This window comes from Mariniradius saccharolyticus AK6 (assembly GCF_000330725.2).
GTDB classification, from domain to species: domain Bacteria; phylum Bacteroidota; class Bacteroidia; order Cytophagales; family Cyclobacteriaceae; genus Mariniradius; species Mariniradius saccharolyticus.
In genome coordinates this window covers 1-57,671 of sequence record NZ_AMZY02000015.1, presented here as the reverse complement: position 1 = coordinate 57,671, position 57,671 = coordinate 1, and the positions used below count along the sequence as shown (strand labels likewise).

At 47.2% G+C, this 57,671-nt stretch carries 43 protein-coding genes (1 of these 43 running past the window's edge); 19 read left to right on the top strand and 24 right to left on the bottom strand.

Going from position 1 to position 57,671, the window contains the following annotated elements; translation table 11 throughout:
* Window positions 1-2,390 carry the 3' portion of a TonB-dependent receptor gene (locus tag C943_RS15660; protein ID WP_008629697.1) on the top strand. It extends 16 nt beyond the left edge of the window, so the window shows 2,390 of its 2,406 coding nt (coding positions 17-2,406); its start codon lies beyond the left edge, outside the window; its stop codon occupies window positions 2,388-2,390.
* Between the two features lie 114 nt (window positions 2,391-2,504).
* Here the strand turns inward: C943_RS15660 and C943_RS15655 are convergent, their stop codons facing one another.
* The 7 genes from C943_RS15655 to panC form a co-directional block, all read right to left on the bottom strand.
* Window positions 2,505-3,263, bottom strand: coding sequence for an XAC2610-related protein (locus C943_RS15655; protein WP_008629696.1), 759 nt, complete (start codon window positions 3,261-3,263; stop codon window positions 2,505-2,507).
* A 398-nt stretch (window positions 3,264-3,661) separates the two neighbouring features.
* Window positions 3,662-4,591, bottom strand: a complete 930-nt coding sequence (locus C943_RS15650) for a helix-turn-helix domain-containing protein (RefSeq protein WP_008629695.1) — start codon at window positions 4,589-4,591, stop codon at window positions 3,662-3,664.
* Between the two features lie 139 nt (window positions 4,592-4,730).
* The gene (locus C943_RS15645; RefSeq protein WP_008629694.1) at window positions 4,731-5,870 is read right to left on the bottom strand and encodes an acyl-CoA dehydrogenase; all 1,140 of its coding nucleotides are present in this window, start codon (window positions 5,868-5,870) and stop codon (window positions 4,731-4,733) included.
* Between the two features lie 102 nt (window positions 5,871-5,972).
* Window positions 5,973-6,659 (bottom strand): zinc metallopeptidase, encoded by a 687-nt coding sequence (locus C943_RS15640; RefSeq protein WP_008629693.1) that lies wholly within the window; start codon window positions 6,657-6,659, stop codon window positions 5,973-5,975.
* Between the two features lie 34 nt (window positions 6,660-6,693).
* On the bottom strand, window positions 6,694-7,695 hold the full coding sequence (locus C943_RS15635; RefSeq protein ID WP_008629687.1) for a lysylphosphatidylglycerol synthase transmembrane domain-containing protein: 1,002 nt from the start codon (window positions 7,693-7,695) through the stop codon (window positions 6,694-6,696).
* A gap of 4 nt (window positions 7,696-7,699) precedes the next feature.
* Entirely contained in the window at window positions 7,700-8,047 is a 348-nt protein-coding gene (gene panD / locus C943_RS15630) for an aspartate 1-decarboxylase (RefSeq protein ID WP_008629685.1), read from the bottom strand.
* Between the two features lie 21 nt (window positions 8,048-8,068).
* Window positions 8,069-8,917 (bottom strand): pantoate--beta-alanine ligase, encoded by an 849-nt coding sequence (gene panC / locus C943_RS15625; protein ID WP_008629683.1) that lies wholly within the window; start codon window positions 8,915-8,917, stop codon window positions 8,069-8,071.
* A 123-nt stretch (window positions 8,918-9,040) separates the two neighbouring features.
* Between panC and C943_RS15620 the strand changes: the two genes are divergently transcribed.
* From C943_RS15620 to C943_RS15605, 4 genes are all read left to right on the top strand, one after another.
* Window positions 9,041-9,853, top strand: coding sequence for a glycogen/starch synthase (locus C943_RS15620; RefSeq protein ID WP_008629679.1), 813 nt, complete (start codon window positions 9,041-9,043; stop codon window positions 9,851-9,853).
* 67 nt (window positions 9,854-9,920) lie between these two features.
* Window positions 9,921-11,168, top strand: coding sequence for a DUF4270 family protein (locus C943_RS15615; protein WP_008629677.1), 1,248 nt, complete (start codon window positions 9,921-9,923; stop codon window positions 11,166-11,168).
* A gap of 122 nt (window positions 11,169-11,290) precedes the next feature.
* On the top strand, window positions 11,291-13,132 hold the full coding sequence (gene glmS / locus C943_RS15610) for a glutamine--fructose-6-phosphate transaminase (isomerizing) (protein ID WP_040480967.1): 1,842 nt from the start codon (window positions 11,291-11,293) through the stop codon (window positions 13,130-13,132).
* A 158-nt stretch (window positions 13,133-13,290) separates the two neighbouring features.
* Entirely contained in the window at window positions 13,291-15,879 is a 2,589-nt protein-coding gene (locus C943_RS15605; protein ID WP_008629671.1) for a M14 family metallopeptidase, read from the top strand.
* Between the two features lie 118 nt (window positions 15,880-15,997).
* Here C943_RS15605 and C943_RS15600 read toward each other — a convergent pair whose 3' ends face one another.
* Window positions 15,998-16,255 (bottom strand): DUF4834 family protein, encoded by a 258-nt coding sequence (locus tag C943_RS15600; RefSeq protein ID WP_008629670.1) that lies wholly within the window; start codon window positions 16,253-16,255, stop codon window positions 15,998-16,000.
* 97 nt (window positions 16,256-16,352) lie between these two features.
* On the bottom strand, window positions 16,353-19,172 hold the full coding sequence (gene carB / locus C943_RS15595; protein ID WP_008629669.1) for a carbamoyl-phosphate synthase large subunit: 2,820 nt from the start codon (window positions 19,170-19,172) through the stop codon (window positions 16,353-16,355).
* A gap of 289 nt (window positions 19,173-19,461) precedes the next feature.
* Between carB and C943_RS15585 the strand changes: the two genes are divergently transcribed.
* Window positions 19,462-19,881, top strand: coding sequence for a c-type cytochrome (locus tag C943_RS15585; RefSeq protein ID WP_040480963.1), 420 nt, complete (start codon window positions 19,462-19,464; stop codon window positions 19,879-19,881).
* A 152-nt stretch (window positions 19,882-20,033) separates the two neighbouring features.
* Here C943_RS15585 and C943_RS15580 read toward each other — a convergent pair whose 3' ends face one another.
* Genes C943_RS15580 through tgt form a run of 3 tightly spaced genes read right to left on the bottom strand, consistent with a single transcriptional unit; the run spans window position 20,034 to window position 23,156 of the window.
* On the bottom strand, window positions 20,034-20,954 hold the full coding sequence (locus tag C943_RS15580; RefSeq protein WP_008629661.1) for a DMT family transporter: 921 nt from the start codon (window positions 20,952-20,954) through the stop codon (window positions 20,034-20,036).
* Window positions 20,951-22,024 carry an LptF/LptG family permease gene (locus C943_RS15575; RefSeq protein WP_008629654.1) on the bottom strand — a complete coding sequence of 358 codons (1,074 nt, stop codon included), beginning with the start codon at window positions 22,022-22,024 and terminating at the stop codon, window positions 20,951-20,953. The genes C943_RS15580 and C943_RS15575 overlap by 4 nt, the downstream gene beginning before the upstream one ends.
* Before the next feature lies 1 nt (window position 22,025).
* Complete coding sequence (gene tgt, locus C943_RS15570) at window positions 22,026-23,156, bottom strand: tRNA guanosine(34) transglycosylase Tgt (RefSeq protein WP_008629652.1); 1,131 nt, start codon at window positions 23,154-23,156, stop codon at window positions 22,026-22,028.
* Window positions 23,157-23,276: 120 nt separating this feature from the next.
* Here tgt and C943_RS15565 point away from each other — a divergent pair, with 120 nt between their 5' ends.
* Together C943_RS15565 and C943_RS15560 are read left to right on the top strand one after the other, a co-directional pair.
* Window positions 23,277-24,413 (top strand): glycosyltransferase, encoded by a 1,137-nt coding sequence (locus tag C943_RS15565; RefSeq protein ID WP_040480961.1) that lies wholly within the window; start codon window positions 23,277-23,279, stop codon window positions 24,411-24,413.
* Complete coding sequence (locus C943_RS15560; RefSeq protein WP_008629649.1) at window positions 24,404-25,015, top strand: RNA polymerase sigma factor; 612 nt, start codon at window positions 24,404-24,406, stop codon at window positions 25,013-25,015. The genes C943_RS15565 and C943_RS15560 overlap by 10 nt, the downstream gene beginning before the upstream one ends.
* A 4-nt stretch (window positions 25,016-25,019) precedes the next feature.
* Here C943_RS15560 and C943_RS15555 read toward each other — a convergent pair whose 3' ends face one another.
* The 8 genes from C943_RS15555 to C943_RS15520 form a co-directional block, all read right to left on the bottom strand.
* Window positions 25,020-26,894: an alpha-amylase family glycosyl hydrolase gene (locus tag C943_RS15555; protein WP_008629641.1), complete on the bottom strand. Its 1,875-nt coding sequence runs from the start codon at window positions 26,892-26,894 to the stop codon at window positions 25,020-25,022.
* Window positions 26,895-26,980: 86 nt separating this feature from the next.
* Complete coding sequence (locus C943_RS15550) at window positions 26,981-28,270, bottom strand: M20/M25/M40 family metallo-hydrolase (protein ID WP_008629639.1); 1,290 nt, start codon at window positions 28,268-28,270, stop codon at window positions 26,981-26,983.
* A gap of 22 nt (window positions 28,271-28,292) precedes the next feature.
* Window positions 28,293-28,943, bottom strand: coding sequence for a hypothetical protein (locus C943_RS15545; protein WP_040480988.1), 651 nt, complete (start codon window positions 28,941-28,943; stop codon window positions 28,293-28,295).
* An 85-nt stretch (window positions 28,944-29,028) separates the two neighbouring features.
* The gene (locus C943_RS15540) at window positions 29,029-29,799 is read right to left on the bottom strand and encodes an SDR family NAD(P)-dependent oxidoreductase (RefSeq protein ID WP_008629636.1); all 771 of its coding nucleotides are present in this window, start codon (window positions 29,797-29,799) and stop codon (window positions 29,029-29,031) included.
* Entirely contained in the window at window positions 29,796-30,431 is a 636-nt protein-coding gene (locus C943_RS15535; RefSeq protein ID WP_008629635.1) for an acetoacetate decarboxylase family protein, read from the bottom strand. The genes C943_RS15540 and C943_RS15535 overlap by 4 nt, the downstream gene beginning before the upstream one ends.
* Complete coding sequence (locus C943_RS15530) at window positions 30,418-30,876, bottom strand: DinB family protein (protein WP_008629634.1); 459 nt, start codon at window positions 30,874-30,876, stop codon at window positions 30,418-30,420. Before C943_RS15530 ends, C943_RS15535 begins: the two co-directional genes overlap by 14 nt.
* A gap of 140 nt (window positions 30,877-31,016) precedes the next feature.
* Window positions 31,017-31,781, bottom strand: coding sequence for an SDR family NAD(P)-dependent oxidoreductase (locus tag C943_RS15525; RefSeq protein WP_008629633.1), 765 nt, complete (start codon window positions 31,779-31,781; stop codon window positions 31,017-31,019).
* Window positions 31,782-31,784: 3 nt separating this feature from the next.
* Window positions 31,785-33,506 carry an IlvD/Edd family dehydratase gene (locus C943_RS15520; protein WP_008629632.1) on the bottom strand — a complete coding sequence of 574 codons (1,722 nt, stop codon included), beginning with the start codon at window positions 33,504-33,506 and terminating at the stop codon, window positions 31,785-31,787.
* A gap of 423 nt (window positions 33,507-33,929) precedes the next feature.
* Between C943_RS15520 and C943_RS15515 the strand changes: the two genes are divergently transcribed.
* Both C943_RS15515 and C943_RS15510 read left to right on the top strand, forming a co-directional pair.
* Entirely contained in the window at window positions 33,930-34,943 is a 1,014-nt protein-coding gene (locus tag C943_RS15515) for a hypothetical protein (protein WP_008629626.1), read from the top strand.
* Window positions 34,944-35,135: 192 nt separating this feature from the next.
* The gene (locus C943_RS15510) at window positions 35,136-36,278 is read left to right on the top strand and encodes a hypothetical protein (RefSeq protein WP_008629623.1); all 1,143 of its coding nucleotides are present in this window, start codon (window positions 35,136-35,138) and stop codon (window positions 36,276-36,278) included.
* A gap of 64 nt (window positions 36,279-36,342) precedes the next feature.
* On the opposite strand, the gene C943_RS15505 is transcribed toward C943_RS15510, so the two are convergent.
* Both C943_RS15505 and C943_RS15500 read right to left on the bottom strand, forming a co-directional pair.
* Window positions 36,343-36,738 (bottom strand): DUF2784 domain-containing protein, encoded by a 396-nt coding sequence (locus C943_RS15505; RefSeq protein WP_008629621.1) that lies wholly within the window; start codon window positions 36,736-36,738, stop codon window positions 36,343-36,345.
* Window positions 36,735-40,463: a hypothetical protein gene (locus C943_RS15500; RefSeq protein WP_008629618.1), complete on the bottom strand. Its 3,729-nt coding sequence runs from the start codon at window positions 40,461-40,463 to the stop codon at window positions 36,735-36,737. The genes C943_RS15505 and C943_RS15500 overlap by 4 nt, the downstream gene beginning before the upstream one ends.
* Before the next feature lie 393 nt (window positions 40,464-40,856).
* On the opposite strand from C943_RS15500, the gene C943_RS15495 reads away from it, so the two are divergent.
* Entirely contained in the window at window positions 40,857-41,453 is a 597-nt protein-coding gene (locus C943_RS15495) for a hypothetical protein (protein WP_040480984.1), read from the top strand.
* A 182-nt stretch (window positions 41,454-41,635) separates the two neighbouring features.
* Entirely contained in the window at window positions 41,636-44,452 is a 2,817-nt protein-coding gene (gene polA / locus C943_RS15490) for a DNA polymerase I (protein WP_008629615.1), read from the top strand.
* A 70-nt stretch (window positions 44,453-44,522) separates the two neighbouring features.
* Here polA and C943_RS15485 read toward each other — a convergent pair whose 3' ends face one another.
* Window positions 44,523-45,098, bottom strand: a complete 576-nt coding sequence (locus C943_RS15485) for an HD domain-containing protein (RefSeq protein ID WP_008629614.1) — start codon at window positions 45,096-45,098, stop codon at window positions 44,523-44,525.
* A 517-nt stretch (window positions 45,099-45,615) separates the two neighbouring features.
* Window positions 45,616-46,770: a hypothetical protein gene (locus C943_RS15480; protein WP_008629612.1), complete on the bottom strand. Its 1,155-nt coding sequence runs from the start codon at window positions 46,768-46,770 to the stop codon at window positions 45,616-45,618.
* Between the two features lie 36 nt (window positions 46,771-46,806).
* Here C943_RS15480 and C943_RS15475 point away from each other — a divergent pair, with 36 nt between their 5' ends.
* The 7 genes from C943_RS15475 to C943_RS22585 form a co-directional block, all read left to right on the top strand.
* Window positions 46,807-47,133 carry a 2Fe-2S iron-sulfur cluster-binding protein gene (locus C943_RS15475; RefSeq protein ID WP_040480955.1) on the top strand — a complete coding sequence of 109 codons (327 nt, stop codon included), beginning with the start codon at window positions 46,807-46,809 and terminating at the stop codon, window positions 47,131-47,133.
* 5 nt (window positions 47,134-47,138) lie between these two features.
* Complete coding sequence (locus C943_RS15470) at window positions 47,139-47,720, top strand: thymidine kinase (protein ID WP_040480953.1); 582 nt, start codon at window positions 47,139-47,141, stop codon at window positions 47,718-47,720.
* Window positions 47,721-47,729: 9 nt separating this feature from the next.
* Window positions 47,730-48,422 (top strand): DNA repair protein RecO, encoded by a 693-nt coding sequence (gene recO / locus C943_RS15465; RefSeq protein WP_008629609.1) that lies wholly within the window; start codon window positions 47,730-47,732, stop codon window positions 48,420-48,422.
* A gap of 190 nt (window positions 48,423-48,612) precedes the next feature.
* Complete coding sequence (gene rho, locus C943_RS15460; protein ID WP_008629608.1) at window positions 48,613-50,367, top strand: transcription termination factor Rho; 1,755 nt, start codon at window positions 48,613-48,615, stop codon at window positions 50,365-50,367.
* A 193-nt stretch (window positions 50,368-50,560) separates the two neighbouring features.
* Window positions 50,561-52,675, top strand: coding sequence for a T9SS type A sorting domain-containing protein (locus tag C943_RS15455; RefSeq protein WP_051069624.1), 2,115 nt, complete (start codon window positions 50,561-50,563; stop codon window positions 52,673-52,675).
* Between the two features lie 424 nt (window positions 52,676-53,099).
* On the top strand, window positions 53,100-55,025 hold the full coding sequence (locus C943_RS15445; RefSeq protein WP_157198577.1) for a T9SS type A sorting domain-containing protein: 1,926 nt from the start codon (window positions 53,100-53,102) through the stop codon (window positions 55,023-55,025).
* A gap of 254 nt (window positions 55,026-55,279) precedes the next feature.
* Window positions 55,280-57,671 (top strand): glycine-rich domain-containing protein (locus tag C943_RS22585; RefSeq protein WP_342664159.1); only part of this gene is annotated, 2,392 nt, incomplete at its 3' end.

The following is a 57,671-nucleotide window of genomic DNA, read 5'->3' as shown; positions in this document are numbered from 1 at the left end:
TGCTATCTCTCTTTTCATTTACAAGCTTCAGTTCCTTTGCCCAAGGGGGCGAGATCCGTGGCCGGGTCTTTAACCCGATCAACAACGAGGGTATTCCCTTCGCCAACGTCGTATTGGTGGGCACCGATTTGGGGACAGTTTCGGATGAAAACGGGAACTACGCCTTGACCAATATTCCTCCGGGACTGTACAACGTGCGTGCGAGTTTCGTGGGGTATCGCTCCAAGACCTTTTTCGAAATCCAGGTTTCGCTCGCCCGGCCTGTCAGGTTGGACATTGATCTGTTGGAAGAAGCTTCTGACCTCAGTGAGGTGACTGTCGACGCGGAGTTTAGCCGCTCGGACGAGACGCCTATCTCGGTGAGAAGGCTCAACACCAACGAAATCGAGCGCTATCCCGGCGGAAACAGGGATATCTCAAGGGTTATCCAGTCGCTTCCGGGCGTGGCTAGTACCGCAAGCTTCCGAAACGACATCATTATCCGGGGTGGTGCACCCAACGAAAACAAGTTCTTCATCGACGAGATCGAAGTCCCTGTCATCAACCACTTCGCCACACAGGGCTCATCCGGCGGACCTGTCGGCATTCTCAACGTGAACCTGATCAAAAACGTGGATGTCATCACGGGTGGATTCCCGGCTGACCGGATGAATTCATTGAGCTCCTTTTTCAACTTCCAGCTCAAGGAAGGTAGAAAGGACAAAATGTTTACCCAAATGACCTTGGGTGCCAGTGAATTGACCCTGTCCAATGAAGGTCCCTTGGGTAAAAACACCACTTACCTGATCTCAGCCAGAAGGTCCTATCTTCAATTTCTCTTCAGGCAATTGGAACTTCCCTTCCTGCCTACCTTCAACGACTTTACCATCAAGACGACGACGAAGCTGAACGCCAAGACTGAGTTGACGTTTTTGGGTGTGGGTGCGATCGACCAGTTTGCACTGAACTTCAATGAACCGAGGGATGAGACCGAGGAGGAAAGGGAAAACAGGCTTTACCTGCTGGAAAGTCTACCCATTTCTTCCCAATGGAACTACATGACGGGTTTGAAATTGAAACGATTCAGGGAAAACGGCTTTTGGACATTTATCCTGAGCCGTAATATGCTCAACAACAGGCAATACAAATACGCCCAAAACGATGAGAGCAGCCCGGCAAACCTGCTGTTTGACTACACTTCCCAAGAGAGCGAAAACAAGTTCCGTGCGGAAAACTCCGTATTTGCGAAAGGCTTCAATTTCAAGTACGGCGTCAATTATGAGTATTCCCGGTATTTCATCAAAAATCTGGACCGGTCAACAGGCGCAGCAGATGGAGAGGTGATCTTTGCGAACGCCACGGCGTTTTTCAATAGCTACGGAGGCTTCGTCTCTGCCAACAAGACATTTCTGAACGAAAGACTCTTGGTCACTGCAGGCCTGCGGATGGATGGAAGCGATTTTGGACAGACCGCCCGCAATCCGCTGAACCAAGTCAGTCCGCGGTTTTCGGTTTCCTATCAGATCAAGCCCAACCTGTTCTGGACCGCCAATTCGGGTATTTACTACCAAAAGCCTCCTTACACTGCTTTGGGCTACCGTGACAATGCCGGAAATCTGGTCAACCAGCAAAACGACATACGCTTTATCCGCTCGACCCACTTTATCACAGGCTTCGAAAAGGTTATTCCTGAGAAAAGCCGCAGGTTCAGCGTCGAGGGCTTCTACAAGTTCTACGACAACTATCCCTCTTCCATCAGAAATGGGATATCCTTGGCCAACCTCGGTGCAGACTTCGGCGTCATCGGCAACGAACCCGTCAGTTCAGATTCGAAGGGTAGGGCCTATGGTTTGGAGTTTCTTGCACAGCAGCGTCTCTTCAAGTCCTTCTACGGTATCGGCGCGGTCACGCTCGTCAGGAGCGAATTTACCAACCCCAATACGGTAGGCTTTATCCCTTCAGCCTGGGACAGCAGGATCATCGTGAGCTTGACAGCAGGCAAGCGTTTCAAAAACAACTGGGAAGTCGGTGCACGTTGGAGGTACTTGGGTGGTTTGCCTTACACGCCAGTTGATATAGAGACCTCCTCCCTGATTGAAGTTTGGGACAAAAGAGGGCAGGCTGTGCTTGATTTCAACCAGATCAACGCCCTACGCCTGAAGGCTTTCCACCAGTTGGACTTCCGCGTGGACAAGCGCTATTTCTTTAACCGCTGGAACCTCAACTGGTACTTTGATGTGCAGAATGCCTACAACTTCCAGGCCGAGCAGCCTCCGGTCCTTGTGCCGGTCAGGGATACTGATGGCTCGATCAAGATCGATCCAAACGATCCGACAAGGTATCAGATGAGATTGATCGAAAATCCCGCGGGGACGATCCTTCCCACGATCGGCATCATCGTCGAGTTCTAAAAAAAAAAAACCGCCTTGGATCACCAAGGCGGTTTTTTTCTTGCCCCGATTGACTGCAATTATTGAATCGTTGCATGGCTGGGAAAGCTTATAAAACTTCAATGTTAAGATTTGTTATTGCGTCACAATCGATTGGACGTCTTCTAAATCATTTGAGGTATCCCAAAACGATCTATTAAACAGTTTCCAAGATTTCTCACCTCGAATTGTAATCGTTTCAACTTCTAAACCATCAATTTCTTCAAAGAATACCACCTCATCCTCCTCCGGATAGTAAGTAGCGGAGCCTAAGAAAATCAGTGAATCTCCACTAACTCTGAAAGCTTTTTTGGTGTGAGGCCTTCCTCCAGCCGACCACCATGCAGAAAACAGCATTCGTGCCTTGCCGTCGACCTTGATGTTGGGCAGAGAAAAGTTGCTGTTATAAACGAATTTTTTATTGTCGACATCAAAAAGAAAAACTTCTACCTCACTGTTCCCCCCCGACCCAGAAATAAATGTCCTAATGACAAGGTCTAAATTTCCGTCAAGATTGACGTCCAGAAGCTGTGTATCTAAAAATGGAGTGTTTAGGGTGTCAATTGAAATCGCCGTGCCGGAAATTTGATACAAGTTGGTCGTCGTATCTGATCCCCCAATTATTCCGAATTGAATTTCGTTGATACCTCCAGCAAAGACGCGGTTAGATCCATAATCCAACAATGTATCAAAACGTGAATATCTTTCTATTGTGTCAAGCATTGAGAAAGGACGTGGTGACACATCCAAACGCTCACGATTACCTTGGTTTTCTCTAAGTGTCAAACGCTCTTGCCCTGAAAAACAAGACGTAATTAGCAAACTGAGGATTGGAATTTTGAGCTGTCTTATCATTTTTTCTCCTCTAAATCTAGATTATTTGTTCAAGGCAGAAACCTGTATCGAACGAAATAGAGGTTTTCCTCGCTGCTATTGAAATATAGCATTAGTTTTTCTGACCTCCAATGGAAAAACTATCCTTTGGTGGTTTTTCAATGCTCTTGCGAAGTTGCTTCAAGCATTAGCATTCGAATTGACCTATTCTTAGATGATAGTGCAGCCCCAGACTACGATTAAGGAGAGGTATTCCGTCTATGCGTTAGAGATATTCCGTGTATTCCTTTACCACACTCCGTGTATGGGATGACTGAGAAATGACCATTTTTGACATAAAAATTGCTGGTCAGGGGAATAGCAAAAAAAAACGCCGAGGAAATCCAAGGCGGTTTTTCGGTCTTAAATATAGATTGGGTTTATTGTACGTTGATCAATGATTCGCGGCGGCGCATCTTGCCGGCGGGTAGTCCATACATCATCTTGAAGCGTCGGCAGAAATAGGCCGTATCCTTGTAGCCCACTTCCTTGCCGATATCGCGGATGCTTTTCTTGGATGTCCTGAGCAACTCGACGGCAGCCTCCATCCTTTGGTATTCGATGTAATCCTGCGGGTTGATGCCTGTGAGCATCTTGAAATATTGCCCCACATAATCCTCGGAGACGTTGGCGACCTTGGCCAAAACCTTGTTGGAAAGGTCACCGCCGATGTTTTTCTTGATGTAGTTGAAAAGATCGATGAGGCGTGGGTCTTTGAAATAGGTGCTGTTGGTCGACAGTTCCTCGACAAAAAGCCTGTTCTTCAGGATATGTCGTACGATCTCGATCACCAGCAATTCAGTCATCAATTTGACTACGCGCTCTTTGCCGGGGGTGTTTTGCTCGGATTCCTTGATGATGTCCTCGACGACCGTGGCAATGCGGTCGTTGAAACGAATCGCAAACGGCGGGATACCCAAAGAATGGAAGAAGTTCACCACGTCAAAGACCTTCGCCTCGAAGTTGATGATGGTGACACAGTCTTCCTCCACATTTTTTATTTCCTTGAAACTGATCGTTTGGAGGTATTTCCGCTTATTGTCGAGAAATGACTCGTTATTGATCTCGTTTCGCTTATTTTGGGTTCCGAATGCTACGTTGCTGAACCTACCTGCCGGGATAAAAAGAATCTCGCCCTCATTGACCAATTCCATTTCCTCCGAAAACTTGAGGCTTCCTTGGTGCAATAGGATCAGGGTATTCTCGGAATCGCTGTAATCGGATACTGTGACAGGTTTCTCGATTTTGAAGTTGTTTCCTTTCAAAAACCTGACTCCCACAGATTCAATTACTTTATTGTAATATTCCATGATGGCATGATTAAGGGTTGGGCCATAAAAGTATTATATTTTTCGAAAATCATAGACAAAAATTTTTTTATTTCATTGATTTACATAAAAAAAGGCATAAAAATTGGATTTTATGCCTTTAGATCGCTGATGGACAAATTTATCTTAAAATACTTCTGGATATCACTATTTTTTGAATCTCGCTGGTGCCCTCATAGATTTGTGTAATCTTCGCATCACGCATCAGGCGCTCTACATGGTATTCCTTTACATAACCGTAGCCGCCGTGGACCTGTACCGCCTCGACCGTTACCTGCATCGCCACCTCTGAGGCGTACAACTTGGCCATCGCACTGGCAAGGGAATAGTCTTGGCCCTGGTCTTTCAGCCAAGCAGCCTTCAGGACCAGCAATCTAGCGGCTTCGATTTGTGTGGCCATGTCTGCCAGTTTGAACTGGATGGCTTGGTGCTGGGATATCGGTTTTCCAAAGGCTTTACGCTCTTTGCTATATGCTAATGCCAACTCATAGGCCCCGGAAGCAATGCCCAAAGCCTGGGCAGCGATGCCAATTCTTCCGCCATTGAGTGTCTCCATGGCAAAAGTAAACCCAAAGCCCTCTTCCCCAATCCGGTTGGCAACGGGGACTTTGACATCCGTGAACATTAAGGAATGGGTGTCGGAACCTCTGATGCCCAACTTATCCTCTTTCTTGCCAATCACAAATCCCTCCCAGCCCTTTTCGACGATAAATACCGAGATGCCTTTGTGACCCTTGGAAGCATCCGTTTGGGCGATTACCAAATATACGCTCGCGCTGGAGCCATTCGTGATCCAGTTTTTTGTGCCATTGAGCACGTAGTGGTCGCCTTTAAGTTCGGCGGAGGTCTTCTGCGAAGTGGCATCAGAACCTGCCTCTGGCTCGGAAAGACAAAACGCGCCAAGGATTTCCCCGGTAGCCAACTTTGTAAGGTATTTCTGCTTTTGCTCCTCGCTGCCGTATTTTTCCAAACCCCAGCAGACAAGGGAATTGTTAACCGACATGGAAACTGATGCAGAGGCGTCGATTTTGGAAATCTCTTCCATGGCCAAAACATAGGATATCGTGTCCATGCCGCCGCCGCTGTATTTTGGGTCGACCATCATGCCCATAAATCCAAGATCGCCCATTTTTTTGATTTGCTCATAGGGAAACCTAGCTTCGGTATCACGCTCAATCACACCGGGAAGCAACTCAGTTTGGGTGAATTCTCTTGCGGCATCCCTGACCGCTATTTGTTCTTCAGTAAACTCAAAATGCATAGGAATATTTGGGTTGATATTTAGCGGGGAAGTTAGGGCAAAAAAAAATAAGGGACAATTTCTCGCCCCTTATTGTAAACTCATTTTATCAATTTCGGTTTCCTATTCTCTATTTCCGAAGAATATGAAGATGTAGTAGGCCAAGGTGGCCAATGAGGCCAAAGCTGCTACTACATAGGTCATTGCGGCCCACTTCAAGGCGTCCTTTGACATCGCGTGTTCTGAGGCAGTCACAATACCTCTTCTGTCAATCCATGCCAATGCACGGTTGCTGGCGTCAAATTCCACAGGAAGCGTCACGAGGGTAAACAAGGTCATCACGCCGTAGGATCCTACGATGATATAGCCAACAAACTCGTACGGCAATTTCAAGGCAAAACCACCAAAAAGGGAAGCGATCAAGATCACGTTTAGAATTTTGCTACTCACATTTTGGATCGGCACCATGGCGGAACGCATTTTCAGCCAAGAGTAGGAGGTAGCATGCTGCACGGCGTGACCGCATTCGTGTGCGGCAACTGCGGCAGCGGCGGCGTTTCTACCATAATACACGTCAGGGCTCAGGTTGACCGTCTTGTTCATCGGGTTGTAGTGATCAGTCAGTTGGCCTTCTACGGATACCACCTTTACATCATGCACATTATTGTCCGCAAGCATCAGCTCGGCGATTTCCTTTCCGGATAGATTGGCCCTCAAGGGCGTTTGGGAGTACTTCTGGAACTTGCTTTTCAGCCTACTGCTGACCACATATCCCAAGATTGCGAATACGACAACAATCAGAATAATCATAGCTCTATTTTTGTTTTTGAGTTTGGATACGAATTTAAGATGATTTGGATACTTTCTTAGAAGTTATTTTAATGAAATATGCCATCGTTATCAATCCCAGCAAGACGATCACAATGAGTTGACTGCTATGGATGATCACGGCGAATATTTTCCCCTCCTCTTCCTCCAATCCATACACCATCAAAATAAACGCCACCAATGCATGGAAGGTGCCAATTCCCCCCTGCACCGGTGCAATCATGCCAATACTACCCATCACCATCACCATGAGGATCGAGCTATATGCCAAACTGGCAGTGGATGGTATCGCCCAAGCCACCAATACCATCATTAAATAGTAAAGCAGCCAAAGCCCGACCGAACTGCCCCAGAATCCCCATTGGTTGTCTACTTTTCGTACACTGAGGATACCGGTGATAAAATCCCGAAAGAAATGCCTGATCTTCCGCACCGTAATGTTTTCTCTGTATTTGTAGAAAAGGAGATAAAAGAAAAGGATTGCGACCAAAACTCCCGCAATGCCGATCGGGAGTATCGTTCCGAGGTTTTTTGAAACCATATCCACATTTACTAAGTCCGCGACCAGGTCGAGGAAGGTATTCCTTTCCCAAAAAAAAGCAACCAATACGGTCATGATCATCAAAATCAGATCCACCGAGCGTTCTAGCACGACAGTCCCAAGGAGGCGACCCATGGGGATTTCCTCGGATTTTGACAATACGCCGCACCTGCTTACTTCGCCTGCCCGGGGTATCAGGAGATTGGTGAGATAGCCAATCATCAGCGCAACGAATGACCTTCCTGTCGAAACTTGCGCCGAACCATCAGCCTCTATCAGCAACTTCCACCGCCAAGCTCTTACCCAATATCCATAAACCCCCACCATCAACGACAGCAAAAGCCACGAATAGGAAGTCTCCTCCAATGCTTCGCCTAGCCTTTGGATGCTTACATCTTTGTACAAAAACCAAAAAATCCAAGCGGCAAGTACCAAAGATACGCCTACTTGGATCCATTGTTTGGTATTGAATCTCACTGTATCAGATCAGTTTGTTATGGTCGTCCGGAAACACGATCACCGGCTTGTACTTTTTAGCTTCCTCAAAATCCATTGAAGCATAGGAGATGATGATTACTACATCTCCTACCTGTGCTTTTCTTGCGGCAGGTCCGTTGAGGCAAATTTGTCCGGAGCCGCGCTCGCCTTTGATAAGATAGGTCTCGAGTCTTTCTCCGTTGTTGATATTTACGATTTGGACTTTCTCGTTTTCGATCATGTTGGCCGCATCCATAAGATCCTCGTCGACCGTGATACTACCGACGTAATGGAGCTCAGCCTGGGTGATCTTCACCCGGTGGATTTTGGACTTCAATACCTGAATGTGCATGGACTTAAATTTTGCGCGATATTAATCAATTATGGGCAGGTTGTCTATCAGCCGTACCTCACCAACGTAGGCTGCGGTGCAGATGGATGAAAGGTCGCGTGGGTTGAAGCTCTCTAGAATCTTGAAGGTGTTGGGATCTACCAATTCGAAATACTCCAAGCGACACAGCGGCTCTGATTCAAATAGCTGAACTGCTTGGTTTTTGACTGTCAACCAATCTACACCCCTTAAAAGTTCGGATTTGGCAAAAAATAGTGCTTTCGAAAGGACCAATGCAGCCATACGCTCATTGGGATTGAGACGCATGTTTCTCGATGAAAACGCTAACCCATCAGCCTCCCGCACTGTGCGTACTACATCAATTTTGACGTCAAAGGAAAGGTCACTTACAAGCCTTTTGATGATGGCCACTTGCTGCAAATCCTTCTGGCCGAAGAAGGCGACATCAGGTTTAACAATATTTAACAGCTTGGAAACGACGATTCCGACGCCATTGAAATGGCCTGGACGGAATGCTCCCTCCAGCACTTCTTCTAAAAGTCCAAAATTGAGTCTCAACTTTGGATTTGAAGGATATATTTCCTGATTTTCGGGGGTAAAAACGATATTCACACCGATTTTATCCAATATTTCCAAGTCTTTGTCCAAAGTTTTTGGATATTTTTCGAAGTCTGCCGGATTATTGAATTGGGTCGGATTCACATAAATTGAAACTACCACGACATCAGTAGATTCTTTTGCTTTTTTGACCAATTCCAAATGTCCTATGTGTAGCGCGCCCATTGTAGGCACCAATCCAATTGTTTTTCTGTCATTTCTAAAAATCAGCAAGTTGGAATTGAGCGTTTTTTTGGTCAGATGGACTTTCACGGGATTGTACTTTGCGAATGTAAAATAGAGGCAAAACTATGTTATTCCCCAGAAATACAATGGTTTTACCGTATTTTTTTTGTATCTTTGTGCGTTTATTATCACTCAACAAAACAACAAGGTATGTCTAGACTCCGTATTCTCTACGTCGCCAGCGAAATCAATCCCTTCCTACAGACTTCAGAAGTGGCCAATTTCGTAAGGCAGCTGCCGCAGGCGATGCAAGAAAAAGGGATGGAAATCCGCATTCTTGTGCCCAGGTTTGGGCTCATCAATGAGAGGAAAAACAGGTTGCATGAGGTTGTGAGGCTTTCCGGGATCAACATTGCCGTAGGAGAGGAAGAGAAGCCGCTGATTATCAAGGTGGCGTCGATTCCGAATGCCAAGCTCCAGGTGTACTTCATTGACAATGAAGATTATTTCCAGAGGAAGAGCGTATTTCATGACAAGCATGAAAAGTTTTACGAAGACAATGACGAAAGAGCCATTTTCTTCTGCAAGGGAGTCATCGAGACGGTGAAAAAGTTGGGATGGGCACCGGACGTGGTGCACTGCAACGACTGGATGACCAGCCTCGTGCCCATGTACCTGAAGACGACCTACAAGAACGAGCCGCTCTTCAAGGATACAAAAACGGTATTCGCTATTTACAATACCGGATTTAGCCATAAATTTGGCGACGATTTATTCGAGAAGGTCAAGATGGTCGACATTGACGACGCGATTTTGGCACCTCTCAATTCAAAGGACTACGAAGGATTCCTAAAGATTGGAATGGAGTATGCCGACGTGGTGATCAAAAGTGAAGAAATATCAGAGAACCTAAGCCAACTCGTAGAAGAGTGGTCTAAAAACAAGAAGTGTGAGATCCATAGCGAAGAAGAGCAGGAGATTTTTGAGAGTTATTACAACATCTACACTGAACTTGCGGGCTAAGCTCGTCGGTTTGTGTGTTCCAATTGCAGCCATCTTATCATCCTGTGAGGATCCATCCAACATTGGTTTGGAATTGGACCCAAACAACAACCAAATAGGGGTATCTTATATCGAGATACCCCTATCTGCTGATGTAGTGCAGCGGGACTCGATTTACACCACCAATGCCGGTGTGGTACAGTACGGGAGATCGGAAAATGACTTCTTTGGAATAACAGAAGCCATCGGGTATTCGAGGTTATTCTTTAACCGGGACGTAGCCCGCCCAAAAGAAGGAGCGAGGCTAGATTCGGTGAAGCTGAATATCAGTTTCAGGGAAGTGATAGCGGAGGAATTGCAGACTCCAAAAAAACTCAGCATCCATCTTTTGCAGGAACAGATTCAGGACAAGGACTATTATTCGTTCGATGGTCTCGCCTATGACCCTGTGCCGACATTTGAAGCAACGATCGATTTTCGAGCCAAACAGGACACGATTGTAACACTTCCTGTGGACAATGCCTTTACCGATTTGGTTTTTGAGGAATTGGTCGACGGCAGATATTTTGGGGATATATTCTCATTCCGTGAGTTTTTGCCCGGATTGGTATTCAAAGGAGAAGACGCGTCCTTTTCCACCCGTGTTGGAAACAACACCGGCTTGATTTTTTACTATACCAATGACGGCGATACCATTTCCAGGGCCTATCCGATAGCCACTGGCCTCAACTTTAATTTGGCAAGGCATTTTACCCAAACTGTAATTGACCGTACGGGGACACCAACGGAAGTGGTCCAAGAGAAAAACAAAGCCTATAATCTAGGACAGTTTGCAGGAGGAAAGTCGACCTATGGTATGGTCATGAAGTTGAATACAAGCCCCCTTGATCAATTTCTGGATACGCTCGAAAACGTCACGTTCAACCAAGTTATATTGGAATTCGGGCCGCTGGTGTCAGATACCTCCGCAAACTATCCGCCCCAGTTTCTGAAGATGTTCTTCACCAATGAGACCAATCAGATTCTTGTCAGAAAGGATGGGCTTCCGATGATGGTTCAACAAGACGGTACACAGCAGGTTGATCTAGTCACAGGAGAGCCTGCATATTCAGATCGTCCCGCCATACTGGCCCACCTCCGGGATGAAAATATCTACAGGCAGTTTTTGACTTCCCATATGAATGCTGTTTACCGTGAACAGATACCTAGAAGGGATTTTCTGCTGTTTCCCGGCACCGCACAGGCAGATGATTTTGCAAATTCTTTGCGAGAGTACCAAGTGGATCAAAGCAAGATAAAACTCAGAATATTCTATTCGAAAGGCAGAACCCTGTAGAATACCAGTTTTTATGAAAGCTCCTAATTGGGAGCTTTTTTTTTCGATAAGTCAGAAAAATCAACGACTATTTGGAATTAAATTTTGAAAATGTATAAATTTCAGCTTTAGAATTTTTAAAAATGTGTGGAATTGTAGCTTATGTGGGAGAGCGGGAAGCTCTGCCCATCATCATCAAAGGCCTCAAAAGATTGGAATACAGAGGCTATGACAGTGCCGGTGTGGCACTACTGGACAAAGAAGGACTGAGCATCTACAAGAAGAAAGGCAAAGTATCCGAGCTGGAAAATCATCTCGCAAAATTCGGTGACCTTGGCTCCAAAATCGGTATAGGACATACGCGCTGGGCAACCCATGGCGAGCCCAACGACGTCAATGCCCACCCGCATTATTCTTCTAACGAGAAATTTGCCATGATCCACAACGGGATCATCGAAAACTACGATGTGCTGAAGACCGACTTGATCAAGAAAGGATATGAATTCAGAAGTGAGACTGATTCTGAGGTTTTCATCAAATTCATCGAAGATGTTTACGTCAACAACTATTGCAGCTTGGAAGAAGCCGTGAGGTTGGCATTGCACAAGGTCGTCGGTGCGTACGCCATCGTGATCATGAATTTGGAGGAACCTGACACTTTGATTGCAGCAAGAAAAGGTTCACCATTGGTGATAGGTGTCGGGGAAGATGAATATTTTCTAGCGTCAGACGCTACGCCGATCATTGAATACACGAACCAGGTGGTGTATTTGGATGACTACGAAATCGCCGTCATCCGCAACAACAAACTTCAGATCAAAACCATCGAAAACGTTGAAACCAACCCCTATATCAACCAATTGGAAATGGAGTTGGAGGCGATCGAAAAGGGCGGATATGAGCACTTCATGTTAAAGGAAATCAATGAGCAGCCTAGATCCATTGCGGATTGTATGCGGGGAAGGTTGGATGCCAAAAACGGCCGGTTGGTTTTGGGAGGACTCAGGGACTATTTGAATAAGTTCCAAAACGCCGAGCGTATCATCATCACCGCTTGCGGTACTTCTTGGCATGCAGGATTGGTCGCCGAGTATCTTTTTGAGGAATTTGCCCGAATCCCCGTTGAAGTTGAATACGCTTCCGAATTCCGCTACAGAAACCCCGTTATTAGCGAGAAGGACTTTGTAATTGCGATTTCCCAATCCGGTGAAACGGCAGATACCTTGGCCGCAATCGAGTTGGCGAAATCCAAAGGAGCCACCATCTTTGGTGTCTGCAACGTGGTGGGATCTTCGATCGCAAGGGCGACACATGCCGGTTCATACACCCACGCCGGTCCGGAGATAGGCGTAGCCTCCACAAAGGCATTCACGGCCCAAATCTCCGTTTTGGCCATGATGGCTTTGAAGCTAGGCTATCAGAGGGGAACCATCTCCGAGGCAAGATACATGCATCTTTTGGCGGAATTGGAAACAATACCTTCCAAAGTCGAGCGGGCGCTCAAGCTTAATGACAAGATCAAGGAAATCGCTTGGGAATACAAGGACTCCAGAAACTTCCTCTATCTCGGTCGCGGATACAACTTCCCGGTCGCTTTGGAAGGCGCGTTGAAGTTGAAGGAGATTTCCTACATCCATGCTGAAGGATATCCCGCCGCTGAAATGAAACATGGACCGATAGCCTTGATCGACCAAGAGATGCCCGTCGTGTTCATCGCGACCAAGGACAGCTCTTATGAAAAAGTCGTGAGCAATATCCAAGAAGTGAAGGCAAGAAAAGGCAGGATCATTGCAGTAGTTACCGAAGGTGATACCACTGTGAAACATATGGCAGATCACACGATAGAAATCCCTGAGACGGAAGAGGCATTTGTTCCACTGCTTTCCGTGATTCCATTGCAGCAGCTATCCTACCATATTGCAGTGATGCGTGGATGCAACGTCGATCAGCCACGCAATTTGGCTAAGTCCGTTACCGTCGAGTAAGGTTGAAAAATCGATCTATTCCAGCCCGGCCGTACAGGTTCGGGCTTTTTTTGTTTACAGGCGTTCGATTGTGCCATTGAAACAATTCATGGCGTGGTTTTCCTGTTCAAATTGATTTTTGAATAACTTGAAACCTGTACCATGATCATTTTGACAACATGAGAAAAATCCTGACCGCATGCCTATTGCTATTTGCGTTCGACACGCTACTCTTCGCCCAAGAGAGTCCTCAGGGCACAGCCAACATTTCCCTTGGTTACTACCTTCCCGAGGGCTATACCTACGATGACAAAGTGACCAAACCCAAGGATTTCCTTGGATTTGAGGTGGGAGAATGGACGGTGGACTACGAGCAGCTTATCAGATTCTTCGAGAAATTGGCTGAGACTTCGCCCAGGGTTAAATTTGAAGTCTTTGGAAGAACCTATGAAAAACGCCCACAGGTTTTACTTACCATTTCCTCCCCTGAAAACCTTGGCAGATTGGAATCCATACAGGCCGAGCGGCAAAAGCTGCGGGATCCAAATGCAAATGTGGATTACGACAAACTCCCGATGGTGTTTGCGGCAGGCTACACGGTTCATGGTAACGAAGCCAGCGGGATCAATTCTTCACTTTTGGCAGCTTATCATTTTGCGGCTGCAAAGGAGTTGGAAGGGGATTTGAAAAATATCGTCATCCTAATCGACCCAGCGCTCAATCCGGATGGCTATAGCCGATACTCCTCTTGGGTCAACTCACACCGATCTATGAACCTCAACGGCGATCCCAATACACGCGAACTTGGTGAGGCGTGGCCAGGTGGTAGGGGCAACCACTATTGGTTTGACCTCAATAGGGACTGGCTATTGGTACAGCATCCCGAATCCCAAAACCGCGTCGCCAAATTCCAACAATGGCTTCCCAACATCTACCTCGATTATCATGAGATGGGCAGTAACAACACTTTTTTCTTCCAACCTGCCATTCCAAGCAGGGACCATCCATTGATTCCTAAGAGTATCATTGAAATGACGGAAAAGATAGCCCAGTTCCATGTAGCGGAATTTGACAAATTGGGTTCGCTTTACTATACACGGGAGAGTTTTGACGAGTATTACTTCGGCTACGGCTCCACATATCCCGATATCCAAGGTTCCGTAGGGATATTGTTTGAGCAGGCGTCCTCACGAGGGCACCTCCAGGAAACAAGATTCGGCCCGCTCGCATTTGCCTTTACGATCCGAAACCAATTCCGTGCGGCCATCAGCTCGTTTGAAGCTGCCCGCAAAATGCGTCCCGAGTTCAACAAGTTGATGCATGATTTCTACAAGGAAGCCAAGTCACTCGCCGCATCGGATACGGATAAGGCCTATATTTTCGGTGCGGCAGAAGATCCCGCAAGAGGTTTCCATCTGGCGGATATCCTACGCCAACACCAGATCAACGTCTTCCAACTCAATGAAGACATCACCGTGAATGGTGTGGTTTTCAAAAAAGAAAGATCCTATATAGTACCGACCGAACAACCGCAATACCGTCTCATCAAAGCGATGTTTGAGGTAAGGAACACATTCAGAGACAGCCTCTTCTACGACGTCTCTGCTTGGACGCTCCCGATGTCCTTCAACCTTGACCACGCTGCACTTAGCAGCAAAGTGTACAATCTCGCCAATGTCAGTCCCATAGGAGCGGACTTCGCGATGAAGAAAGGAGCGGTAACCGCAACCGGGGAACACTATGCGTACGGATTTGGCTGGGAAAACTACTATGCGCCAAAAGCAGCCCACGACCTCATGTCCAAAGGATATCTGGTGCGGGTCAGCCATGAAGACATTACACTCCCTAACAACGTGACCTTGAAACGTGGGAGTATTTTGGTAGGATTGCGGCATGATGCAAAAGCCGAAGGTGCACAGCAGTTGCCAAAGGATTTGAAGGAAATCGCCGAGAACACGGGCATCACTGTCCATGCCCTCAATTCAGGCTATACCGGCGGATACAATATCGGTTCGCCAAGTATTTCCGTTTTGGAAGCGCCATCAATAGCCGTCCTGGTTGGTACCGGAGTCAATTCCCTGGAATCAGGAGAAATCTGGCATTTGCTCGATACGCGTATGGGGATTCCGATTACCTTGCTACCCATCGAACGATTCGGATCCGCCGATCTTGATCGCTACAACGTACTCGTGATGCCGAATGGCAGCTATAGTTCACTTGGCAAGTCAGAAACCGAGAAACTCAAATCTTGGATCTCTTCAGGCAAGACTTTGATCGCTCGGGGCAATGCGCTTAGTTGGCTGAATTCCCAGGAAATCGCGAAGTTTGACTTCAAAGAGGAACCAAAAGAAGATGCGAAAAATTTGCAGGCTCCTTACGCCGATTATTCCCAAAATGCGGGCGCAAGGCTGACTAGCGGGACGATTTTCAATGCCAAAATCGACACAAGCCATCCGATTGGGTATGGTTTCGGTTCGGATAAACTCTTTGTCTTTCGAAACAACAACCTCTTTCTCGAACCTGCCAAAAATCCCTATGCCAATCCCGTCCTATATACCGCTCAGCCACTTGCTAGTGGATATGTCCATCCAGAAAACTTGGAAAAGGTTAAGAATACCGCCTCTGTCCAAATCAAAAGGGTAGGCAGCGGACGGATTGTTGCCTTTGTGGATAATCCTAACTTCCGCGCGATTTGGTTTGGCACCAACAAGCTGTTTTTGAATGCGGTGTTTTTTGGGCAGACCATTCAGTCTGGTACCGCGGATTGATCTTGTGCAGCAGGGAAAAAACATGTCCCCCGACAGATGGCAACTTTGCCTTTGTCGGGGGACTTTCTTTAGGGATGCATCAATACCACTGAAAAAATGGCAAAGATTCAGAATCAGATCAATCCTTCACTTCCTCGTAGTCGATGTAGTCGCCTCCCTTGATTTCCTTGGATCTTTTCTCCTGAAAATCTCTTGGGACGTGATTTACGTGGATATCGCCTTCGCGAGATCTTCGCCGCATATCCTCCTCACGCTTGAGGGTCTGCGCATGTTCTGCAAACTGCCTTACCTTGGAGCGAATGAAGAATTGCAACAACTTGGAGAATATCCAGGATAGTGCAATCGCGATGAGGATAAATTTGAATATAAAGCCCATGATTAGATTTTTAAAGGAGAGAGACAAGAAGCAAGAAATCCCTGAATAGACCTTCGGCGGAATTTTTTTGTCAACAAGTTTCCAAGCCTTGAGTTTGTTACCTGCTCAGGTACAGGTTTCTTTCAGAATAGATTTTCATGAAATAATCGTCCATCAGGTCTTCGATGAAGTAAATCGCCTCTCCTGTGGATTTCATTTCAGGACCCAACTCCTTGTTGACGTTGGGAAATTTGTGGAAAGAGAAGACAGGTTCCTTGATTGCATAACCATTTTTTACCGGCTTGAAATCAAAGTCAGTGACTTTTTTCTCTCCCAACATCACCTTAACGGCATAATTGACATAGGGTTCCTGATATGCTTTGCAAATGAATGGAACGGTACGGGAGGCCCTAGGATTGGCTTCAATCACGTACACGCGGTCGTTCTTGATGGCAAATTGGATATTGATGAGACCAACGGTGCGCAGGGCAAGGGCTATTTTCTTGGTATAAGTCTCAATCTGCCGCATCACATAATCCCCCAAGTTGTAGGGAGGAAGTACCGCATAGGAATCACCCGAATGGATACCCGCAGGTTCGATATGCTGCATGATGCCAATGATATAGACATTTTCCCCATCACAGATCGCATCTGCTTCGGCCTCAATTGCACCTTCGAGGAAATGGTCTAGGAGAATTTCATTGTTTGGGATATCGCGGAGGACGTTGACGACATGTTCCTCAAGTTCCTGCTCATTGATGACAATTTTCATTCCCTGTCCGCCCAACACATAACTCGGACGAACCAAGAGCGGGAAGCCGATTCTCTTACACAGCTCCAAGGCCTCGTCGGTATTGTGGATCGTACCAAACTCAGGGTACGGCACATCGTTTTCTTTCAATAGCGTAGAAAACCTGCCCCGGTCTTCCGCCAAATCCAAGGCGTCGAAGCTCGTACCGATGATCTTGATGCCGTATTTGTGGAGCTTTTCTGCCAATTTCAAAGCAGTCTGTCCACCAAGCTGCACGATCACGCCGATGGGGTTTTCCTGCAGGATGATTTCATAGATATGTTCCCAAAAGACCGGCTCAAAGTATAGTTTATCGGAAATGTCAAAATCCGTGGAAACCGTCTCCGGGTTGCAATTGATCATGATGGTCTCATAGCCACATTCTTTGGCGGCCAAAACACCGTGCACGCAGGAATAGTCGAATTCGATTCCCTGACCGACCCTGTTTGGACCTGAACCCAATACGACGACTTTTTTGCGATCAGAGGTTTTGGATTCGTTTTCTTCACCAAAAGTGGAATAATAGTATGGGGTCTGAGCTTCAAACTCGGCTGCACAAGTATCCACAAGCTTGTACACCCGCCTGATACCCATGTCATGATAGCGCTTGTTGAAAATTTCACTTTCCAGGCAGCCCAACATGTGGGCGAGCTGACGGTCTGCATAGCCTTTTTTCTTGGCACGATCCACCAATTCCTTCGGGATAGAATCGAGCGTATGCTTCTCGATTTCAGCTTCAATATGTACCAATTCCTCGATTTGGCGCAAAAACCACTTGTCGATTTTGGTCAGGTCGTGGATGGTACGGAACGATATTCCCAACTTGAATGCATCGTAGACATGGAAAAGCCTATCCCAACTCGGATTGGCCAAGGAGTGCAGTAAGCGCGCTTGATCCTTTAGCTCCCTTCCGTCCGCACCGAGTCCATTCCGTTTGATTTCCAAAGATTGACAGGCTTTTTGGAGTGCTTCCTGGAAGTTTCTCCCAATACCCATGACCTCACCAACGGCTTTCATGGAAAGTCCCAATCTGCGATCCGAACCTTTGAACTTGTCAAAGTTCCAGCGCGGTATCTTCACAATCACATAGTCAATCGCGGGCTCAAAAAACGCCGAGGTATTTCCTGTGATCGAGTTTTTCAATTCATCCAAATTATAGCCGATGGCAAGTTTGGCGGCAACCTTTGCGATTGGGTAACCTGTTGCCTTCGAAGCCAAAGCTGAAGAGCGGGAAACCCTCGGGTTAATCTCTATTCCAATGATGGTTTGGTTATCGGGACTCACGGCAAACTGAACGTTGCAGCCACCCGCGAAATTTCCGATGCTGTTCATCATCGTGATGGCATGGTTTCGCATGCGTTGATAGACGGTATCAGGAAGCGTCATGGCCGGTGCAACCGTGATCGAGTCGCCCGTATGGATGCCCATCGGGTCGAAGTTTTCGATGGAACACACCACGATCATATTGCCGATGTTGTCGCGCATGACTTCGAGCTCGTATTCCTTCCATCCAAGGATACTTTGTTCGATCAACACCTCATGCACGGGAGATGCCTGCAGACCAGCCATTAGCGCTTTTTCGAAGTCTTCAGCTTTTTCCACAAACGCGCCGCCAGCACCGCCCAAGGTGTAGGAAGCCCTGATGATTAGCGGGAACCCGATTTCCTGGGCGATTTCTTTTCCATGCAAAAAAGAAGTCGCTGTATCGCCCTTGCAGACATCGACACCGATTTTCTCCATCAGCGCCTTGAATTTCTCCCGGTTTTCGGCCGTGTCAATCGCGTCGATATCCACGCCGATCATCCTCACGCCGAATTTTTTCCAAATACCCGCTTTTTCACAGTCGATCGCTAGATTGAGCGCCGTCTGTCCGCCCATGGTTGGAAGCACGGCGTCGATATCGGGATGTTCGTTGAGGATTTTGACGATGGATTTTTTCTCTAAAGGCTGCAAATACACGTGGTCGGCGGTCACTGGGTCGGTCATGATGGTCGCCGGATTGGAGTTGATCAGTGTCACTTTAATACCTTCTTCCCGGAGTGAGCGAGCGGCCTGTGAGCCAGAATAATCAAATTCGCAGGCTTGACCGATGACGATAGGACCTGAACCGATGATGAGGACGTGTTTGATGCTGCTGTCTTTAGGCATTCTTGGTAAGGTTTAAAGAGGTGGGATACTTATGGCTAAATTGGTGCAAAATTAGACAAATAATCGAAAGTAGCCCGACCCGTTCCAAAAAAAGGGGAAGCATCCGGAAAGAAACCTTACTCACCCTGCTCCGAAAAGTTGATTTGTTTGTGAAGACGAGAAGAATGAAATTGTTTGTAAATGAGGGTTTTACTTTCTTTGGGATAACCACAGTTGGAGTCATTGTGAAGCCCAAGGGAAAAATCCTAGACTGTCCGAAGTCACCTCCCAAATTGCGTTCGAATTTCGCATGAAAAAAACACTTATTTCTTTCTGTTTGATTTTGGTGACCCTCCTCGGTGCCTGTAACGGATCCGACAAGAGGGAAGAACATTCCCAAAATTCAATGGTCGAGAAAAATGAGACGCTGATTATTCCGGGCGAAGACGAAGTGATCGATGCCGAGATTGTACGAAAAGGTGAAGTGTTGATCGCATATTCCAACTGCTATGAATGCCATAAAGAGGAAAACAAGGCGAAGGGACCGTCCTTTCAAGCCATCGCAAAAAGATATCCGATGCAGCAAGTGTATTTGGACCATTTGGCGAGAAAAATCATCTCAGGGGGTTCGGGCGCATGGGGTTACCCAGTGATGGAGGCACACCCCCATCTGAAGTTTGAAGAGGCAAAGATGATGGCAACTTATATCCTTTCCTTGGAAGAAAAATGAACAGCATCGACCCTGTAAACAGTAAAAAAATTCCGCGCCTACCAAATTAAAGCGGCATTGACTGTTGGTGTTGGCTGCAATGAACACTTCAATCCAGCGGGGTTGTGGCCAATGACAGAATCCCTCGAGCACTTAAAGCCTTTTAGCCTACATCACGATTCCAGTGCCGTGCGCTTTGCCATTCGACGCTTGTCCCATAATGCCAAAAGCGGATAAATCAGCACGGAAACCAAGATGATCAGCGTGCCCAAATAAAACCCCGTTGTCATACGTTCTTTTCCCCCAAAAACAATCACTGCCAAAATGATGCCGTAGACGGGTTCGAGATTGTAGGTTAGATTGATTGCAAAAGCAGTCAGCCTGCGCATAAGTTCCACGGACACGGTAAATGCAAAAACAGTGCACACACCGCCCAGAATCAGAAGCCATAGCCAATCCATCGGCAGCGGGAATTGTACCGATTGTTCTAAAAAGAGGCCCGAATACACCAGCATAAACACCCCGGCGAATACACATGCTCCCATCATTTCATACAAGGTGATTGTATATGGGCTGTGGCGTTTCGTCAAGCGGCCGTTGATGACGGTGAATATCGCGCATAATAATGCTGAGGCAACTGCCATCGCCAATCCCTGCCAATAGTCGAATTCAAAGCTAAAAACCACGTAAAGTCCCGATATCACGATCAGTCCCAACAGGATTTCATACGACTTGATCCGTTTCTTGTTGACAATCGGCTCGACAAATGCCGTCCATAGTGAAGTGGTGGCCATTCCTGCCAGACAAACTGAGGCATTGGAAACCCTCGCTGCCCAAAAAAACAATATCCAGTGCAGGGAAATGATGAATCCTGTACCGATGATCTTGGCAAGTTCCTTGTTTTCCACACGAAACGAATAACCTTTGAGCCCAAAAATAAATACCAGCAGTATCGTCGCGATGAGTGTCCGAAAGAATACGACCTCCAAGGAGGGGATACTGATCAACAAACCTAGGATGGCTGTAAATCCCCAAATCAAGACCAGGAAATGCAAGGTCAGGTAGTCTCTGACCGAGGAGGGATGTTGACTCATCTGGGGACTGTTTTATAAAGTACCAATCCGGTAATCGCAAAGATGATATTGGGTAACCAAACCGCAAAGACCGGATATGCGGTTCCGGCTTCTGCAAATGTCCTTGACAACAGGAATAGGATGATGTAAATGAAGGCCAACAGGAATCCCAAGGCAATCTGGAATCCGGATCCGCCGCGAGTTTTTCGGGATGAGACAATCACCCCGATAAATGTCAAAATCACTGCCGCAAATGGGGACATGTAGCGCACATAACGCTCGATGCGGTAGTAGTTGACGTTGTCAGCCCCTCGTTCTTCAAGGACTTTGATCTGTCTCGACAAGGCGGGGAGCTTCAGCGTCTCGTGGTGGTTGAGTGGAAGGTCAAAGTCATTCGGGGTAATGGAAAGCACGGTGTCCATACTTTCGCCGACCGAATATTCCTCACGGTCTTCTTTCAATACCCGCATCCTCCAGTTTTTGACGGACCAAGCGTTGGTCGTCGTATCCCAAACAATCCTATCAGCCGAAAGCTTCGCAATGAGTGTTCCATCTTTGACCTGCTCCAATGTGAAGTTATAGCCGGTATTTCCAGTGGAGTAGTATCTGGAGAGATAGGCATATACATCAGGTGCGACTTTGATATGGATGTCTTGTTGGGAATAAAACTTGTCCGAATCCATCCAGCGGGACTTGAATTCGGTAATCCCCGATGTGGCTGTCGGCAGGACCCAGCCGTTGAGAAAGAAACTCACCACGCCGATCAAACTCGCGGCGATGAAATAGGGTACCAACATCCTCACGAAACTGGTCCCGCTGCTCAAGATCGCAACTATCTCGGTGCGCCCGGCCATTTTGGAGGTGATGAAAATGACTGAAATAAAGACCGTGATGGGCGTAAGCAGGTTGTTGAGGTAAAGCCCGTAGTTGAAAAGATAGACGATGATGTACTTGGCAGGGACGTTGTTGCGGATGAATGTATCGTTCTTTTCGGTAAAGTCCAGTACCAAAACGATCAAAATCAGCATCAAGACCACAAAGAGATAGGTCTTGAGGAAATCTTTGATGATGAGTTTGTCGAGAATTTTCATGTTACAGGCGTCTGCTGACTTTTTCCACCATTTGGTTTTTCCAAACGGAAAATTCCCCGGATTTGATTTTTTCCCTCGCCTGACCCACCAGCCAAAGGTAAAAGCTCAAGTTATGGATACTGGCAATTTGGGCCGCCAGGATTTCCTTGCTGATGGTCAGGTGACGGAGATATGCTTTGGAGTAAAACGAACTGACGTAAGATCGGATATGAGGATCGATTGGACTGAAGTCATCCTTCCACTTTTCATTGCGAATATTGATGATGCCCTCTGAGGTGAACAACATCCCGTTTCGGGCATTTCGGGTAGGCATCACGCAATCAAACATGTCTACGCCCAAGGCAATTGACTCCAGGATATTGGCTGGAGTGCCGACGCCCATCAGGTAGCGCGGTTTGTCCTTGGGAAGAATGTCCGTCACCATCTCGGTCATGGCATACATCTCCTCTGCGGGTTCACCTACGGAAAGACCGCCAATGGCATTTCCCTCGCGTTCACAGGAAGCGATAAATTCAGCCGACTGTTTTCTCAATTCAGGAAAAACCGAGCCTTGTACAATCGGAAAGAGCGTTTGGCTGTAGCCGTATTTTCCTTCCGTTTCATCAAAACGCGTGATGCACCGCTTCAGCCAGCGGTGGGTGAGCTCCATCGATTTCCGCGCATAAGTGAAATCGCAAGGGTAGGGTGGACATTCGTCAAAAGCCATAATGATATCCGCGCCGATGATACGCTGAATGTCCATGACCCTTTCGGGACTGAAGACATGTTTGGAACCGTCGATATGCGATTTGAAGATGGCGCCTTCCTCGGTGAGTTTCCTGTTTTCGGCAAGCGAAAATACCTGATAGCCTCCGGAATCGGTCAGAATCGGTTTGGACCAGCCGTTGAATTTATGGAGTCCACCCGCTTTTTCGAGGATGTCGAGACCGGGGCGGAGGTAGAGGTGATAAGTATTCCCAAGGATGATTTGGGCTTTGATATCGTATTGGAGTTCCCGCTGGTGCACGGCCTTTACCGAACCTGCCGTGCCTACAGGCATAAAAATAGGGGTTTCGATATCCCCGTGGTCGGTATTGATAAGGCCTGCGCGGGCCTTACTTTTTGTATCTGTGGCCTCTAATTTGAACTTCATCCGCTAGTTATTACTTCCAACTTGCCTGATTTCGGGCTATGCAGGAAGGCACAAAAATATAAGCTTCTTCTTAAATGAATGCGCATTTTGGGTTTATATTTGCCCTTCAATTGCTTGGGAATGTTTATAGAAATTTTGTGGATTCTGTTTTTTATCAGCCTTGCCGTCCAACTCTTCTACATTCTTTTCATTTTCGGCAGATTGGCTTTTTTTCATACGAATCGTACAAAGTCAACTACTTCTGAAAAAGAAGGCGTGACCGTCATCATTGCCGCACACAATGAGCGGACTAATCTCAAGAAACTGATCCCGATCCTTTTTGAGCAGGAGTATCCCAACTTTGAGGTCATGGTTATCAACGACCGCTCCTACGATGGGACCAAAAGGGTATTGGAAAAATTGATGGAGATCTATCCGCGGCTCCGGACCGTCACGGTGAATTATACGCCCAATCACGTCACTTCCAAAAAATACGCACTTACCCTCGGTATCAAAGTTGCCAAAAACGACGTCTTGCTGTTGACCGATGCTGACTGTTGGCCGAAATCCACCAAGTGGATCGACATCATGACCGCACCCGTGAGGACAGAAGGCAAAGATTTTGCCCTTGGGTTTTCCCAGTATGAAGAGAGCAAAACCCTCCTCAACAAATGGATCCAATTCGAGACCTTGCTCAATGGCATCCAATACCTTTCCTTCGGTCTATTGAAAGCGCCCTACATGGGCGTAGGACGGAATCTGTGCTACCGCAGGAGCTATTTCATGGAGAACAAGGCATTCAAGGGAATTTGGGATATCTTTTGCGGAGATGACGACCTGTATGTCAACATCCACTCGAACGGCAGGAACACCGCAGTCGTTGTCGATCCGGAAAGCATCACCTACACCGTGCCCAAGGAGAATTGGACAGATTATGTACAGCAGAAGAAAAGGCATTTTCATGCAGGGAAGTATTACCGGACCGGGAGCAAACTCCAAATCGGATGGTATGCCTTTACCCACACCGTTTTCTGGATTTCTGCCTTAACGCTTGCTGTGCTTACAGGAATCGGCCAACAATGGGAACAATTTTTGGTGATTATAGGTATAATACTCGTCAGGTCGGCCTTAATCACTTCCGTATTCAAGTCAGCACGCAAGAAGCTCGAGGGAATTTCAAAAGCAGGATGGTCCGCGGCGTTTGATTTTGTATATAGCGCGTACTTTTGGTTTTTGGGTTCGATGGGGTATTTGTCAAAAAGAGTCAGATGGAAATAAACGAACGAGAATTTTCGAGCAAAGCTTTGGAGGACTTTGACCTCATTGACAAAGCTGTCCAAGAAAAAGACCAACAGGCCTACGCCACTTTGATGAAAAGGTACAAGAAGGCGGTCTATTTCATGGTGCTCAAAATGATACGCGACGCTGACGATGCCGAAGATCTGACCATGGAGGCATTTGCCAAGGCTTTTCGCAACCTGCACAAGTTCAAAAAGGATTTCACTTTCAGTACCTGGCTGTTCAGGATCGCGACCAACAATACCATTGACTTCATCAGAAAGAAGAAGCTCAAAACCATGAGCCTCAATACGACGCTCAGCGATGACGGCGGCAATCCCGTCAATATCGATGTGGAGGATGACGACAAAAATCCGCAAGACGAATACATCAAGTCCCAGCGTATCGAAATGGTGCGGATTTTTGTGGATAAGCTTCCTGCCAAATACAGGAAATTGGTCCAGTTGCGGTACTTCGATGAGCTGTCCTACGAGGAAATCGCCCAAGAGCTTGATAAGCCATTGGGGACGGTCAAGGCCCAACTCCACCGCTCTCGGGAGCTACTTTACGAAATAGCCCAAGGCAAGGATCGGCATATTTGATCAGCTATTTCACCTCCAACACCCAGCTCTCCAAAGGTCCCAAATCTACCCTGACGGTAGCCTTTCCGGAGCTAACTTTGAGCGTCGCACCGGCTCTTCCATAGAGCTTTTCGCTCATTTGGTAATCTCCCTCTTTTAGGCCCCATGTTTGGACCAAGTCGCCAGGCAGCTGCAATTCAAATCCATAGGTTTCGCTGGGGGAAAAATTGCTCACAATGACGAGCTTCTGGTTTTCTGACCAGCGTGCAAAGGAGAATACCTTGTCGTTGTACCATTCTGTAAACTGCCGGTTGTGGCTATGTATTTCACGGTATTCGCCTGCCAAGGCGGGGCTTGTTTTGGTGAAATTCAGCAAGCGGACATAGAAATCGCGCAGATTTTTTTCTTCTGGGGATAATTGGCCACCGTCAAATTTTCCTCTATTCATCCAGCGTTGATGATGTGGTACGCCCACATAGTCAAAAATGGAAGTGCGCGTAGGCTTGCCAAAGCCTGCATTTTCGGCCCCCGGTTCTCCGACTTCCTGACCAAAATACAACATGATCGGACCGCGATCGATCGTGGCGGACAGCACCATGGCGGGTTTTCCCAACTCGGCTTTTCCTGCAAAATCAGGGCTCGCAATGCGCTGTTCGTCATGGTTTTCGAGGAAATGCAGCATTTGTCCACCGATGTCAGCGAGGCCTTGTTGGATGCCGATGATATGATCTGTGGAGCCTTTTCCCTGCATGATGTGCTTGAGGGTATCATAAAGCTCTACCTTGTCATAGAGGTAATCCATCTTGCCCAGGCGGATATAGTCGCGGTAAGCTTTGGGATTGTAGATCTCTGCCAAAAGAAAGGCATCGGGATTCTCTGCTTTGATGGCCGAGTTCATATAGGACCAAAACTCCACGGGGACCATTTCCGCCATGTCGTATCGAAAGCCATCCACACCTTTTTTGGTCCAAAAAATGGCGATGTCACGGAATTTTTTCCAAGAGTCGGGAACATCCTTGTCTTTCCAGAAATCCAGGTGGGCCTGATAGTCCTTTTGGGCATAATCGGCCGGCAAGATTGGAAAATCCTTGGTTCCATCCGGCTTCACACCATAATTGATCTTCACCGTCTCGTACCAATCGTAAAAATGTGGCTGTGGCGCTCGGGAGCCATTTCCAGTCCATTTGGCCGGATTTTCGGCAAACTTCCCGTCAGCCAAGGGATGGGCCTCACCACCCAAAGGACGGTAATCCTCCAAGGGCACAGGTACTTCAAAGGGTTTTCCCGGGATGTAATAAAAATTGTTGTTGCGGGCGTATTCCACCGAGGTATCGTCATCCGCCCCAAAATCGCGTATCCCTTCGGGGTTGTTGCGGCCCTCATACCTGCGTGCGACATGGTTGGGGACGATATCGATGATGACCTTCATCCCATGCTTGTGTGTTCGTGCGATCAGAGCCTCAAATTCCTCCATTCTTTTTGCGGGGTCTTTGGCCAAGTCTGGATTCACTTGGTAGTAATCCTTCACCGCGTAGGGCGATCCAGCCCGGCCTTTGACCACATCCGGATCGTCGTTTGAAATGCCAAGGGCCGTGTAGTCCCCAATCACGGCATGGTGGGGTACACCGGTGTACCAGATATGCGTCACACCCATCGCTTTGATCTCGGAGAGCGCTTGGTCGTTGAAATCATCAAACTTTCCGACACCATTTTCCGCCACCGTACCCCAAGGCTTATTGGTGGTGTTGGTATTCCCAAAAAGCCGGGTAAATACCTGATAAAGGACGATTTTTTGGGGATCAGCCATAGTGGGCTCTTCTTTGGTTTGGGTTTGGGGAGAATTGCAGCCGACATTACTCAATACGGCAATAAGCAGAACAATCGCAGCATATTTTTTCATCGGGATAAAGATAAAAAGTTAAGGCCCATCAAATGAGATGGGCTTTAAAAATTGTTGACACTCCCGCGTTGGAAGAATTTTCCAGTTTATTGTTCTAGCAACCGGTACACAAACACCGCACTCCTTTTGAGCAGGTTGGGATATTGCTTCATGTTGATCGTCTCGGCGGGGGAATGCGCGCCCGTACCGGAAGCCCCAAGTCCATCGATGCAGTCCAAATAATCCGCTACATAGGAGATATCCCCCGCCCCCCGTGAACCCGGATCTCCCGCCTTGACCTCACCAAAACCCATGTCCTTGCTGACTTGGCTCAGGACATCGACCAAGGCATAATTGCCTGGAGACGGCTTCATCGAAGGAATTCCGTCCTTGAACTCGATCGATGACGTAGTTCCGTTCAGGTTTTGGGAAACGATCTGACGCATCCTTTCCCGGGCTTTTTCCTTTTGATCCTCACCGAGAAATCGCAGGTCTCCGGTGACGAAAACTTCCCGAGAAACAATATTCGTTTTTCCCAAAGATGTCCCTTCTCCTGTGATTGGATCGTAGGTGATATCAGAACCACCGATGATTTGGCCCGGATTGAAAGTCAGGTATTGCTCGCCGGAAAGCTCCTCGCGAAACTCGTCCAAGATCCGCGCCGCTTCATAAATGGCGCCATAACCCACGGATTCGCGGAAAACGCCCGAGGAGTGGACTTGTCTTCCGGTGGTTTTCAGTGTCCATTCGCTCGCACCTCTTCGTGCCACTGTAGCGATGTTAAAGCCTTGAGCGGTTTCATAGCCCAAGGCATAGTCATGCTGCTTGGCCCGCTCGACAAAATCCAAACGGCTCACCCAACTCGGATTACCCGCATTTTCCTCATCGCCGGGAAAATAGACGGTGATCGTTCTATCTTCCAACAGGCCTAACTCGTGTAGGGCTTTCAATGTCGCAAACACCATGACGTTGCCGCCTTTCATATCGTTCACTCCCTGGCCTTTGGCCGTGGAATCATTCACATAAGTGAATGGGTAAAAAGGCATTTCCTTTTCGAAAACGGTGTCCAAGTGGCCAATGAAAAACAGCTTCTTGCCTTTTGTCCCCTTTCTGGTCGCCACAAAATGCCCCGCCCTTCTCAGTGAATCCGGCAAGGTGATCCACTCCGTTTGAAAGCCGATCTTGGCAAATTCCCGCTCAAATACCTTCCCGACTTCCCTGACGCCTTCCATATTGAAGGTGCCGGAGTTGATGTTGACTGTCTCTTCCAAGAGCGAAAGGGTCTCTTGGTAATTCTTTTCTATTTGGGAGATGATCTTCTGCTCGGTTTTGGAAAGTTTCTGGGCTTGGACTTGAAAAGCCAAAAGCAGCGGCAATAGCCAGGCGAGTTTCTTCATGGAAATGGTGACTGTTTTTCGATTATTTTTCAACTGCTACGTCCGAAAACCAAAGGAAAGGATTGCCGGCGTCATTCTTGTGCATGAGGGTGATCTTGATGCCTTCAAATTCTTGGACATCTTCCCAAGTCATGGGACGGCCTTCACTGCCATTTCCCCTCCGGAATACCCATTCAATGATCATGTGGTTTTCATCCAAATACAGGTCATAGGCGTCGCCGGGGGTATAGCCATCGACATTGTTGTAAAGGATGGTAAGTTTGGTGGCTGCGGCGCCTGAAATCGGGGCAGTCACGTTTTCAGTGGATTCAAAGGTGTAGCCCGTATCCCAAATCAGTTGGAAAGGAAAAAGCAGCCAATATTTATCGTTCACAAATCCCTTGTCCGCGGGCGGGAGTTGATCTTTGGGCAAGTCGAGGCTGTAGGAATAGCTCGTGTCAGCGTCCGAGAAATCCACGGTTCTGTCCTTGACATGCCATTTCCAGTTTCGGCTAAAGCGCGTGACTGAGTCGCGCTGTACGTTGAATGTGTAGGAGATGGTTTTGACCTTGTCGAGGTTTTCAAAGCCATAGGCGTCGGCGACCTTCTCGGGGAGTGTTTTTTCCTTGGCGGGCTGGCAGGAGAAGGCCAACACGGAGAGTGCGATGAGGGATAGATGCGTGATGGTTTTCATGGTTTGGTGGACTTGATGTGCAGTAAGCCTTGAATCTACTGATTTTTCAAGAATGATTTCTTTCAAAATCCATAAACCACCCCAGTCATTTGTTATTGGTCCAACGTTGCAGTTTGCGGTTTTCGGACCAACAATATATCCGCTTGATCAAGGGAAAAACCCGGTTTAACCCCAACATGAAGCGAAAGAGATCGGACGGGAAGATTTTCCTTTTTCCCGCTTCCGTGCCTTTCAAGATGCTTTTGGCAACTTTATTGACGGGTTGTACTGGATATGCTTTGGGGATTTGCTTGCCTGCTTTTTCAAAAAAATCCGTGGCAGTCGCCGCGGGGTAAACCAAGGTCAGCCACTCGCCATCCCCTTCGGACCAAATTCCTTCAGCCCATTGGTGTATGGCCGCTTTGCTTGCGGCATAGGCTGCGTAGCCGGGAACAGCCCAATAGGACATCGCGGAGGCTGTCACGACCATTCGGAAGTCACTTCCAATTCCTGCCTTTAGTTTGGCTGCCAATTCCATGTGAACAAACACATTGATGCGGAACATGGCTTCGGTCCTTTCCTTTGGGATTTCTTCCCAATTGCCGTACAAGGCAAATCCTGCATTTGAGAAAAAAACGTCGAGGCTATTCCAGTTTGATTTTACCCATTCCACGATTTTGTCGGCGCTGTTTTCCTCAGTCAGGTCAAGCATCAGCGTTTGGAGACCTGGATACTCATCTTTTAATCGGGAGAGGTTTTCCGCGTGTAGGTCCACTGCGAGCAGTTCATTCCCTTTTGCATGTAGTTGCGCCACGAGCGCCCGGCCAATTCCCGAAGCGGCTCCTGTGACGACGATTTTCTTACCTGAAAGGATCATTCTGCCTGAGGAAATTCCAAATGAAATGGCTTGACCTTGACGCAGAAAAGCGGCTTGACCGTAGTGACGTCGGGAAAAAGGTCCGCGTTGATTTTCATCTTTCTGATTTTGGCAAATTTGCCCCAGCCTTTTCCGGTCGGGTTTGTAAGGTAGGTTTTGCCGTCCATTTCCTGTTCGAGGCGAATCGGGAGCAAGGAAGTGGAGACGGGAAAAGGCATTTTTCTAACTTCCAATTCTGCGAAAAAGATCGGATTGTCCTCTGTGCCCACGCCGATTGTTTCGAGGTTGCCGCTTTTTTGCCAAAGGAAGGGCACGGTCTGTTTGGGGATTCCCCAATTGTAGCGGCCATTTTTGGTACTTGACTCCGAATCCACAAAAATATGGCTGATCGTCTGCTTCCCATTGGGTTTGGATTTGCCTGGGATCAGCAGCAATTCATAATAGGGTCCGACAGGCGATCTTTGATAGTTGACGAGCATGAGGTAGCCGAGACCACCGGAAAAATTCACCTTCTGCTCATCGGTAAACAAGGTATTCTGCGCGATCCATTGTTTCTTGAAACGAAAAGCGAGGATGAAACCTTCCCCTTGGAGTTTCCAAGGGGCCGGAAAATAGGGCTCAGGTTTTTGCATTTTTCCGCTTGTAGATGATATAGTCGGTATAGGGCACCTCGATATTGACCTCCCTCATTTTCAGCATGATCTGCCCGCGGTGGTAAGTGGAGTGGTTGATGATATGGAAAAGAATATCGGAAAGGCTGTTTTCAAATTGCTCCCCAGAGGTATTTTTATAGGTTATGATTCGGTCGAGTTCTATCGTCTCCAGGATTTTTTTTGATACCAAGTAGTTCTCGTCATTCATTTCTTCAAAAACCTCGGGGGAATGCTTTTGCCAAATACTGAAAAAATTCCTTTTGCCGTGAATCCGTGCGTTCCAGACGTGGTGTGCATTGATAATGTGGCTGAAAAGCTCGTTGGCCTTTGGCGGAGAGATAAGCGCATTTTCTACCAATAGGTCAATTGTGAGTTGGTTGGCATGTTGGTTGTACTCCAATAAATCGAATAGTTTGATTTTCATAGTGTGGGCTTAGTTTCAAGGAGATTATCGTGGATGGATTTCTGAGATAGTGCCTGACGCCGTTCTCTGAAACTTGAGTCAAATGACTTTCCAATGGTGCGTAATATTAGTTATTTTTCATAAAAGACAAAATCAAGCCATCATTTGTAAGGGGAGGGGCTGATGCTTGTCCAGCCACCATCGATGACTAAATTTTGTCCTGTAATGTGCCTAGCCTCTTCAGATACCAGGAAAACAGCCGCATGGGCGACATCCGTAACAGAAGCTGGTCGGCCCATCGGCGTGATTTTAGACCAGGTTTTCTCGTAGTCTTTATCCAAGGCGGTGCGGTTGGTCAGCGTGGCGCCCGGTGCAATGGAGTTGACATTAATTCGGAATTCGGACAATTCGATGACCAAATTCCTTGCCAACATCTCCACTGCTGCCTTGCTCATGGCATAGGCGGCGAGGTTTTTGTGCGCCTGATGGGCAGTAACGGAAGATGTGAAGAGCAAGGACCCGCCTTCCTTCTGCTGTTTCATGATATTGGCTGCGGCTTGTGCCAGAAAGAATGTCCCCCCCATATTCACCCGCATCACCTCAAAGAAATCCTTTGCGGGGTAATCCCAGAAATTCCCGTAGAGCGTAATGCCCGCATTGGCAATTGCGATGTCCAATCTTCCAAATTCACTCAAAGCGAGGCTCGCCATCTCCTCGATAAAAGCAATGTCGCCCGAATCCCCCGACATGCCGATCACCTTCCCCTTTGCCTCACGTAGCAATTGGGCAACGGCCTCGTCCGTGAGGCTTTTTTCGATGTCATTGAGGATGACATGGTGACCGGACAGGGATAAGAGTCTCGCGATTTCCAATCCGATACCCTGACCCGCGCCGGTGATCAGGGCGACTTTGCTATGGTTTTTCATCTTTTAGTGCGAATCTCTCTTCACGACTGACCCTGAACTTCCCTGTAGAAAATCAAAGTCAACACCCTCATGGGCTTGGTTGACCCGATCCAAAAACAGGTTGACGTAACCGCGCTCATAAGGGAGGCTTGTGGGGACAAAGCTTTCCCTGCGTTTTTCCATTTCGGCATCCGAGATCAGTAAGGTCAATTTCCTGTTTGGTACGTCGAGCTCAATCATATCGCCATTCTGTACAAATGCCAAGGGGCCGCCGATAGCCGACTCGGGTGATACGTGCAACACAACCGTACCGTAACCTGTGCCACTCATCCTGCCATCCGAAATGCGGACCATATCCTTGATGCCTTTTGCGAGCAGTTTTGCAGGCAAGCCCATATTTCCGACTTCCGGCATGCCGGGATAGCCTTTGGGACCGACGTTTTTCATCACCATCACACAGGTTTCGTCAATGTCAAGGTTGGGATCATCGATCTTGGCTTTGTAATCATCGATGTTTTCAAAGACCACGGCCCTACCTGTATGCTTCAGGAGGTGTGGACTGGCAGCGGATGGCTTGAGGACAGCGCCTTCGGGGCAGAGATTTCCTTTCAATACGGCTATGCCCGATTCCGGCTTGATGGGCTTTTCAAAAGTCCCAATCAGGTTGCGATCGTAGCATTCCGCCTTGGCGATATTCTCCGCGAGTGTTTTTCCAGTTACCGTGGGGGAATCGTGGTTAAGCTTGTGGATAATTTCCTTCATCACGGCGGGAAGGCCTCCTGCATAAAACAGGTCCTCAACCCAATGCTCCCCGGAAGGCTGCACGTTGGCGATAAGGGGGATTTTGGAGGAGAATGTGTCAAAATCTGTCAGATCCAAATCAACGCCGACACGCTTGGCAATAGCGGTCAGGTGCAGGATGAAATTGGTCGAACCGCCCAAGGCCGCGTTGACCATGATGGCGTTTTCGAAGGCGGGGCGGGTGAGGATTTTGCTCATGCGCAGGTCTTCCTTCACCATTTCTACAATCCGGATTCCGGCCATGTGGGCGAGAACTTTTCTTCTGGAATCCGCCGCAGGAATGGTCGCATTGTCGGGCAGTGCCAAGCCCAATGCCTCTACCATAGCAGCCATCGTCGATGCAGTGCCCATTGGTGCACAGTGTCCTACAGATCGGGACATCGCCGCTTCGGCTTCGATAAACTCCTGTTGGGAAAGTTTGCCCATTTTAAATTCCTCGGCAAATCTCCACACATCGGAAGTACCGATTTTTTTGCCTTTGAACCTACCGACAAGCATCGGTCCGCCGGAGAGCACCAAGGTCGGCAAATCCACGGACGCGGCACCCATTACGAGGGAAGGCGTCGTCTTGTCACAGCCGCACATCAATACCACGCCGTCCATCGGATTGGCGCGGATACTTTCTTCGACGTCCATGGACGCGAGGTTTCGGAAAAGCATGGCGGTGGGCTTAATGGAGCATTCACCCAGAGACATCACGGGAAACTCCAGCGGAAATCCGCCAGCTTCCCAGATCCCTTTCTTCAGCGCTTCAGCCAAATCCCTGAAATGGGCATTGCAGGGGGTGAATTCCGACCAGGTGTTGCAGATGCCGATGACGGGCTTTTCGCCCTCAAACAAGTGGTGGGGAAGGCCTTGGTTTTTCATCCAAGACCGGTAGATAAATCCGTCCTTTCCGGTGCGTCCGTACCATTCTTGGCTACGGAGTTTTTTCTTTTCTTCCATGAAAACAGGTTAATGGGTTTGAACTGGAATTTAGAAAATCTTTTGGACGAAAGGGAATCGATCGGGAAAAATTACGGGAAAGGCGCGGGTTGGGGGATTAGGTCGAATATTTGGGCGGGGTTTGGAACGGTCTTGTGCATTTGTCGGAGAAAGGCATCCTGTAGTGGTTTTTAGGATATCATTGTATTACAAAAATTGATTCCAATGGAAGAAAGTCAATAGTGAAATACCTTAGAGAAAATAATTATACAAAAGAGTTCAAGCGGGGAGGCCATCAAGTTTATGAATTTTTCAAAATTTAGGATACCCGGAAAGTATAGTTCTATCGATATTCAATCCAATGAAACCCAAAATTGGATCAATTTACTGAACCGACAGATTGATATTTCGTTATCCTTATTTCAAGAAAATTACTAATAGTTTATGAAGTGTACATTAAGCATCCAGCTTCTGCTAACGGCTTTTCATCTTTACAGTATTAGGATACTTTTCTTGAATGGTCTTATGATGCTAGGTACGGTTGCAGCAGGACAGGATATTTTTCATTTTTCTATGGAGCTTTCTACCAACGACAACTATCATGGCAGAAAAATCAGGAAGAAGCCCAGGACTTTTTCCGAAATGAAAGAGAAAGCGAGTATAAAGATTCTTTATAGCACTAATGACAGTGTAGAGGCTGAAGTGAATATAAGCAGCGCCGAATATCACGTCTCAGAAGATGAGGTACGTGGCAGCTTTCCGCTGACTTTCCGATTTGACAGCAACAGGCCCGAGGAGGGTAGCCGGCTGATTGGAAAATATGTGTTGCCGATTGTGAATGAATCATTTAAGCTGTTCTACAACAAAAAAGGCGACTTATTGAATGAAAAAGACGTATATGGCTCGGATCCAGCGAAAGAGTTTGAGTTGGAAATGGAGACAGGAAGTTCTACCTCTAAATTGAGTTCCATGCTGCTCTACCCGAAGCAAAACATAGCGGAAGCCCTTGGCACGATGATAAAGATTCGCAGTATCGAAATGCTTCACATTCAGGACACCGTCTCTTTGTCAGGAGAGCTTCAACAGGCGCGGATCGATACCTCTTATGTGCAGTTTGTACGAACGGGACTGCCTTTTCTACAAAAGGTTGATGCCGATACCCTAAACATGTCTTTAGATTTCAAATTAATCAAGGATGATGATAAAATAGTGGTAAAAAACCGATGGGGCCTGGATTTGGAATTGGAAAGAAAAACCGAAAATGTTACGGCATTTACGAGTTATGTGGAAGGGGGTATTTTTCAATTGCTTTGGGAAACCAACCAAGTTCAGCAGCTTACCATTAATCCCCAACTTTGGCCAACCCAGTGGGATTTAGATCAAACCTTTACGATATCCGGGGAATTCAACTCAAAATCTGTAAGGACACGTAAACAGTCCTTTTTGGTAGTCGAATGAAAATCAATAGGGTCTACTCCGATTCCAACTGATCAATCTTAGGGAATTCCTTGATTCTGTTGTTTCAAGCTGGCTTCGGGGAGTAATGCAAACTCCAATCAAGAAATACTTCGTGATTCCTATCGGCCAACTAAATTATTTCACTACATTTCCACTATAACAATCGATAAAATGGTTAGCCAATCTCTCGCCATGTCCAAAAAAACTTTCCTCCCCCTGCTGTTTTCGATCTGTCTGTTGTTCATCTACGCTTGCGACCCGCAAGAGGAACCCGCAACCCCTGAGAAATGGGAAAAGGCAGAAGGATTCCAGAATGGGCTTTCATTTGCCCGGGAAATTAACGGAGCGCTTTACGCCGCCTCAAGGTCACGGGTTTTTGCCAATGCCAGTACAGGAGGGCCGAATGATTTTAGCGAGCTCAGTCTCTTTATGCAGAGTATGCCACCTTATCGGCTACCCCTTTCGGAGCAATTGATGGCAGCTATCAACCCATCACAACTGTTCATCCTGCCCGCGGGTAACTCCAATCAGGAGAACGCTTTGACCCTAAACATGCGGGATATAGATCCCGAATTTACTGAGTTTCATTTCCTGCATTATTTTTTGTGCGAGCAAATCAGCATCAATCCAGACGGAACAGTCATGGTACCCTACCGCTCAGCAAAAGACGGGAAACAAAAAAATACGCCTGACTTCCTTTGGGTCAAGACCGCAGTCAATGCCGGGAAAGTTGAACTCTTGGAATATAAGCTGATCAAGGAAGAGTTTTTTGCAGGGATTTCTACTATTCGCATCTTGAAGGATTTTCCCAGTTTTACAAGGGTCACGCTTGATGGCAAGACCTTTGACATAGACAGAGCTGGAAATTTGGAGTTGCGTTTTGAGAGGTTTGCCAAATCCGTTCAGGTCGGAGATGAGATCATCACCTTTGCTCGGCCAATGCCATTCGACAATCTCCCATGGGAAGTATACAAATCGGATCTCTCCGGTAAAAACAATCAGCTGTTGGGTACCTACAGTTCAAGTCAGATTTCACCACTTGATAATTTTATCTTGAGTCAAATGGCGGATAATCTGTTCAGTATTGATGGGAAAATCATTCTCAACAATCTCGACGCGATTTATCGAATCGATATAAACAGCGAGGGAATTAAATTAATTGAATTGGAGAACGAGGGTCTACAAAATGCTCAAATCACTTCCATCACGCAGTTGGACAACTCGAGCATATTCGTCACTGCCGTATGTGACTCCGGTACATTCAACAACTGTGGTGGCTTCACCAAATCGCTCGAGAACTTCTTCAAACTGAAGGAAACCCAACCTCAACTTTGAGTTTTTCTTCTTTAAAAATCAAAGCTTCCAATTGGAGGCTTTTTTTTTTCAAGGTCTTCGGATATTATTTGGGTGTCTTCTTCCAATTCATCCAAACCGACATCCCAAAAGCCCAAAGCGTCAGGACAAGCGTGCCGGCGTCTACCCACTTTTCGCCGGGTTGCCAACCGAGTACCCGGTCAAGTAGGTAGCTGATGTAGGAATTTGGCAGGTCCGTCTTTCCAAGCTTTTCCAACACCTGCCAATGCCAATCCGTAAGTGGACAATAACCCCAACCATACCAGATTCCCAAAAATCCCCAAGACAGCAGCGTCAGGCTGATGGTGATGAGATGGGCTTTCCTCGTTTTTTTCCAGATCCAGCCAAACAGGTTGAAAAGAATAAGACTGGAATGAAAAACCACAAAAAACCAATCCGCGAGGATAAGTTGGGCGTTCACTGGCATCATGCAAATTGTCATTCGGCGGATTTTTTCCCCCAAGATAAGGAGGAAAATCCCTTGCTGAACAGCGAGTAGATAGAGCCTATCGCACCCAAAATCCCACTGAGGTAGGCGTAGGCCTCGTTGAGGAAGTTTTTGTCAAAGTAGCCAATCATGGCAAGGGAAAGTAGTACAAAACTCACCCCCGCGATTTGGATCGTGTTGGCGTTGCCATTGGCCCGCTCGTGGGTTTTGAATTCCTGCAGTTCCTTTTCAGAGATATTGTTGAGAATGTAATGTCTGAAAGTCCTGTTGAACATGCCCATTTTATCCTTTTCCGGAATGATTCTCAGGATTCCCTTTTGCACCAGTTCGGTCATCGTGTCCCAGTTGGCGGGATTCATGAAACCTTCACGGCTGAAATAATAGCAGACCTTGCGTTCCATAAAACTGAGTTCTGCCCAAATATTGGCATAGTAGGCTTTGTTGTAGCGCTGGATGAGCATCACCTGGTTTTCGATATCCTCATCTTTGGCTCGGATGAGGGTATGTACGATTTCCGGGTTCTGCCCAAAAGCAAGCTCCCGTTCCAGGCCATTGGTGACTTCCCCTAGCGAGTAGTCGATTGGGACGATTTCAAAGAAAAAGTCGACGAAAATCTCGCTGAACCTCACTTTGTCCAAATCTGCGGCAAAGTTTTGGAGCAGTTGCTTCCATGATTTTCCAGAGCCCAGTACGAGCGGCACATGGTTGGATTTGGCTTCCTCAAGCCATAGCGGGATTTTGTCACTTAGCCAACTCGGCTCAGTCACGCAATGGATATTCTCTATGAGCCATACTTTTTTGCCTTTGGAATCTGGAAAAGAAAATAATGTGCTTCCCTGGTCATCGTCCAGTTTCGTTTCTGCCAAATCCAACACAAAAATTTCGCTCTCTTCCACTCCCAGATTACAGGCAATCCACTTTTTCTTTTGGATGGTATCGAGGCTACACAGAAACACTTTTTTGAAGTCTTGGGCGTCACAGTCCGCTTTGCTGCCCACCAGGTGATTGTCAAAATCAAAGTCCAAGAGGTAGATTTTACTGATGTTGTTGCTGATCAGGAAATAGATCGTGACCAGTATACCAAACAATGCCCCGAGCCATATCCACGGCCAGCGGAGACTTTTCCAAAAGCTCCAGTTTGCCGCATCTTGCTTTCCTTCGAAGGCCGCATAGATGGCGTTTTTTGGCGGAGAAATGAATTGCCCAGGCTCTTTGTCGGCATTGTCCCCGACGATCGAAAAGAGATTCCGCCTGAATTTCTCGTAGGTTTCGATCCATTCCTTGGATTCGGGTACTTCGCTAGCCGCCTGTCCGTTCCAAATGCTTTCCTCAAACCTGAACGTACTCCCGTGGATCATCATACCAGGCAGGAATCCCAACAACAGGGACCAAGAAATCATGTACACGACAAACGCTGCCCGGGAACTGATAGCCCATTGGTTGAGAAAACCGTCAATTGTCCGGAGGCTTCCCGAGTATTTCAGCCATGCGACGATCCCAAACAAAACTGCGGTAACGAGTATGATCACCCATCCAAGACTGATTTGAATCAAAATGACGACACCGAAGGCCCAAAGCAACAGCATCAGCAAGATGTAAAGGAGATCCCGCCTAATGGTCCGTGAGCGCCAAGTGGGTCCTGCAAGCAGGTAAAGGCAAAGTGAAGCAATGGTGGATGAAAGCACCGCTACCAGCGTGACTGCAAGCAAATGGTATCGACTTGAGAAGAACACGAGGACAAGCGCCAGGAGGAGCAGGGTATTGACACCGGTCAACAACAAGTAGCGGCTTTGCTTCCTCTTGGTCGGGAATAACCAAGCGTATGCAAAGGGCACGAAACTCTTGATTTGCGGTGGGCTTTGGGCAAATTTGTTGATGAAAGTCATAACCACCAACATGAGTAGATAAAAGCTCAAGATCACGACGGCTTCCAAACTGACGAGGGATGACTTGACGTAAGCTAAGTTTTTGTTGATAAGGTAAAGTGACCAGACATTTTGGTCAAAGTTTTTCCCGTCCACCAGTTGCAGAATCCCGATGTAAGGATCGCCGTTCAAGTACATGCTGATTTCCCAAAAGTCCTCGGCACCTGCTAAAGGATTCTGTTCCATCAGATTTTTGATTTCAGCCCATTTTTGACCCTCCAAAGCGTCCGGTATTTGGTCAAGTGGCGTAAGTATCCCATCACTTTTGTGGAGGACTTTCCCCCCTTCCTTGAAGAGCAGGTAGCGGTGGTTTTCGGTGATTGGGCTGACTTTTCGCAAAGCAAATGTTATGGCTTCGACAACTTGCTCTTGGTTTCCTTTTCGGCTGATCACAGCTTCCAACTCCCCTGAACCCCTGGAGTATTGGGCTCCGATGAAATACGGACGATCACGCTGTACATCAAAATGCCTTACATAATCACGCCCCGAAATATCGATGAAGGATTCGTTGGGATTGGCAAAATCGAGTTTGATCATCGATTTCGCTCCAAAATCAGCAATGTTGAGCTTTGTGATCATGGAGTTTTGCACCTCGATGAGCTCTAGGATTTCCTTGTCGGGAAAATCCTCAAACCTGAACCCTTTCCCGTTTCGCTCATTCAGAACCTTCAGGTAGCTTTCAAGATGCCTTTGGGTAACCCGCCGCAAGGAATCAAAATTCTCTTTTTTGGCATCGACGTATTTTTCAAGGTGTCCCAGTTGGGATAAGCCAAAACCAAGCACCGTCATCAAAAACATCAAGGAGAATCCCGCGGCAAATACCTTGTTTTTGCTCAGTATGTCCCCTTTTTCGAGGTTGAGAATGGAAAGTATTGGGATCGAAAGCAGCAGGATGATCAATCCATAAATCAAGGTCGTCAATAGGTTGAAATTGATCCTCAAGCCGACTTTGTCAAAATGGTCCGCTTGCTTGGTGCCTATCAGGTAAAATGTTTTGCCGTTGAGTTGAACGGGAATCCAGAACCCCATATGTGGGACTAGGGAAATGTCAAAATTTGTCAACCTCACCCCTGCTTGGTGCCGGGATAAGGTGTCGTTTTCAGAAATTTTCTTAAAATCCAGCAGCTGCAATTCCCTCAGATTATTTGGATAAAGCGCGTTGCCGTTTTCGTCGGCCAAGATGATATGGTCAAAAAAGCGGTTGTTTTGGTCTTTCTTCAGTAATTTTTCGAGCGGAAGAATGCTGGAAACCTGCACCATGAGCGAGTCTTCAAAGTCGAAATCCTTGGGATAAACGAGGTCAAATCCCAACAATTCTTTGATCTGCCTGCGACTTGGAAGCTCCCTGAGGTCAAACTGCTTCCGGTCCCATGTCATCAAGTGGTGCCTGTCTGCCAGTCGGACGGGGTTTTCGTAAAGAATCTCCAAAGAAGGTTCGGCAAGTTGTTCCGAATTTGGGTTGATAATGACGGTTTCTGTAAAGACGGGACGGTTGGAACCAAAAAAGCCATTCATGGTCCGTGCGATGGCGCTTTGGCTTTTTGGTTGACCATCAGGGCTATCGGGCGCCTTTTTCCCAAATTTTTCGATCAGGATCCTGTAAAAGTACCCCTCAATTTCTTGATGGTAAGAATCGTAGGCGCCGATGAGGTTTTGCCGGGTGATTTCCATTCCGCGGATCGCCTGCATTTTGAGTTCGTCGCGATTGTTGCGGGACTGCTGATAGAGAATGGCGCCTATCACCAAAATCAATAAGGCAAGAATTCCCCAAAGCTTTAAATTCTTCCATTTCATATAAAAAACATAAAAATACCGTGGAATTTATCAAAAAAATATTGATTTTCAAATACTTGTCTTCTTGGCCCAAAATGCAATTCCGGATTTGGGAATATTGTTCATGAAAAACCCAGAAATCACAATTTTATAAGACAAATCAGCCCTGAAACAAAGCCCCGGTTTTTTTCAGGAAAATAACTGTGAGAAAAGTTGAATTCGCTCAATGGATATTCTTTGGAAAGGATTTTTGCCGATAAGTCCAATAAAATCAAACAATTAGAGTGATTTTGTCATATTTCGTTCCTAAATTATTGCAATTTTCAAATCATAGAGGCATATTTATTGCTGATGCAATGCCTACCCGGAAAAATCCAAATGCCGGAGCGGTTGCGCTTCAAACAACTTAATCCAATGAAAAAGCAAATACTACTTATCCTTCTCACGAGCGTACTTTCTGTGCCCATTTGGGCCCAGGACACTGTACAGCAAACCGGATCCCTCACCGGAGGGACGATCTCCAGCCAATTTGATCACCTCCTCAAGATTTCAAACAATTACCAAGATTACAAGGTGGTCAAGAAGACACATTTGGATCAGATCCGTGCCAACGTTACCGACTCCATCAATGTATTCAAAAAGGAATTGAGTACAATCCAGGCAGACTTGGTAGAAAAGGAAACCAAGATCAAGGCCTTGGAAGCAGGTGTCACCGAAACCCAAAATCGATTGGAGTCTGCGGAAGCCGCCGTGGATAGTTTCGAATTTTTGGGCCTACAGATCCACAAATCCACCTATGTCAACATGATGTGGGCTATCGTTGGGCTGCTGACGGCGGGATTGCTGTTTTTCTTGTTCAAATACAGCCAAAGCCACAAAGTGATCGCCAAAGCCCAAAATGATTTGGCAGAAACAATAGAGGAGTTTGAGCAACACCGCAAAAACACGCTTGAGCGTGAAAGGAAACTCAAAAGGGAATTGATCGATGCCATGAACGGTAAGGTGAGCTAACTGTCCCTGCGCTGATAGAGATTAAGGAAACCCGGCCTGTTGCCGGGTTTTTTCTTTTTCCCGTCTGGCTGCGATGTCTTGACTTAGTTTTTTGATTTAGGCTGAAGCCTATGCCGATAATTTGTAATTTAGCCACCCTGCTACTTTCGAACTGAATTTCTACTTCCCAAAAACCGAACCCCATGCCTTCAAAAGGAGATAAAAAACTTTTTCTACTCGACGCCATGGCCCTGATTTACAGGGCGCATTTTGCTTTCAGCAAGACCCCAAGGATCAATTCCAAAGGCCTCAACACCGGCATCATGCTGGGTTTTACCAATACGCTGCTGGAAGTTTTGGACAAGGAAAAGCCGACACATATCGCGGTGGCATTTGATACCAAGGCGCCAACATTTCGCCACAAGCAGTTTGAAGCCTACAAGGCCAATCGACAGGAACAACCCGAAGACATCGAGGTAGGTACACCCTGGGTAAAGCGGATTGTGCAGGCATTCAATATTCCTGTGCTGGAAATGGACGGCTACGAAGCGGACGATATCATCGGTACCTTAGCCAAAAAAGCCGAACGCACCAGTTTTGAAGTCTACATGATGACGCCCGACAAGGACTATGGACAAATCGTAGAGGACCATATTTTCCTGTATAAGCCGGCATTTATGGGCAATGGCGTGGAGATATTGGGACCAAAAGAGGTGTGTGCAAAATGGGATATCGAGCATGTAGACCAAGTGCGGGATATCTTGGGCCTGATGGGAGACGCTGTGGACAATATCCCGGGAATTCCGGGAATTGGGGAAAAGACGGCAGTCAAACTTTTGAAGGAGTTTGGTTCAGTGGAAGGATTGATCCAGAATGTGGATCAGCTCAAAGGAAAGCAAAAGGAGAACGTAGAGAACTTTGCCCAGCAGGGAATCCTCTCCAAGGAATTGGCGACGATTGATATCAATGTTCCGATCGAATTTGATGAAGTCGCGCTCCGCTACGATGGACCGCACGAGGACCAATTGAAGGCAATTTTTGCTGAATTGGAGTTTAGGACACTGACGCAGCGTGTTTTTGGAGAAAAGATCAAAAAGCCCCAAGCCCGGCCAAGCGAGCAATTGGGCTTGTTTTCTACTCCAGAAGTTGCGGTGACTGAAGAAGAATTGCTGCCAGAAGAACCCTTGGCTCCGGTGCTTCAGGAGTATGACAGCATCCTGACGACCGCGAATGATTACCACAAAGTAGAGGGTGAAGATGCGATCCTGGAATTGATCAGTTACCTCGAAATCCAAGACGAATTCTGCTTCGACAGCGAGACGACATCGATCAACCCCAATGAAGCGGAACTCGTTGGGCTTTCTTTTTCCTACGTGCCCGGCGAGGCGTTTTATGTACCATTCCCGGCCGACCAAAAACAGGCCTCTCGTCAGTTGGAATTGTTCCGAAGTCTATTTGAAAATGAAAAAATCTCCAAGATTGGCCAGAACATCAAATACGACATGCTCGTGCTGATGAACTATGGCATCAAGGTTAAAGGACAATTGTACGACACCATGTTGGCCCATTATCTCATCGAGCCGGAGGGCAAGCATTCCATGGATTGGCTGGCGCAGCAATATCTCAATTACCGCCCTGTCTCGATCGAGTCATTGATTGGAAAAAAAGGAAAAGGACAAGGAAACATGCGGGATGTGGATGTGGACGATGTGGTCCAGTATGCCGCTGAGGACGCCGATGTGACCTTGAAACTCAAGCAGAAGTTTGACCCGATTATCAAGCGCAATGGTTTGGCCAAGTTGTTTTTTGAGGTTGAGAATCCCCTCATCGAAGTGCTCGCCGAAATGGAGTTTGAGGGAGTAAGGATCGATACGGGAAGTTTGGCAGAGTTGTCGGGAATCCTGGAATCTGAAAGCAAAGAGATCGAGAAACGTGTCTATGAATTGGCGGGAGTGCGTTTTAACCTTTCCTCTCCAAAGCAGCTTGGTGATGTGCTTTTCGAAAAACTCAAACTCGATCCCAAGGCCAAGAAAACCAAGACTGGCCAATATGCAACCGGAGAAGAAGTCTTGAGCAAGTTGGCGGGCGAGCACGAAATCGCGGATGCCATTTTGGAGTACCGAGAAATGGTGAAGCTCAAGTCCACCTATGTAGATGCTTTACCTACCATGATCAATCCCAAAACGGGCCGTGTCCACACTACCTATAACCAATTCGTGGCAGCCACGGGACGGCTTTCCTCGATCAACCCCAACCTCCAGAATATCCCGATCAGGACGGCAAGGGGCCGGGAAATACGCAAGGCCTTTGTTCCAAGGGACGAAAACCACGTCATCCTTTCAGCCGATTATTCCCAGATCGAACTGCGGCTGATGGCAGCATTTTCGCAGGATGCATCCATGTTGGAAGCCTTTCAGGAAGGGAAAGATATACATGCCGCTACGGCAGCGAAGATATTCAAGGTCTCTTTGGACGACGTGAATTCGGACATGCGCAGAAAGGCAAAGACCGCCAACTTTGGCATCATATACGGGATTTCGGCTTTTGGACTATCCCAGCGACTCAATATTTCGCGGACCGAAGCCAAGGAGATTATCGATGCTTATTTCACCGAGTTTCCCGCCGTCAAGACCTACATGGACAACAGCATCGAGAAGGCCCGCAAGGATGAATATGTTGAAACGATCTTGGGAAGAAGGCGCTATCTGCGGGATATCAATAGCAGGAACATGACAATGAGGGGTTTTGCGGAGCGAAACGCCATCAATGCCCCGCTGCAGGGTTCGGCTGCGGACTTGATCAAAGTAGCGATGATCGACGTCCATCGTTGGTTGAAAAAGGAGAACCTCAAATCAAAAATGATCCTGCAGGTGCATGACGAATTGGTGTTTGACGCCCACAAGGACGAGGTCGAAATCTTGAAGAGACAAATCCCGTATTTGATGACCCATGCGGTGAAGCTGCCTGTGCCTTTGGAAGTAGAGGTTGGGACCGGGAAGGATTGGCTGGAGGCGCATTGATAGGGCCACAAAAAACGAATGACTTGGCTTCAAAATTTGAGGAAAAAAGGATTATTCGCAGTAGATCTGCCTAAGAATTCTCGATCATCCGTAGCCAGTATTGCTTTTTGGGCTCTCGGTTTTTCTTCGCAAAGTCAGTGTGGAATTGATGGGCTTTGAGAAATCTGACTTGGATGTTTTTCCATTCTTCTTCCGTCTGGATAACGTTGGAGATTTTCAGTTCTTCAAAAAGTTTGGAACTGATTTCGGGATAATCATCCCTGCCCAGGTAATCCAAATCTGCATCGCAAAGGATTTTTTGGAGCTCGTTTGTGGGTGATTGGGGGATTTTTGTAGCGAGAATCAAGCCCTGTACACTTTCGATGCAATGTTGGCCGACGTTGTGTTTCCGGAGGATTTCCTCAGCCATTTTTGCCCCCACTTCTTCGTGGTTGGAGTTGCCTTGGGTAAAGCCGATGTCATGCATCAGGGCGCCGATTCTTAGTTCACAGGCCTCTTGTTCCGGGAGCTTCAATCTATCGATGTATTGGTTGCAAACATCATACACATCCATGATATGGGACATGTCGTGGTACTTGAGGCTACTCGGGAGATCAGATTCCAACTTGGACAAAACCTCCTTTTTTATGTTTAAGAATTCCTTCATTCGGCTTGTTTAGGTCAAACCCAAAGCTGTGGTATGGGTAAGTTAATCAACACAAATTAAATCTTGATCCTTTTTAAACTACGTGTTCAATATGGTTGGAAATATGTTCATGAATATATATTTCAGCAGCTTCAATGTCTGGGCCGAAAACCGTCAACAACAAAAGCCGGGATTTGGGATTCTTCAACACATGCAGTCCACCTCCAAATTCCATAAAATATAAATTAAATTTTTTTATAAATCAGAATGAAGATAAGATTAATCAAATCACTCCGAAATTAATGCCAATAATTTCCTGCCCGTATAATGGTACGGGAGGAATAATTGTCCCAAACATATCCATGGACCAAATCGGCGAATGTACTTCCCGTCTAAGCTGCGGGAATTAGTGCTGACCTAAATTTGATTTTACTTGCGAAATAGTATTGGAATCAACGTTTGAAATATAGGGAAATATTCCCAAACACACTAAATTGATATTAGTCAATTTTTGGGGGTGATTTTTTTGGAACCAATTCTATCCGCGGTTGTCGAATTTTCTGAAAATCAACTGGACAAATTCCTCTACGATTTCCGAGTTTTTATTCCAGCCGAGTTCACCGACATAGCGTTCATTCAGCAGTTCGATGGCTTCGACAAATGACTTGCATTCGTCAATGGATCGAAGCGCATGCTTTAGCAAATCGGGGTTGCCGTCAAAAAGCTCTTTGGTAAACATAAACCGTTGGTTCAATCCCACACTTTCTGCGAGGTCCTTGATGGTACCCTTCATCACGGAATATTGTTCGTTTTCGAGGCGGTTCCAGATTTCGATCGGATCGATCCGATTTTCCAGGTTGACGGTTTTGAACCTACGTTCGGACGGCAGGTCTTTCAGGTCCTCTTCTACCATCACCGTATCTTCCAATTCAGGTTCTTGTCCCGATACAGGCATCCGGATCGGAAGGGGTTTTGAGGGCTCTTCAATTTGGTCGAAGAAAGATTCCGTGGCCAGGGGTTCTTGGATTGGCTGAGGCGCAGGTTTTGGAATTTCCTCGATTTGCTCGTCCTGGACTGGGATCAGAAGGTCAAAATCCAAAAACTTGATTTGGCCCATGCTGTTGAGCAGGGATTTGTAGCTATCGAGACCTGCTTTTTGGCTGGCAAAGTTATTTTCCAAAGCCCTCGTGTAAGCTTCCCGCGTATGCTGCAATCCCGCCCGGTCGATCAGGCTCGAAATCAGGGCGGTGTGCCACTTGATGTATTTTTTGTTGTCTTTCAAAAACTGGTTCACATCTTGGTCTTTGACTTTTGCAATTTCGTTTTTGAAAAAATCCAAGGGGTTGACTGCCAGGGAAATGCTCTCCTTCACTGCTTGGATCAAAAGGGGCTCAAAGTGCTGCCTTTCGATCTTGATTGTGCGGGAGAGGAGGTTGGCAAATTCGCGCAAAGACTCGTGGACGGCTTTGTCACGATAATCGAAATAAGGACTGCTTTTCAGTTTTTCGATTTCAAGTTGCCAAGTTTCAAACAGAATCTTGATGATGAAAAAATTGACCTGAATGCTCGGGGTCAGGGTGATGATCTCCTGTCCCGTCATGTACTTCTTGGTTTTGAAATAGTCCGCACACACCAAACCACTAAATTCCTTCGCGTAGCTTTCTACATAATTGCTATTTATCTTCGCTGACATAATCCTACCGTTTTCTATTTTTTTGCCGCCAATGCTATGCTGAAAATCGTCATCCAAAATCTACAACGACGCGAATTATCTTCCTCGCATGCTGGAGGCAAAGTTATTGATTTAATCCATCAAAACGGCATAGATTGGATGCATGCCTGCGGAAAAAAAGGACGCTGTATCACCTGCAAAATCATCGTCCTCTCGGGGATGGAAAACCTCTCCCCGCTCACCGAACCGGAAGAAATTTACCGTGATTTGGGCAAGTTAAAACCAAACGAAAGGCTATCTTGCCAAGCCAAAATCATGGATGGGGAACTGACGGTTCGGGTTGCGGAGGAAAACAAATTGCCCCATATCCATTACAGCGAGTAGAAAGTATGTTTATAGAACCTTCCATCGGAAAATCCAGAAATCCTGATCGCCGAGGTCATATAGAGGTGATCTGCGGCTCCATGTTTTCTGGGAAAACGGAAGAACTCATCAGACGCCTCAACCGTGCCCTGATTGCACGCCAAAAGGTCGAGATTTTCAAACCCTCCATTGACAAGCGTTACCATGATTTCGATGTAGTCTCGCATAACGAGAATGCGATCCGGTCTACGCCCGTGAATTTCGCGGATGACATCATTTTGCTTGCAGGAGATTGCGACGTGGTCGGCATTGACGAGGTACAGTTTTTCGATCAGCGGATCGTGGAGGTTGCGGATATTTTGGCCAACGCCGGCAAAAGGGTCATTTTGGCCGGATTGGATATGGATTTTGCGGGGAAGCCATTTGAACCTATGCCTCAGTTATTAGCCATTGCGGAATACGTGACCAAGGTCCATGCGATCTGCATGAAATGCGGCAATCTGGCATCCTATTCCTACCGGTTGACTGCCGCCCAAGACAAGGTTCTCTTGGGTGAGAAGGACAGCTACGAAGCCCGCTGCAGAAAGTGTTTCCACGAGCCCAGGTAACAGTGACTTATGCTCCAAAAAACCCGCGGTATCGTCGTTTCTTTTATCAAATACGGTGATACCTCCGTCATCGTCAAGATTTTTACCCGGGAAATGGGGCTGCGTTCCTATATCGTGAATGGTGTCAGGTCAAGTTCCCGGTCAAACAAGATGGCATTTTACCAGCCTTTGACCTTGTTGGAGCTTGTTGTTTACGAAAAAGAGGGCAAAAATCTGCAGCGAATATCGGAGGTTAAGCTGCTGAGACCCCATCAGCGCATCCCTTTTGATTTTGTAAGGTCGGCTGTGGCGATGTTTATGGCGGAAGTGCTTGGCAAATCAGTCGTGGAGGGATATCACAACGAGTCTTATTATGATTTTTTGGAAGCGGCCGTGGATCAGCTCGATTCGGATCGGGCACATCTTTCCCATTTCCCGCTTGTTTTCCTGTGGGAGGGATCCAAGTTTCTCGGATTCCCGCCGGAGGATGCGGATTCGTTTTATGAGGAACTTGAACCGATTTTGGGTGTTTCCAGTCAGCTACAGGCTGAAAAACAATACCTGAATTCGCTGATGGAGGCATCTTTTGGATTCAGTGAAAAGATTTCGCCGATTTATAAAAAAAGGCTTTTGGATCATTTCCTGACTTACTATGCCAAGCATCTGGAAATTTACCCGGAATGGAAATCAGTAGAAGTTCTTAGGCAGTTGATGCAGGGATAAATTTATCCTTGATTAAAAATTTGTTATTTCAGCGTTATACCTGTAATATTGTGCACTCACAGAGAAGAAAACCCTCTCCCCCTGGGTTTTATCGTAGCTGAATCCCTTTTTCATTCAGATCTGTCAGAATCATCACAGGAATTCATCACACATTCACACACACTTCATTTATTCATTTCATAAGCTTTTTATGTATAACATAGAAGAACTAAGAATCAGGCTTCTTTCTGAGCTGAAAGAGATTGCCGAGGAATTGGGCGTAAAAAATCACAAATCACTCAAGAAAGACGAATTGGTTTACGCAATCCTTGAGCAGCAGGCCATCACCGACGAGTCATCGCTGCCCAAAAAAAGGCCGTCAGTAGTTGAGACAGCGCCAGCGCAAGCCGAAAGCAAACCCGCCCCCGAAAAAATTGCTCAAGAATCACCTGCCCCAGAATCCAAACCCAAATTCAGAAGAGAAAACGTAGCCGAAATCAAGAAGGAGGAAAACCCCGCTCCGGAAGCTGCGCCAAGTCCTGCACCGAAACCTGAATTTGCCAAGCCTGAATTCAAACGCGAAGAGCGTCCAGCGCCACGGCGTGAGGCACCTGCACCAAGAGAGAATGGTGGCAGGCCAAATCTGCAACAGGAAGAACCCGCGAAGTTCATCCGGCCACGCAGACGTGTCGTGGATGAAATCGTACCATCGCCAGCCGCACAGCCCGCGCCGATAGAACCGGAAGTGGAATTGCCAAGAAGAAAGAACTTCAGGGATATCGAAGAGGCCCACATTCCAGCCGCTGAGATTATTCCAACAAAGAAAAAACCATATGTAAGCGTCAAGGAGTTTGAGGGAATCATCGAAAACGAGGGCGTACTTGAGATCACGCCCGAGAGCTTCGGATTCATGCGGTCTTTGGATTACAATTACCTCGCTTCCCCAGATGACATTTACGTGTCTCCCTCCCAAATCAAACTTTTTGGACTCAAGACAGGTGACCATATCAAAGGCACCATCCGCCCGCCTAAGGAAGGTGAAAAATATTTCGCGCTTCTAAAAGTTATCACTGTCAACGGAAAGACTACCGAGGAAATCAGAGACAGGGTTCCTTTCGAATACCTGACACCGTTGTTTCCACAGGAGCGCCTAAAGTTGGCCACCAAGCACGATAATTATTCCACAAGGATTTTGGACCTGTTTGCTCCGATAGGAAAAGGACAGCGAGGCATGATCGTTGCGCAGCCCAAAACTGGTAAAACCGTCCTGCTTCAACAGATTGCCAACGCCATTTCGGAAAACCATCCGGAAGTGCATCTGATGATCCTTTTGATCGACGAGCGTCCTGAAGAGGTTACGGATATGGCGCGTTCGGTAAAGGCGGAAGTAATATCTTCTACCTTCGACGAACAAGCTGAAAGACATGTGAAAGTCGCTTCCATTGTCTTGGAAAAAGCCAAGAGAATGGTGGAATGCGGCCACGATGTCGTAATTCTATTGGATTCCATCACGAGATTGGCAAGGGCCTACAACACGGTCGTGCCAAGTTCAGGTAAAATCCTTTCCGGTGGTGTAGACGCCAATGCGCTCCACAAGCCAAAGCGCTTCTTCGGTGCTGCGCGGAATGTGGAAAACGGTGGTTCTTTGACCATCATCGCCACGGCATTGGTGGAGACAGGTTCCAAGATGGACGAGGTGATCTTCGAAGAATTCAAAGGAACAGGTAACATGGAATTGGCTTTGGATAGAAAACTTTCCAACAGGAGGATTTATCCATCCATCGACGTTCCAAGTTCGGGTACCAGAAGGGAAGATCTGCTCATGGACAAGGAAGAAATGCAGCGTGTCTGGATTTTGAGGAAACTCATGTCGGACATGACATCGCAAGAGGCAATGGAATTCCTGCTCCAAAGAATGAAGGGAACCCGAGACAACGTCGAATTCCTCATCAGCATGAACGGCTAATGTGTATCAAACATTTCAAATTAAGTCCAGGTCTTGCGAGGCTTGGACTTTTTTATTTACCATTTTTTTGGTGTTCATTTTGGGAAAAATGCTTTGTAAATCAAGTCCTTGGCCTATAGATGGCCAGTTGTTAACTTGTTGCTAAGAATGGGCAAGAAAATCACCCTTAAGCGTCCCATTCCTGCCCTAGAAAATGAAATTTTTTTCATCCTTTCCGCAGATTGGATACCGACTGATTCCGTTGGTTTGGAAACTGTCGCTGGGCTTTTTGTTTCTTGTTATTCAAAATGAAACGGTAGCCGAGGGCTCGGGGAATTGGGGCACAGCAACGGATCGCCAAAGTTGGCTTTGGTACCCGGGAAATACAGGTTCAGGTGGATATGCCAACCGCGGTTACATGTTGCTGCCTTCTTCGGTCACCGGTTACAATGGGGGACACAGGCTTTATGTGTACGTCAAGGATGGTGAAACCGTTTTTTGGGGATTTCGTCGTCACGGTACGACGGGAAATATCCGAGTGGCTTGGTATTATGACGCAGGAACTTCTGATTTTTTCCCTGTGGGAACCTCAGGTGCAGCGAGGACACTTGCCGCAAGTCAGGATTACGATGCCAGCACCGCTGGGGCTGCGCAAGGCAGACCAGGCACCGGACTCGATGCGCTGAATGGCCCCTCCCAAATAACTGGAGCTGGCTACCAAGGATATTCTTTCACAAACAGTACAGGCGCTGCAAGGGCCTTTTGGGTAGAAATATCCAGTACTTCGGGAAACCACATCACAGCTGGATTTAATATCAATTTTTGGGATATTACCGTAGCTTCAGGGACTCCAGGCGGGTATGTGGAGCATTCGGGAAGGGTTTACAGTAGATTTTGGAGCATCGCCAATTCAAGACCATCAGGATCGAGTACCACGCTGTCGCTAACAAAAGGCCTGGCTGACGACTACTCGTTCCATGACGATTTTGGATTTTATGTTCCGGTAGATAATACCTTCTCAGCAGCAGGGAATGATTATTTTGTAAAGCGGGTCAATCTTTCAGGTTCCAGTGGTGGTTGGACAAACTTCTTTGCCAATAAAGATGGCCCACGTAATACGCTCACTTTCGAGGAAAACAGGAAATCCATCGCAGGGACTTCCTCCAATTTCCAATATCCGCTGTTTATCAGCGATCCTGATCCCAGTATCTGGGCGACAACAACTCCACCCTCCGCGAGTCTGCTGATCAACTACCAGGAAAAATCCCCCCCCGCGACAGGTGGAGAAGCCACTGTAGACCTGACCATCAGCTTACCCGCGGTAGTGGATGTGTTGATCGACCTGAATGAAAACGCGGTTTATGATGTAGGCACAGACGTGATCATCTCCGAGAAATTCGATGCGCCTGGTACTTACCAAATTTATTGGGATGGGGAGGATGCGGGCGGGACACCGGTTCCAAAGGGAACCAAGGTGGACGTGATCGCCTCCGTTGTTTTTTATCCGGTGCATTTCCCGATTTATGATTTGGAGCAAAGCCTCGGAATCACTGTGACCAATGTGCGTCCCGGAGTAGTGGAAAACAACAAGATCTTTTGGGATGATACGCTTATTCCCCGTACCAGCTTGACTCCGAGCGACAGCCCCCAGTCTTTGGAAGCCAACTTCACGGGCGTACTTGGCCCGGACCACATCTGGTGGGCAACTGGAGACAACGGCTTTAGCAACAACATCACGATCAATACCTGGGCTGGTTCGTACTACACTGAGGTCTCGGAATCGTTTAGGATATTGCCGGTGCGGTGGCTCTATTTTTCGGGAAAGGCTTCTGAGAACGGTATTCGATTAGAGTGGGCTACCGCCCAAGAACGGGACAACGCCTATTTTATCCCGCAAAAGTCTAATGACGCAAGGACTTGGAGTGCGCTTCCAAGGGTGCAAGGAAAGGGAGACTCAGATTCCGTCTCCCTATATGAATCATGGGATACGAATCCATTTTTTGGAAGAAATTATTACCGGATACTGCAACAAGACGTAGACGGAAAATCCAATTATTCCGAAGTGATTCGTGTCGAGTACACTGGTTCATTGGATCTCCTGGTCTATCCAAATCCATTTGGTACGGAAATCAAAATCGAGGGAAATGGTGTAGCAGATGTTGGTTTCGTCCTGTTTGATAGTCGGGGTGTCTCCCAGCCATTTGTGCCGAAATCAATGGCGGATGATCGTGTGGTATTGGAAATTGGGGAAATTCCCTCAGGAGTTTATTTTCTTCAAATCAGGACACGGTCCAGCGTCTTTCTTCAGAAACTAGTGAAGGCTAAGTGATTCAAAGAGTCTTTGCGGGTTTTTTCAGGAAAAAGATCAATTTGTCGCCTATACTTTTGAATTGTTGTGATTATTCAAGAATGAATAGAACATAATGAAAATGGATTTTGAACAAGAATTTTTGTTTTGTAAACTAAATAGTTGTTTAATTTAATTGTTTTTTCCTTAATTGAGGATATGTTTCAGGATTCACCTGCCTGAAACGGTTGCTTTTCACCTATATTTTGAATGTTCGATGTCTTTTTTCAAGCGAAGTTTTGGACTTAGATTAGTTTGTTTTTTTGGCCTCGCGATAGGATTTGGATTCCTTTCCAGTCGGGCTTATGCTGAAGGATCCGGTAATTGGGGAACAGCAAGCAACAGGCAGAGTATGCTTTGGTATCCCAGTAGTTCTGGGGCAGGTGGTTATAGCAACAGAGGCTATATGCTAGTACCATCAAATACTCCGGATTACGATGGAGGCCATCGTCTATATGTCTATGTAAAGGCAGGAGAAACGGTTTTTTGGGGATTTAGAGTTGTGTCGAGTTCAGTTTCAACCATTCGAGTGCGTTGGTTTTATGATCCTACCACGAGTGGCTTTTTTCCAACGGGAACGAATTCGTCTACACGGGTCCAAAGAAGTTCAACCGACTACAACGCCTCAGCGAGTGGTGGCGCGACTGGGCGTCCTCAGAATGCAAGTGCAGCCCTTAATGGGCCGTCCCAGATCACCGGAACCGGATACACCGCCCAGTCCTTTACCAATAACACGGGCGCGGATAGGGCTTTTTGGGTGGAAATATCAAATGCCAACACAAGCAGCTCGCATATTTCGGGTGGATTCAATATCAATTTTTGGGACATCACTGTAGCGGCCGGCACTGCAGGTGGATTTGTGGAAAAGCCGGGAAGAGTATATAGCCGTTTTTGGAGTGTTGCAAACTCCAGAAGTGATCCCACACAAGGTTCTTCCACCTCACTTACTGTACAAAAAGGTGTGGCGGATAGCTACTCCTTTCACAATGATTTTGGATTTTACGTGCCCGTCGACAATACCTTCACAGGTGCAAGCGATGACTATTTTGTGAAAAGGGTGCGTCTTGAGGGTTCAGGCGGATGGACGAACTTCTTCGCCAACATGGATGGGCCACGCAATGACTTAAGTTTTGAAGAGAACCGAAAGTCCAGGTCCGGAACATCCTCCAACTATCAATATCCATTGTTTATCAGTGATCCTGACCCTGATATTTGGAAAACCACTGCTCCTCCCACGGCAAGCTTGAATATCGAGTATCTTGCCAAAACGCCCCCAGAAATCGGAGGTGAGGCCAAAGTAAATGTGACGGTCAGTCTTCCCGCAATTGTGGATGTCTTGATAGATTTGAATGGGAATCTGACCTATGATGCCGGTACGGATATTCTGATTTCCGAGAAATATGAGACCCCTGGCACCTATCAGATCAACTGGAATGGGGAAGATGCTTCCGGAAATCCAACTCCACCAGATACCGAAGTAGAAGTAGTGGCGACCGTGGTATTTTTTCCAGTCCATTTCCCTATCCATGACTTGGAGCAAAGTCTTGGAATTACCGTTACCAACATCCGGCCCGGTGCTGTGGAAAACAACAATATTTTTTGGGATAACAGCCTGATCCCAAGGACTGGGATCACTCCGGGAGATAGCCCACGTTCAATTGCTGTAAACACCACGGGAGTGCAAGGGCCGGACCATATTTGGTGGGCGACGGGGGATAATGGCTTCGGTAATAACGTCACCATCAACACCTGGGCAGGATCGTACTTTACGGAAGTACGTGAAAACTTCAGGATTCTGCCTGTGCAGTGGTTGTATTTCCGTGGCAAATCAATTGAAAACCGGGTGCGTATTGAATGGGCTACTGCAAAAGAAAAGGATAATGCGGGCTTTGATATCATGAGGTCCAGAGATGCCAAAAACTGGGAAAAAATAGGAGAGGAAAAGGGCAAAGGAGACAGCGATGTGCCCGTTGCATATCAGTTTTGGGATACCCAGCCCATGGTAGGTCCCAATTACTACCGGCTTCGCCAATTTGATTTTGATGGCAAAGAGGAATTCACTGCCGTAATCAGGGTAGACTTTATCCCGGATTGGGATATTTACATCTATCCGAATCCAGTACAACGGGAGCTTTTTATCCAATCCAAAGATATCGACGAAATGGAGGTTTCCCTTTTTGATCCAAATGGAAAAGCCACCTCGTTTTTCCCCAAAGTGATGGATTCCGATAAGATGTCATTGGATATTTCGGCCTTGGACGCCGGAGTTTACATTATTCAAGTGAAAAAAGGAGAAAAGATTTACTCCAAAAAAGTGATCAAATCGAATTGAAATCCCAAATACGATTTTTCTTAGACCGCCGAATTGATTTTCGGCGGTTTTTTTGTTTCCAGCCGGCATCCAAGGTTTTCCTTTCTTTCCTTATCCCTTGGGAAATTTTTTAGGGCCAATTTTCGCGTCCCTTTAGCGAATCACTTTTCTTACAAAAAAAGACGTCGCGGCCAAACTTGATTTAAGTCAATTTGAAATGCAACAAAATAGCGATAAGTTGCAATTTAAATGCATTTTGATATTCCTGGAAACAAATGGTGGTAGCCTACTGGGAGCAGATAAGAAGTAATGGATCAAGTATAGGGCCAACGTTCATCGTAGCGATTTTGGCGATGTTCTGCTTGTTTACTACTTTCCTACCTAGCCTCGCCCAGACATACACCACAAGTGGTCTGAGCGACAATTGGGATAATCCCGCAGCTTGGATCATCACCAATCCTGACAATTGTCCTACCCCCAACTCTGCCGCCACGCCGCCGCTGGGACCGGTATTTTTTCCTGCCTGCCCCATCCGGATTGTGATCAACCATCCTATTACGCGAACTGCCGGCAATTCAAATTTCGGCGGTGGACAGCTGGTATCGCTTTCGATCAATAACGGTGGGCGACTATCGACGACGGGAAATATGGGCATTAACAATGCGGGCGGGAATGCTTTCCAAATACAAATGAATGACGGTGCCCAGCTAAACGTGAATGGTATTCTTAGCCTTCAAGCGGGAGCAATTTTGAATATGGTGAATGCAACACCAATTTCTCCCTCCACCAGCATTCAAGCTGCAGAACTTCGGTTTTTAAATAGCGGCTCCGGCAACACTTTGAACATCGGTGCGAACACTATCGTGGAGATCCAGACCCAAACCCGGCTCGAGGGAGGCGGCATCCTCAATATCCAGGGAAGTTTGGTGACCGCAACATTCAACTCCGCAAATGCAGGCGGAAATCAGGTCAACGTCTCAGGCGAGGGCACAATCAATGCAACGGGCAACATGGTAATCGATGGATTCCCTATGACAGTCAGCGGAAACGCCGGTGTCGTGGTAGGTGGCAACTTGACTTCTTCCAACAATGGGGGAACAGCGCTGAATCTCAATGGCCCCAATACAAGTTTCATTGTGCTTGATTATGGATCTGTTTTAGACACTTCCCCTGTGGGAGATTGTTTCCAAACACCTGAAAACGGGAGTACTTGTTTTTCTCAAGCCTGTTTGGAGGTTAGGGAACTCCCAGCCTACAACTTGAATGTTCCGCAGGGCTTTGATAGGATTTATACTTTTCGCTGCAATACCAATTGGACGGTTCCAAATAACACCGAAACCGAAGAGCTTCTCGATGAAGCTGAAATCCTAATCGTCGCCGGCGGTGGAGGCGGTGGACGGGGTCAGAGTGCTGGGGGCGGCGGTGCTGGCGGGCTTTTGTATATCGAATCGGAGATGCTAACCCCGGGTTCAACTGTCCTCATAACGATTGGAAATGGGGGACGTGGTTCGACAAGTACGTTGTTCAAGGGAGCAAACGGTGGAAATTCTTCTTTTGGGACTTCTTTTGTTGCGATTGGAGGAGGAGGAGGAGGTTCAAGATCGACAACTAACAATGATCTTCGAACCGGTAATTCTGGAGGCTCGGGCGGAGGTGGTGCCTACGCAAATGGTGCTTCAGGCGGTTTGGGATCAACTGGCCAGGGGAATAATGGCGCTGCAGCTTCAAACTTTGCCAGCAATCCACAAAGAAGATTTGGTGCAGGCGGAGGTGGAGCGGGATCGCCAGGATCACAAGGGTCGGGAAATCCCGCAGTCGGCGGAAATGGTGGTTTGGGTCTACAGTTTTCCATCTCTAACTCTAGTCTTTTTTATGCTGGCGGCGGAGGTGGAATGGGTGAAGGGCCTGGTGCAAATCAACGTCCGGGTACAGGTGGCTCAGGTGTAGGAGGGAATGCAAACGGACCGGGGAACGCCCGGAATGGACAACCCTTCACGGGCTCTGGTGGTGGCGCGACTTCCGCTGACGGTGGTGGAAACGGTGCCTCCGGCGTCGTCATCGTCCGCCAAAGTTTCCGCATTCTTCCTGTTGAGTTTTTGTATATCGACGCGAATTTCCGACGGGAACACCGGGAAGTACTTGTCACTTGGGCCACGGGTAAGGAATGGAACAATTCGCATTTTGAAATCCAAAGGTCCGATGATGGGCTGAAAACCTGGAAGACCTTGGACAATGTCCCAGGCAAAGGTTGGTCTGATACCAAAACGGAGTACCGATATGTCGATGGATTCCCTCCCTTGATTGGGGGCTTGCTGTATTATCGGATCAAGCAGGTGGATTTCGACGGCAGGTTTGCGCTCAGCAAGGTCGTGGCCGTTCGCGTACCCCAATTGATCGAGACCAAGGGTACTTGGATTATCTACCCAAATCCTGTCCGAAACCTGCCTGTCCGACTGGAGTTAGTGGATGCACAGGGTTATCAGGGTCAGGAGATTTCGATCAGAATCATCCACCCTATGGGTGAGGCTGTCAGCAAAAGTGGAACTGACTTGGAAGCGCTTCAAACATGGATGAGCGGGGTATTCTCACGCGGACAGCGCGGTGTGTATGTCGTCGAGATTTCCTGGGGCAAATACAGGGAGTACCACAAGGTAATCGCGCAGGATT

Excerpts from the sequence above, each read along its gene's own strand:
- C943_RS15655 (WP_008629696.1), bottom strand. The coding sequence starts at position 3,263 with ATGATAAGACAGCTCAAAATTCCAATCCTCAGTTTGCTAATTACGTCT.
- C943_RS15650 (WP_008629695.1), bottom strand. The coding sequence starts at position 4,591 with ATGGAATATTACAATAAAGTAATTGAATCTGTGGGAGTCAGGTTTTTG.
- C943_RS15645 (WP_008629694.1), bottom strand. The coding sequence starts at position 5,870 with ATGCATTTTGAGTTTACTGAAGAACAAATAGCGGTCAGGGATGCCGCA.
- C943_RS15640 (WP_008629693.1), bottom strand. The coding sequence starts at position 6,659 with ATGATTATTCTGATTGTTGTCGTATTCGCAATCTTGGGATATGTGGTC.
- panD (WP_008629685.1), bottom strand. The coding sequence starts at position 8,047 with ATGCACATTCAGGTATTGAAGTCCAAAATCCACCGGGTGAAGATCACC.
- C943_RS15620 (WP_008629679.1), top strand. The coding sequence starts at position 9,041 with ATGTCTAGACTCCGTATTCTCTACGTCGCCAGCGAAATCAATCCCTTC.
- glmS (WP_040480967.1), top strand. The coding sequence starts at position 11,291 with ATGTGTGGAATTGTAGCTTATGTGGGAGAGCGGGAAGCTCTGCCCATC.
- C943_RS15605 (WP_008629671.1), top strand. The coding sequence starts at position 13,291 with ATGAGAAAAATCCTGACCGCATGCCTATTGCTATTTGCGTTCGACACG.
- C943_RS15600 (WP_008629670.1), bottom strand. The coding sequence starts at position 16,255 with ATGGGCTTTATATTCAAATTTATCCTCATCGCGATTGCACTATCCTGG.
- carB (WP_008629669.1), bottom strand. The coding sequence starts at position 19,172 with ATGCCTAAAGACAGCAGCATCAAACACGTCCTCATCATCGGTTCAGGT.
- C943_RS15585 (WP_040480963.1), top strand. The coding sequence starts at position 19,462 with ATGAAAAAAACACTTATTTCTTTCTGTTTGATTTTGGTGACCCTCCTC.
- C943_RS15580 (WP_008629661.1), bottom strand. The coding sequence starts at position 20,954 with ATGAGTCAACATCCCTCCTCGGTCAGAGACTACCTGACCTTGCATTTC.
- C943_RS15575 (WP_008629654.1), bottom strand. The coding sequence starts at position 22,024 with ATGAAAATTCTCGACAAACTCATCATCAAAGATTTCCTCAAGACCTAT.
- tgt (WP_008629652.1), bottom strand. The coding sequence starts at position 23,156 with ATGAAGTTCAAATTAGAGGCCACAGATACAAAAAGTAAGGCCCGCGCA.
- C943_RS15565 (WP_040480961.1), top strand. The coding sequence starts at position 23,277 with ATGTTTATAGAAATTTTGTGGATTCTGTTTTTTATCAGCCTTGCCGTC.
- C943_RS15560 (WP_008629649.1), top strand. The coding sequence starts at position 24,404 with ATGGAAATAAACGAACGAGAATTTTCGAGCAAAGCTTTGGAGGACTTT.
- C943_RS15555 (WP_008629641.1), bottom strand. The coding sequence starts at position 26,894 with ATGAAAAAATATGCTGCGATTGTTCTGCTTATTGCCGTATTGAGTAAT.
- C943_RS15550 (WP_008629639.1), bottom strand. The coding sequence starts at position 28,270 with ATGAAGAAACTCGCCTGGCTATTGCCGCTGCTTTTGGCTTTTCAAGTC.
- C943_RS15545 (WP_040480988.1), bottom strand. The coding sequence starts at position 28,943 with ATGAAAACCATCACGCATCTATCCCTCATCGCACTCTCCGTGTTGGCC.
- C943_RS15540 (WP_008629636.1), bottom strand. The coding sequence starts at position 29,799 with ATGATCCTTTCAGGTAAGAAAATCGTCGTCACAGGAGCCGCTTCGGGA.
- C943_RS15535 (WP_008629635.1), bottom strand. The coding sequence starts at position 30,431 with ATGCAAAAACCTGAGCCCTATTTTCCGGCCCCTTGGAAACTCCAAGGG.
- C943_RS15530 (WP_008629634.1), bottom strand. The coding sequence starts at position 30,876 with ATGAAAATCAAACTATTCGATTTATTGGAGTACAACCAACATGCCAAC.
- C943_RS15525 (WP_008629633.1), bottom strand. The coding sequence starts at position 31,781 with ATGAAAAACCATAGCAAAGTCGCCCTGATCACCGGCGCGGGTCAGGGT.
- C943_RS15520 (WP_008629632.1), bottom strand. The coding sequence starts at position 33,506 with ATGGAAGAAAAGAAAAAACTCCGTAGCCAAGAATGGTACGGACGCACC.
- C943_RS15515 (WP_008629626.1), top strand. The coding sequence starts at position 33,930 with ATGAAGTGTACATTAAGCATCCAGCTTCTGCTAACGGCTTTTCATCTT.
- C943_RS15510 (WP_008629623.1), top strand. The coding sequence starts at position 35,136 with ATGTCCAAAAAAACTTTCCTCCCCCTGCTGTTTTCGATCTGTCTGTTG.
- C943_RS15505 (WP_008629621.1), bottom strand. The coding sequence starts at position 36,738 with ATGACAATTTGCATGATGCCAGTGAACGCCCAACTTATCCTCGCGGAT.
- C943_RS15500 (WP_008629618.1), bottom strand. The coding sequence starts at position 40,463 with ATGAAATGGAAGAATTTAAAGCTTTGGGGAATTCTTGCCTTATTGATT.
- C943_RS15495 (WP_040480984.1), top strand. The coding sequence starts at position 40,857 with ATGAAAAAGCAAATACTACTTATCCTTCTCACGAGCGTACTTTCTGTG.
- polA (WP_008629615.1), top strand. The coding sequence starts at position 41,636 with ATGCCTTCAAAAGGAGATAAAAAACTTTTTCTACTCGACGCCATGGCC.
- C943_RS15485 (WP_008629614.1), bottom strand. The coding sequence starts at position 45,098 with ATGAAGGAATTCTTAAACATAAAAAAGGAGGTTTTGTCCAAGTTGGAA.
- C943_RS15480 (WP_008629612.1), bottom strand. The coding sequence starts at position 46,770 with ATGTCAGCGAAGATAAATAGCAATTATGTAGAAAGCTACGCGAAGGAA.
- C943_RS15475 (WP_040480955.1), top strand. The coding sequence starts at position 46,807 with ATGCTGAAAATCGTCATCCAAAATCTACAACGACGCGAATTATCTTCC.
- C943_RS15470 (WP_040480953.1), top strand. The coding sequence starts at position 47,139 with ATGTTTATAGAACCTTCCATCGGAAAATCCAGAAATCCTGATCGCCGA.
- recO (WP_008629609.1), top strand. The coding sequence starts at position 47,730 with ATGCTCCAAAAAACCCGCGGTATCGTCGTTTCTTTTATCAAATACGGT.
- rho (WP_008629608.1), top strand. The coding sequence starts at position 48,613 with ATGTATAACATAGAAGAACTAAGAATCAGGCTTCTTTCTGAGCTGAAA.
- C943_RS15455 (WP_051069624.1), top strand. The coding sequence starts at position 50,561 with ATGAAATTTTTTTCATCCTTTCCGCAGATTGGATACCGACTGATTCCG.
- C943_RS15445 (WP_157198577.1), top strand. The coding sequence starts at position 53,100 with ATGCTAGTACCATCAAATACTCCGGATTACGATGGAGGCCATCGTCTA.